General features: G+C 66.5%; 54 protein-coding genes and 1 pseudogene (1 of these 55 cut by a window edge). 24 read left to right on the forward strand and 31 right to left on the reverse strand.

Annotation, left to right across the window (positions count from 1 at the left end):
* Positions 1-19: 19 nt before the first annotated feature.
* From AC5RUH_RS06325 to AC5RUH_RS06355, 7 genes are all read right to left on the reverse strand, one after another.
* Entirely contained in the window at positions 20-700 is a 681-nt protein-coding gene (locus tag AC5RUH_RS06325) for a potassium channel family protein (RefSeq protein WP_494128168.1), read from the reverse strand.
* Positions 697-1,371 carry a potassium channel family protein gene (locus AC5RUH_RS06330; protein WP_493977903.1) on the reverse strand — a complete coding sequence of 225 codons (675 nt, stop codon included), beginning with the start codon at positions 1,369-1,371 and terminating at the stop codon, positions 697-699. Before AC5RUH_RS06330 ends, AC5RUH_RS06325 begins: the two co-directional genes overlap by 4 nt.
* Before the next feature lie 130 nt (positions 1,372-1,501).
* Positions 1,502-3,007 carry an FGGY-family carbohydrate kinase gene (locus AC5RUH_RS06335; RefSeq protein ID WP_494128169.1) on the reverse strand — a complete coding sequence of 502 codons (1,506 nt, stop codon included), beginning with the start codon at positions 3,005-3,007 and terminating at the stop codon, positions 1,502-1,504.
* Positions 3,007-4,263, reverse strand: a complete 1,257-nt coding sequence (locus tag AC5RUH_RS06340; protein ID WP_493999520.1) for a sugar ABC transporter permease — start codon at positions 4,261-4,263, stop codon at positions 3,007-3,009. Before AC5RUH_RS06340 ends, AC5RUH_RS06335 begins: the two co-directional genes overlap by 1 nt.
* Complete coding sequence (locus AC5RUH_RS06345) at positions 4,260-5,153, reverse strand: ATP-binding cassette domain-containing protein (RefSeq protein WP_494128215.1); 894 nt, start codon at positions 5,151-5,153, stop codon at positions 4,260-4,262. The genes AC5RUH_RS06340 and AC5RUH_RS06345 overlap by 4 nt, the downstream gene beginning before the upstream one ends.
* Before the next feature lie 114 nt (positions 5,154-5,267).
* On the reverse strand, positions 5,268-6,386 hold the full coding sequence (locus AC5RUH_RS06350) for an ABC transporter substrate-binding protein (RefSeq protein WP_493999521.1): 1,119 nt from the start codon (positions 6,384-6,386) through the stop codon (positions 5,268-5,270).
* 59 nt (positions 6,387-6,445) lie between these two features.
* Positions 6,446-7,456: an NAD(P)-dependent alcohol dehydrogenase gene (locus tag AC5RUH_RS06355; RefSeq protein WP_493999522.1), complete on the reverse strand. Its 1,011-nt coding sequence runs from the start codon at positions 7,454-7,456 to the stop codon at positions 6,446-6,448.
* Positions 7,457-7,673: 217 nt separating this feature from the next.
* On the opposite strand from AC5RUH_RS06355, the gene AC5RUH_RS06360 reads away from it, so the two are divergent.
* From AC5RUH_RS06360 to AC5RUH_RS06385, 6 genes are all read left to right on the forward strand, one after another.
* Positions 7,674-9,647, forward strand: a complete 1,974-nt coding sequence (locus tag AC5RUH_RS06360) for an APC family permease (RefSeq protein WP_494128170.1) — start codon at positions 7,674-7,676, stop codon at positions 9,645-9,647.
* Positions 9,644-10,960 (forward strand): class I SAM-dependent RNA methyltransferase, encoded by a 1,317-nt coding sequence (locus AC5RUH_RS06365; protein WP_494128171.1) that lies wholly within the window; start codon positions 9,644-9,646, stop codon positions 10,958-10,960. The genes AC5RUH_RS06360 and AC5RUH_RS06365 overlap by 4 nt, the downstream gene beginning before the upstream one ends.
* Before the next feature lie 254 nt (positions 10,961-11,214).
* Complete coding sequence (locus tag AC5RUH_RS06370; protein WP_494050035.1) at positions 11,215-14,091, forward strand: aconitate hydratase; 2,877 nt, start codon at positions 11,215-11,217, stop codon at positions 14,089-14,091.
* 219 nt (positions 14,092-14,310) lie between these two features.
* The gene (dxs, locus tag AC5RUH_RS06375) at positions 14,311-16,287 is read left to right on the forward strand and encodes a 1-deoxy-D-xylulose-5-phosphate synthase (RefSeq protein ID WP_494101459.1); all 1,977 of its coding nucleotides are present in this window, start codon (positions 14,311-14,313) and stop codon (positions 16,285-16,287) included.
* A complete protein-coding gene (locus AC5RUH_RS06380; protein ID WP_494101458.1) occupies positions 16,284-16,835 on the forward strand; it encodes a DUF402 domain-containing protein in 552 nt (183 codons plus the stop codon). Before dxs ends, AC5RUH_RS06380 begins: the two co-directional genes overlap by 4 nt.
* Positions 16,832-17,389, forward strand: coding sequence for a hypothetical protein (locus AC5RUH_RS06385; RefSeq protein ID WP_494050032.1), 558 nt, complete (start codon positions 16,832-16,834; stop codon positions 17,387-17,389). Before AC5RUH_RS06380 ends, AC5RUH_RS06385 begins: the two co-directional genes overlap by 4 nt.
* A 41-nt stretch (positions 17,390-17,430) precedes the next feature.
* Here AC5RUH_RS06385 and mug read toward each other — a convergent pair whose 3' ends face one another.
* A complete protein-coding gene (gene mug / locus AC5RUH_RS06390) occupies positions 17,431-18,009 on the reverse strand; it encodes a G/U mismatch-specific DNA glycosylase (RefSeq protein ID WP_494128172.1) in 579 nt (192 codons plus the stop codon).
* 148 nt (positions 18,010-18,157) lie between these two features.
* Positions 18,158-19,585, reverse strand: coding sequence for an argininosuccinate synthase (argG, locus tag AC5RUH_RS06395; protein ID WP_494101457.1), 1,428 nt, complete (start codon positions 19,583-19,585; stop codon positions 18,158-18,160).
* A 159-nt stretch (positions 19,586-19,744) separates the two neighbouring features.
* Between argG and AC5RUH_RS06400 the strand changes: the two genes are divergently transcribed.
* Positions 19,745-20,719 carry an aldo/keto reductase gene (locus AC5RUH_RS06400; protein WP_493999531.1) on the forward strand — a complete coding sequence of 325 codons (975 nt, stop codon included), beginning with the start codon at positions 19,745-19,747 and terminating at the stop codon, positions 20,717-20,719.
* Between the two features lie 29 nt (positions 20,720-20,748).
* Positions 20,749-21,432 carry a hypothetical protein gene (locus AC5RUH_RS06405; protein WP_494128173.1) on the forward strand — a complete coding sequence of 228 codons (684 nt, stop codon included), beginning with the start codon at positions 20,749-20,751 and terminating at the stop codon, positions 21,430-21,432.
* A gap of 30 nt (positions 21,433-21,462) precedes the next feature.
* On the opposite strand, the gene AC5RUH_RS06410 is transcribed toward AC5RUH_RS06405, so the two are convergent.
* A complete protein-coding gene (locus AC5RUH_RS06410; RefSeq protein ID WP_494050028.1) occupies positions 21,463-21,903 on the reverse strand; it encodes a Rieske (2Fe-2S) protein in 441 nt (146 codons plus the stop codon).
* 76 nt (positions 21,904-21,979) lie between these two features.
* On the reverse strand, positions 21,980-22,423 hold the full coding sequence (locus AC5RUH_RS06415) for a QcrA and Rieske domain-containing protein (protein ID WP_494050027.1): 444 nt from the start codon (positions 22,421-22,423) through the stop codon (positions 21,980-21,982).
* Positions 22,424-22,712: 289 nt separating this feature from the next.
* Between AC5RUH_RS06415 and AC5RUH_RS06420 the strand changes: the two genes are divergently transcribed.
* The 3 genes from AC5RUH_RS06420 (at position 22,713) to AC5RUH_RS06430 (ending at position 24,187) form a co-directional block, all read left to right on the forward strand.
* On the forward strand, positions 22,713-23,504 hold the full coding sequence (locus AC5RUH_RS06420; protein WP_494013846.1) for a ZIP family metal transporter: 792 nt from the start codon (positions 22,713-22,715) through the stop codon (positions 23,502-23,504).
* A gap of 80 nt (positions 23,505-23,584) precedes the next feature.
* Positions 23,585-23,887, forward strand: a complete 303-nt coding sequence (locus tag AC5RUH_RS06425) for a hypothetical protein (protein WP_494101750.1) — start codon at positions 23,585-23,587, stop codon at positions 23,885-23,887.
* Between the two features lie 45 nt (positions 23,888-23,932).
* The gene (locus AC5RUH_RS06430; RefSeq protein WP_494101749.1) at positions 23,933-24,187 is read left to right on the forward strand and encodes a hypothetical protein; all 255 of its coding nucleotides are present in this window, start codon (positions 23,933-23,935) and stop codon (positions 24,185-24,187) included.
* On the opposite strand, the gene AC5RUH_RS06435 is transcribed toward AC5RUH_RS06430, so the two are convergent.
* From AC5RUH_RS06435 to AC5RUH_RS06460, 6 genes are all read right to left on the reverse strand, one after another.
* Complete coding sequence (locus tag AC5RUH_RS06435; RefSeq protein ID WP_494013847.1) at positions 24,184-25,035, reverse strand: HAD family hydrolase; 852 nt, start codon at positions 25,033-25,035, stop codon at positions 24,184-24,186. The two genes, AC5RUH_RS06430 and AC5RUH_RS06435, sit on opposite strands and share 4 nt — an antisense overlap.
* 806 nt (positions 25,036-25,841) lie before the next feature.
* Positions 25,842-26,003 (reverse strand): hypothetical protein, encoded by a 162-nt coding sequence (locus AC5RUH_RS06440; protein ID WP_494101748.1) that lies wholly within the window; start codon positions 26,001-26,003, stop codon positions 25,842-25,844.
* A complete protein-coding gene (locus tag AC5RUH_RS06445) occupies positions 25,981-26,097 on the reverse strand; it encodes a TetR family transcriptional regulator (protein ID WP_494101747.1) in 117 nt (38 codons plus the stop codon). The genes AC5RUH_RS06440 and AC5RUH_RS06445 overlap by 23 nt, the downstream gene beginning before the upstream one ends.
* Before the next feature lie 62 nt (positions 26,098-26,159).
* Positions 26,160-26,855 carry a potassium channel family protein gene (locus AC5RUH_RS06450; protein WP_493999541.1) on the reverse strand — a complete coding sequence of 232 codons (696 nt, stop codon included), beginning with the start codon at positions 26,853-26,855 and terminating at the stop codon, positions 26,160-26,162.
* The gene (locus AC5RUH_RS06455) at positions 26,848-28,098 is read right to left on the reverse strand and encodes a TrkH family potassium uptake protein (RefSeq protein WP_494101752.1); all 1,251 of its coding nucleotides are present in this window, start codon (positions 28,096-28,098) and stop codon (positions 26,848-26,850) included. The genes AC5RUH_RS06450 and AC5RUH_RS06455 overlap by 8 nt, the downstream gene beginning before the upstream one ends.
* Positions 28,099-28,291: 193 nt before the next feature.
* The gene (locus AC5RUH_RS06460; RefSeq protein ID WP_494128174.1) at positions 28,292-30,106 is read right to left on the reverse strand and encodes an APC family permease; all 1,815 of its coding nucleotides are present in this window, start codon (positions 30,104-30,106) and stop codon (positions 28,292-28,294) included.
* 349 nt (positions 30,107-30,455) lie between these two features.
* Between AC5RUH_RS06460 and AC5RUH_RS06465 the strand changes: the two genes are divergently transcribed.
* Both AC5RUH_RS06465 and AC5RUH_RS06470 read left to right on the forward strand, forming a co-directional pair.
* Positions 30,456-32,954, forward strand: coding sequence for an ATP-binding protein (locus AC5RUH_RS06465; protein WP_494128175.1), 2,499 nt, complete (start codon positions 30,456-30,458; stop codon positions 32,952-32,954).
* 371 nt (positions 32,955-33,325) lie between these two features.
* Positions 33,326-34,012, forward strand: coding sequence for a response regulator (locus AC5RUH_RS06470; protein WP_494128176.1), 687 nt, complete (start codon positions 33,326-33,328; stop codon positions 34,010-34,012).
* 206 nt (positions 34,013-34,218) lie between these two features.
* Here AC5RUH_RS06470 and AC5RUH_RS06475 read toward each other — a convergent pair whose 3' ends face one another.
* Together AC5RUH_RS06475 and AC5RUH_RS06480 are read right to left on the reverse strand one after the other, a co-directional pair.
* Positions 34,219-34,542: a VOC family protein gene (locus AC5RUH_RS06475; protein ID WP_494109175.1), complete on the reverse strand. Its 324-nt coding sequence runs from the start codon at positions 34,540-34,542 to the stop codon at positions 34,219-34,221.
* A 51-nt stretch (positions 34,543-34,593) separates the two neighbouring features.
* Positions 34,594-35,124 (reverse strand): TetR/AcrR family transcriptional regulator, encoded by a 531-nt coding sequence (locus AC5RUH_RS06480; protein ID WP_494128177.1) that lies wholly within the window; start codon positions 35,122-35,124, stop codon positions 34,594-34,596.
* A 214-nt stretch (positions 35,125-35,338) separates the two neighbouring features.
* Here AC5RUH_RS06480 and AC5RUH_RS06485 point away from each other — a divergent pair, with 214 nt between their 5' ends.
* Together AC5RUH_RS06485 and AC5RUH_RS06490 are read left to right on the forward strand one after the other, a co-directional pair.
* Positions 35,339-36,091 (forward strand): MBL fold metallo-hydrolase, encoded by a 753-nt coding sequence (locus tag AC5RUH_RS06485; protein ID WP_494128178.1) that lies wholly within the window; start codon positions 35,339-35,341, stop codon positions 36,089-36,091.
* Positions 36,092-36,248: 157 nt separating this feature from the next.
* Complete coding sequence (locus AC5RUH_RS06490) at positions 36,249-36,530, forward strand: hypothetical protein (RefSeq protein WP_493999548.1); 282 nt, start codon at positions 36,249-36,251, stop codon at positions 36,528-36,530.
* A 213-nt stretch (positions 36,531-36,743) separates the two neighbouring features.
* Here AC5RUH_RS06490 and AC5RUH_RS06495 read toward each other — a convergent pair whose 3' ends face one another.
* Positions 36,744-37,394, reverse strand: a complete 651-nt coding sequence (locus AC5RUH_RS06495; protein ID WP_493999549.1) for a hypothetical protein — start codon at positions 37,392-37,394, stop codon at positions 36,744-36,746.
* A gap of 215 nt (positions 37,395-37,609) precedes the next feature.
* Here AC5RUH_RS06495 and AC5RUH_RS06500 point away from each other — a divergent pair, with 215 nt between their 5' ends.
* Positions 37,610-38,842, forward strand: coding sequence for a saccharopine dehydrogenase family protein (locus AC5RUH_RS06500; RefSeq protein ID WP_494075993.1), 1,233 nt, complete (start codon positions 37,610-37,612; stop codon positions 38,840-38,842).
* A 138-nt stretch (positions 38,843-38,980) separates the two neighbouring features.
* Here AC5RUH_RS06500 and AC5RUH_RS06505 read toward each other — a convergent pair whose 3' ends face one another.
* On the reverse strand, positions 38,981-39,133 hold the full coding sequence (locus AC5RUH_RS06505) for a hypothetical protein (RefSeq protein ID WP_494023188.1): 153 nt from the start codon (positions 39,131-39,133) through the stop codon (positions 38,981-38,983).
* On the opposite strand from AC5RUH_RS06505, the pseudogene AC5RUH_RS06510 reads away from it, so the two are divergent.
* Together AC5RUH_RS06510 and AC5RUH_RS06515 are read left to right on the forward strand one after the other, a co-directional pair.
* Positions 39,107-39,570, forward strand: a pseudogene (locus AC5RUH_RS06510) (ASCH domain-containing protein). The gene AC5RUH_RS06505 and the pseudogene AC5RUH_RS06510 overlap by 27 nt on opposite strands.
* 133 nt (positions 39,571-39,703) lie before the next feature.
* Positions 39,704-40,339, forward strand: a complete 636-nt coding sequence (locus AC5RUH_RS06515; RefSeq protein WP_494128179.1) for a DUF2867 domain-containing protein — start codon at positions 39,704-39,706, stop codon at positions 40,337-40,339.
* 155 nt (positions 40,340-40,494) lie between these two features.
* On the opposite strand, the gene AC5RUH_RS06520 is transcribed toward AC5RUH_RS06515, so the two are convergent.
* Complete coding sequence (locus tag AC5RUH_RS06520; protein ID WP_494128180.1) at positions 40,495-40,746, reverse strand: hypothetical protein; 252 nt, start codon at positions 40,744-40,746, stop codon at positions 40,495-40,497.
* Between the two features lie 87 nt (positions 40,747-40,833).
* Between AC5RUH_RS06520 and AC5RUH_RS06525 the strand changes: the two genes are divergently transcribed.
* Positions 40,834-41,304 carry a DUF2975 domain-containing protein gene (locus tag AC5RUH_RS06525; protein WP_494128181.1) on the forward strand — a complete coding sequence of 157 codons (471 nt, stop codon included), beginning with the start codon at positions 40,834-40,836 and terminating at the stop codon, positions 41,302-41,304.
* A 116-nt stretch (positions 41,305-41,420) separates the two neighbouring features.
* Here AC5RUH_RS06525 and AC5RUH_RS06530 read toward each other — a convergent pair whose 3' ends face one another.
* Together AC5RUH_RS06530 and AC5RUH_RS06535 are read right to left on the reverse strand one after the other, a co-directional pair.
* Entirely contained in the window at positions 41,421-43,544 is a 2,124-nt protein-coding gene (locus AC5RUH_RS06530; protein WP_494128182.1) for a 3-hydroxyacyl-CoA dehydrogenase NAD-binding domain-containing protein, read from the reverse strand.
* Entirely contained in the window at positions 43,541-44,836 is a 1,296-nt protein-coding gene (locus tag AC5RUH_RS06535; protein WP_494128183.1) for a thiolase family protein, read from the reverse strand. Before AC5RUH_RS06535 ends, AC5RUH_RS06530 begins: the two co-directional genes overlap by 4 nt.
* 151 nt (positions 44,837-44,987) lie before the next feature.
* On the opposite strand from AC5RUH_RS06535, the gene AC5RUH_RS06540 reads away from it, so the two are divergent.
* Positions 44,988-46,016 (forward strand): DMT family transporter, encoded by a 1,029-nt coding sequence (locus AC5RUH_RS06540; protein WP_494128184.1) that lies wholly within the window; start codon positions 44,988-44,990, stop codon positions 46,014-46,016.
* Here the strand turns inward: AC5RUH_RS06540 and AC5RUH_RS06545 are convergent.
* From AC5RUH_RS06545 to AC5RUH_RS06555, 3 genes are all read right to left on the reverse strand, one after another.
* A complete protein-coding gene (locus AC5RUH_RS06545) occupies positions 45,954-47,408 on the reverse strand; it encodes an HRDC domain-containing protein (RefSeq protein WP_494128185.1) in 1,455 nt (484 codons plus the stop codon). The genes AC5RUH_RS06540 and AC5RUH_RS06545 overlap by 63 nt on opposite strands.
* A gap of 382 nt (positions 47,409-47,790) precedes the next feature.
* Positions 47,791-48,144 carry a hypothetical protein gene (locus AC5RUH_RS06550; protein ID WP_494128186.1) on the reverse strand — a complete coding sequence of 118 codons (354 nt, stop codon included), beginning with the start codon at positions 48,142-48,144 and terminating at the stop codon, positions 47,791-47,793.
* Positions 48,145-48,415: 271 nt separating this feature from the next.
* The gene (locus AC5RUH_RS06555) at positions 48,416-48,871 is read right to left on the reverse strand and encodes a hypothetical protein (RefSeq protein WP_494128187.1); all 456 of its coding nucleotides are present in this window, start codon (positions 48,869-48,871) and stop codon (positions 48,416-48,418) included.
* A 361-nt stretch (positions 48,872-49,232) separates the two neighbouring features.
* Here AC5RUH_RS06555 and AC5RUH_RS06560 point away from each other — a divergent pair, with 361 nt between their 5' ends.
* The 4 genes from AC5RUH_RS06560 (at position 49,233) to AC5RUH_RS06575 (ending at position 52,672) form a co-directional block, all read left to right on the forward strand.
* Complete coding sequence (locus AC5RUH_RS06560; protein WP_494025832.1) at positions 49,233-50,660, forward strand: sensor histidine kinase; 1,428 nt, start codon at positions 49,233-49,235, stop codon at positions 50,658-50,660.
* Positions 50,653-51,336 carry a response regulator gene (locus AC5RUH_RS06565; protein ID WP_494128188.1) on the forward strand — a complete coding sequence of 228 codons (684 nt, stop codon included), beginning with the start codon at positions 50,653-50,655 and terminating at the stop codon, positions 51,334-51,336. Before AC5RUH_RS06560 ends, AC5RUH_RS06565 begins: the two co-directional genes overlap by 8 nt.
* Positions 51,337-51,443: 107 nt before the next feature.
* A complete protein-coding gene (locus AC5RUH_RS06570; protein ID WP_494025833.1) occupies positions 51,444-51,887 on the forward strand; it encodes an AAA family ATPase in 444 nt (147 codons plus the stop codon).
* A 263-nt stretch (positions 51,888-52,150) separates the two neighbouring features.
* Positions 52,151-52,672, forward strand: a complete 522-nt coding sequence (locus tag AC5RUH_RS06575; RefSeq protein ID WP_494128189.1) for a class I SAM-dependent methyltransferase — start codon at positions 52,151-52,153, stop codon at positions 52,670-52,672.
* Positions 52,673-52,880: 208 nt separating this feature from the next.
* Here AC5RUH_RS06575 and AC5RUH_RS06580 read toward each other — a convergent pair whose 3' ends face one another.
* The 4 genes from AC5RUH_RS06580 to AC5RUH_RS06595 all read right to left on the reverse strand — a co-directional run.
* Positions 52,881-53,471, reverse strand: a complete 591-nt coding sequence (locus tag AC5RUH_RS06580; protein ID WP_494001247.1) for a DUF3000 domain-containing protein — start codon at positions 53,469-53,471, stop codon at positions 52,881-52,883.
* Between the two features lie 114 nt (positions 53,472-53,585).
* Positions 53,586-54,653, reverse strand: coding sequence for a threonine aldolase family protein (locus AC5RUH_RS06585; RefSeq protein WP_493999563.1), 1,068 nt, complete (start codon positions 54,651-54,653; stop codon positions 53,586-53,588).
* Between the two features lie 49 nt (positions 54,654-54,702).
* Positions 54,703-55,506, reverse strand: a complete 804-nt coding sequence (locus AC5RUH_RS06590; RefSeq protein ID WP_494128190.1) for an SDR family NAD(P)-dependent oxidoreductase — start codon at positions 55,504-55,506, stop codon at positions 54,703-54,705.
* 1 nt (position 55,507) lies between these two features.
* A protein-coding gene (locus AC5RUH_RS06595) for a DUF6421 family protein (protein WP_494128191.1) crosses the window boundary here: on the reverse strand, positions 55,508-56,137 show its 3' portion. The gene runs 750 nt beyond the window's last position; only the last 630 of its 1,380 coding nucleotides appear in the window; its start codon lies off the right edge, out of view; it ends in the stop codon at positions 55,508-55,510.

Genomic DNA, 56,137 nt, shown 5'->3' on the forward strand with positions numbered 1-56,137 from the left:
GCCGGCCGGGCCGCGTGACCTAGTCGGCCGCCGCGGCGGCGGGCCGGCCGGTCAGGACCGCACGCAGTTCGTCCTCGGCGGCGATGGTCGTGATGAAGAAGAGCTCGTCGCTGCCTTCCACCACGTCGTCAGGGCTCGGCGTGATCGGCGCGTCGTCGCGCAGGATGGCCACCACCGTGGCATCCTGCGGCCAGGCGATGGAGCCGAGCCGCTGACCGATCAGCGCCGAGTCCGCGGGAACCGTGAACTCGACCATGGACGCGACGCCGCTCTGCAAGGTCAGCAGCCGGACCAGGTCTCCGATCTCCACGGCTTCCTCCACCAGGGCGGTCATCAGGCGCGGGGTGTTCACGGCAACATCCACGCCCCAGGAGTCGTCGAACATCCAGTCGTTCTTGGGGTTGTTCACGCGTCCCACCGTGCGGCCGACGCCAAACTCGCTCTTGGCCAGCAGCGAGACCACCAGGTTGACCTTGTCGTCGCCGGTGGCCGAGACCACCACGTCGGCTTCTTCCAGCCGGGCTTCACGCAGGGTGGTGATCTCGCAGGCGTCGCCGATCAGCCAGCGCGCGCCCTTCAGCCCGCTGCGGCCGATCACCTCGGGCTTCGGATCGATCAGCAGGATGTCGTGGTTGTTCGAGAGCAACTCCCGAGCAATCGACGATCCGACGCTGCCGGCGCCGGCAATGACCACCCTCATTCGGACTCCTCCACGGGGGGCTTGGACAGGATCCTGTCGATTTCGAAGGTCGAATCCACCGCCATCATGGCGTGGACGATGTCGCCCTTTTGGTAGCGGGTGCCGCGGGCGGGCAGGATTCCCTCGCCGAAACGGGTCAGGTAGGCCACCCGGGCGCCGGAGGCGGCTTCGATCTCGGCCAGTTCCCGGCCCACCCAGCCGTCGTCCAGTTGCACCTCACCCAGGATCAGGCGGCCGGAGGCCTCACGGAAGTCGCCCTTGATGCCCTGTTCGGGCAGGATCCGCCGCAGCACCTGATCGGCGCTCCAGCGCACCGCGGCCACCGTGGGGATGCCGAGCCGCTGGTAGATCTCGGCGCGGCCGGGATCGTAGATGCGGGCCACCACATGCGGCACGTGGAAGGTTTCGCGGGCCACCCGGGTGGCGAGGATGTTGGAGTTATCGCCGCTGGAAACGGCAGCGAAGGCGTAGGCGTTCTCGATGTCTGCGTGCCGCAGGGTGTCGCGGTCGAATCCGACGCCGGTGACCTTGCGGCCGGTGAACCCCGAGCGCAGCCGGCGGAATGCCCGGTCGTCCTGGTCGATAATGGCCACGCTGTGCCCCGAATCCTCCAGGGTGTGGGCCAGCGTCACGCCTACGCGCCCGCAGCCCATGATCACAAAGTGCGCCATCCACGTCCTTCCGGCACCCGCTGCAACGCGGGAATCAAATGTACTGCAACCATAACGCTGAACCGGTCCATCGATGCCATGAGCCCGGGGTTCGAAACGGCGCCGGCGCCCGCGCGCCGGTCGGGACCGCCTACCCGGCCGCGGGCTCCTGCAGGGCGGCGAGCACGTGCATGTGCTCCCGGTTGGACGGGTAAAGGTGGCTGTAGGTGGCGTAGAGCTTTTCATACAGCGGGGCCGTCGACGGATCGGGACTCACGGTCGCCGCCGTGCGCGCCCAGTTCGTCCCGGCGGGCACGGCCCCGGTGCCGATGGCGGCGAGCAGTGCGTCCCCGTAGCTGGCGCCGATGGCCTGTTCCGGGACCAGCTGTTCGCGCCCGCTGATGTTGCTGACGATTTCCGTCCAGAGCCTGGCCTTGGTGCCGCCGCCGACGGCCACGACGCGCCGGATCGGTTCGCCCGCGTGCTCGAGGTACTCGAGGATCTGCCGGATGCCGAAGCCGATGCCCTCGTAGGCGGCACGGAACAGATGTCCGCGCCCGTGGCGCAGCGACAGGCCGGTGATCAGCCCGCGGGCGTCCGGGTCGAAGACAGGGGTCCGTTCGCCGGCGAAGTAGGGCAGCAGCAGCAGACCGTCGGATCCCGGCGGCACTGCGGCGGCCTCCGTGACGAGCTGCTCGAACGGGACGTCGCCGAACAGCCGCTGCAACCACGTGGTCAGGCTCCCGGACGTGGACATCCCCGCGGCCAAGGTCAGCGACCCCGGCTCCACGCCGGCCGTGGTCCAGAGCTTGGGTTCGGACCGGAACTCCCCGAGGACCTGGACGAAGAACATCGTGGAGCCGTACATCAGCATGAGGTCGCCCGGCTGCCGCACGCCCGCGCTGAAAGCCTCGGCCCAGGCGTCGACGGTGCCCGCGCAGACCGGCACGCCCTCCGGGAGCCCCGTGGCATCGGCCGCCCGGCGGTGGACCCGGCCGCCGACGTCCGACGGCCACGCCAGCCGGGGCTCCGGCAGGTGGCCGGCGACGGCGCCGTACCGGTCCGGATGCCACCGGTTGCCGCGAAGGTCGTAGAGCGGATCGCACTGGCTGGCGGTGTGGTGGTCCAACACCAGCTCGCCGGTCAGCTTGGCCAGGATGAAGGAGTTCAGGCTGTGCCAGTTCCGGGCGCGGGCGAAGACCTCCGGCTCCCGGTTGCGCAGCCAGCGGAGCTTCGGTCCCACGGCCTGGGAGGACAGGACCTTGCCCGCCTCGCGAAAGATTTCCTCGGCACCGAACTCCTCCGTTAATTCGCGGATTTCGACGACGGCGCGCGCGTCGATTCCGTACAGGATCGCCGGCCGCAACGGGACCAGGTTTTCGTCCGTGACCACCAGGGACGGACCCATCGCGCTGACACACACGCCGGCGACGGCCCCGGCGTCGTTCCGGGACAAGAGCTCCCGGCACAGCCGGACCACTTCCGCCCACGCCCCGCCCTCGGCGTCAAACTCGGCCCAGCCGGGCCGCGGGTAGCTGACCTCGTGCGCGACCGCGGCGCTGTCCAGCACCCCGCCCCCGGCGTCCGCCAGCACGGCCTTGCTGCTGCCCGTGCCGATGTCGATGCCCAGGAACATGTCGCTCCGGCGGCCGGCCACTAGGCGCGGCCGTGCGAGGTGCGGGACTTGCGGGAGACGGCGTCGAGGATCACGGCCAGCAGCAGCACCAGGCCGGTGATCATGTACCGGAACGAGGACTCAAGGTTCAGCAGGGTGAGGCCGCTGGAGATGGACTGGATGACCAGGATGCCCAGGAGGGCCGAGAAGGCCGAGCCGCGGCCGCCGAACAGGCTGGTCCCGCCGATCACCGCGGCGGCGATGGCGTTCAGGTTCACGTCCCCGGTGCCGCTGCTCTGCGCCGAGGCGGCCAGCCGGCCGGCCGCCAGCATGCCGCCGACGGCGGCGAACGTCGAGCACAGGACGAAGATGGACACGTAGACGCGGTTGACGGCGATGCCGGCCCGCCGCGCCGCTTCCCGGTTGCCGCCGACGGCGTAGACGGAGCGGCCCCACTGGGTCCGGGTGAAGGCGTAGTGCATCACCAGCACCAGGGCGGCGAAGAAGACGAACATCCAGCCGACGCCGCGGGCCTGGTTCAGGTACCAGACCGCGAACAGCAGGATCACGGCCAGCAGGATGGTCTGCATCACGACCAGCCGCATCGGGCGCCCGGACAGGCCCGCCTTGACCCGCTGGCGGGAGAGCGTGAGCTGGCTGAGGAAGAAGCCGGCCACGCCGACGACCGCCAGTACGTACGACAGCCAGCCCGGCACGAAGGCCTGCTGGCCGAACCAGACGAGGAAGGAATCGAACGGCAGGTTGATGGTGCCCTCGACCCCGAGCACGAACAGTTGCAGTCCGAGGAAACCGAGCAGGCCGGCCAGCGTAATCACGAAGGACGGGACCCCGAACCTGGTGTAGACCAGCGAATAGACCAGCCCGATCACGGCGCCGGCCGCCATCGCGGTCAGGATCGCCAGCCCGATGGGCCAGTCCTGCTTGATGAAGGTGACTCCGACGATCGCGGCCGACAGGCCGCTGACGGAGCCGACGGACAAATCGATTTCGCCGACCAGCAGGACGCAGACGATGCCCAGCGCGATGACCCCGACGGCGGCGCTTTCCAGCAGCAAGTTGACCAGGTTGGCGCTGGAGAGGAAGAACGGGTTGAGCACCTGGAAGATGGACCAGATGACCAGCAGCCCGACGACGATGGGCAGCACGCCCAGGTCGCCGCCGCGGACCCGGTTGATCCCGACCTTGACGGCGCCCTTGAAGCCCTCGGTCCGGATCAGCCGTTCGTCCTGCAGGTCGGTGGCCACCGGGATGACCGGGGCGGCTGGATTCGTTGTCATGGTACGGTCCCTTCTTCCGGTGCTCCTGCCCCCGACCCCTGCCGGCCCGCGCTTCCGGCGGCCTGGCCGGGCGGGAGCGAGCCTCCGCCCGGTCCGCCCAGCCCGGCCCCCTCGGTCCCGCCGTCCGTTCCTGCCGCGCCGGCCGCCGCTGCCCCGGTCTGGGCGGCGCGCTGGGTCACGACGTTGTCCGTAGCTCCGGTGATGGCGGCGATCAGGTCGTCGGTCGAGACGTCCTTCATCCGGAACGTGCCGTTGTTCTTCCCCAGCCGCAGCACCGCGACACGGTCGGAGACGGCTTTGACGTCCTGCATGCTGTGGCTGATCATGATCACCGCGAGGCCGTTTTCGCGCAGCCGCTCCACCAGGTTCAGCACCTCGGCCGTCTGCGCCACGCCGAGGGCTGCGGTGGGCTCGTCGAGGATGATGAGCTTGGGGCTGCCGAGCAGCGACCGGGCGATGGCGACGGTCTGGCGCTGGCCGCCGGAGAGGGAGGCAACCGCGATGCGGACCGAGGGGATCTTCGCCGAGAGCTGGCGCAGCAGCTTCCACGACTGGACCTCCATCTCCACTTCGTTCAGCCGCCAGGCGCCCAGCTCCCGGCCGAGGAAGAGGTTGTCTACCACGCTGAGGTTGTCGCAGAGGGCGAGGTCCTGGAATACCGTGGCGATGCCCAGCTGAATGGAATCCACCGGCGTGTGGATCGTCACGTCCTGGCCGTCGAAGTTCACGGTACCGGCGTCCTGGGGATGCACGCCCGCGAGGATCTTGACCAGCGTCGACTTCCCGGCGCCGTTGTCGCCGACGAGGGCGACCACTTCGCCGGCGTGGACGTCCAGGTCGATGTCGGTCAAGGCGGCCACGGCACCGAAGTGCTTGCTCACGCCCCGCATGGACAGGACCGGGGCGGTAGCCTCCGGCCGTTCCGCTGACACAGTGGACACTGCTTCCCCTTCCCTTACGACGGCAGTGCCGCGGTGGGCGCGGCACCGCCGTCCGCGGCTGCGCTACTTGATGCCGAGTTCGTCGCAGCCCGCCTTGTACTCGCCGGTGCAGATTTCTTCAGGCTTGTAGATGCCGCCGTCGAAAATCACTTCCTTGACGTTCTCCTTGGTGACCACCGTCGGCACGAACAGCGCTGACGGGGTGTTAAAGAGCGTCGCGTCGGGTTCGGGGGTCTCGCCGTTGAGCAGCTGGACCGCCACCTCTGCCGACTTTTCGGCGACTATCTTGATGGGCTTGGAGATCGTGTTGTACTGGTCGCCCTTGATGATCCGCTGGATCGCGGCGACCTCCGCGTCGTTGCCGGTGACCGGCGGGAAGGGCGAGACACCGGCGGCCTTCAGGGCGGCGATGGAGCCGCCGGCCGTGCCGTCGTTGGCGGCCACGATGCCGGTGATGTCTTCACCGAACTGGGTGATCTGGCCGGCCACCCAGTCCTGGGCCTTCGACGGCTGCCACTCCGGGGTGTCATACGAGGCCAGGATTTTATGCTCGCTGGCCTCGACCGCTTCCGTCGCGCCCTCCTTGATCAGCTGCGCGGCCCGGTCCGTGGGGGAGCCGTTGACCATCAGCACCCCTCCGGTCTCTTCGCCGTCGGCGTCCAGCTTCTTGACCAGGTCCTCGGCGATGAGGCTGCCGATCTTCTTGTTGTCGAAGGAGACGTAGAAGTCCGCCGGCGTGTCCGGGACCGGCCGGTCGTAGGTGACAACCTTGATGCCCTGGCCCTTCGCGGTGTTGACCAGCGAGGCGGCAGCGGTGCTGTCCACCGGGTCCAGGACCAGGACCTCGACGCCCTGGGTGATCATCGCGTTGGCCTGCTGCTGCTGCTTGTTCGCGTCGCCGTCGGCGTTCTGGTACAGCACCTCGCAGCCGCCGCACAGTTCTTCGACCTTGGCCTTGAACAGCGGGCTGTCCTGCTGCTCGTAGCGGGTCGAAGCACGGTCCGGCATCAGGAACGCGATCTTGCCCTCGGCCTGGCCGCCGCCACCGCCTGCTGTCCCGCCGCCGCCGCCTCCGGCACCGCCGCCTTCACCGCCGCCGCCGCCACCGCAAGCAGTCATGCCGGCTGCAAGAACGAGGGCCGTGGTGAGGCCCATGATTCCCCGTGTGTTCTTCTTGTTCATCGGAACTCCTCTTGCTGGGGGCGTGCCGCGTTGCCGTTCGTGCGTTCCGGCGTCCGCGGTCAGAGCCGCTGGGGGTAGATCATCGCCTTGAGCGATTCGGGTTCGGTGGAGGTGTTTTCCAGGGCGGCCGCGGTCTGCGGCAGGGCAAAGCTGTGCGTTACCAGTCCCTCCAGGTTGATCCGGCCTGAGGACACCAGGTCAATGCCCAGCGGCCAGGTGTTGTTGTACCGGTTCACCATCGAGATGGTGATCTCCTTCCAATTGAGCGTGGACAGGGGCAGCGGCACCTCGTCGGCCTTGGCCAGACCGATGACGGCTGCCCGCCCGGCCTCGCGCAACCGGCCGAGCCCGGAGGCGAGGACGCCGCCGGCGCCCGAGCATTCCAGCAGCACGTCAAAGGTTTGCGCCGCGGGCGCGTCGCTCTTCTCCACCGCGAAGCCGTGGTCGCGGGCCACGCCGAGCCGGTACTCGGAGATGTCCGTGACCGTGACGCTTCCCGCGCCGAGGGCCCGCGCCGCCTCGGCGGCAAGCAGGCCCACCGGTCCGGCGCCGGTGATCAGCACGTCGTCGCCGGCCTGGAGGTTCGCCCGCCGGCAGCCCCACAACCCCACGGACAGCGGCTCGAGCAGCGCGCCGTCTTCGTAGCTCATCGAATCCGGGATCGGGAAGTAGCAGCGGGCGTCCATGGCCAGGTACTGCAGCAGTGCGCCGTCGTAGGGCGGGGTGGCCAAAAATTCGAGGTTCGGGCAGAGGTGGTAGCGCCCCGCCCGGCACTCTTCGCAGCTGCGGTCCGGCGTGCCCGGCTCGACGGCCACCCGGTCGCCGACGCGCACGTTGCCGACGCCTTCGCCGACGGCGACCACCTCGCCGGAGACCTCGTGCCCCAGGATGAACGGACCGTCAACGACGAAGGGGCCGATCTTCCCGTAGCGGTAATAGGCGACGTCGGAGCCGCAGACCCCCACGGCTTCCACCCGGATCACGGCCTGGCCCCGGCCCGGCTCGGGCATCGGGCGCTCCTGCATCTCGATGCTGCTCAGGCCGGTCATCACGGCGGCGGCATTGCCCATCCAAGACTCCTTAGCGAGCAGTCACTGGGTCAAACGGCCCCGGACCCCCGAATGTGATACAACGCACATTCATACGCATATGCTAACCCCGGCGGACGTGCCGCCGCTATGAAAGTGCGGGTCGGAGGCCCCTTGGCCCCGTAAATTCCGGCCGGCAGTCTAGACTCTAAGCCGTGAAGATCCGGACCCACTGGCTGCATGTGCCACCGAGGGAAACGTGCTGACATTCCTCGATGCCCTCAAGCGGGTCCTGGTGGGCAAGCCGTTCCGAAGCGAGCGGCTGAAGCAGGATGCGCTGCCGCGGCGCCTGGCGGTTCCGGTCTTCTCAGCGAACGCGCTCTCCTCGGTGGCCTACGCCCCGGACGAGATCCTGCTCACGCTGGCACTGGCGGGCGTCGCGGCGATTGCCCTGTCGCCCTGGGTCGGACTGGCGGTCATGGTGGTGCTGCTGGTCCTGGTGGCTTCCTACCGGCAAAGCATCCACGCGTATCCGTCCGGCGGCGACTATGCGATCGCCACCAGGAACCTGGGCAAGCCGGCGGGCATCACGGTGGGCTCCGCGCTGATGCTGGACTACGTGCTCACCGTCGCGGTGTCCATGTCTTCGGCGGCCCACTACCTCGTGTCCGCCGTTCCGGCGCTCAAGGGCTGGCAGCCCGGAGCGGCCGTCGCCGGCATCGCGATCCTCGCCCTGCTCCATCTGCGCGGGCTGGGACGCGGGCGCCTGACCGTGGCGATCGCCACCTATGTCTTTGTGGGCACCGTGCTGCTGATGTGCCTGGCCGGATTTGTCCTTGACCTCACCGGAAACCTGGGCGAGGCACCCAGCGCGGCGTTCGACGTCGTGCCGGAACCCGGCCTGGAGGCGGGCCTGACCGGGCTGGCCGGCGCACTGCTGGTACTGCGGGCCTTCTCCACGGGCGCCGCCGCACTCACCGGCCTGGAGACACCCGCCAGCAACGTGCCGGCCTTCGAGAAACCGCGCGCCAGGAACGCCGGCTTTGCGCTGCTGATGCTGGGCATCTCCGCAACCGTGATCACCATGGCGGTGATGTACCTGGCCCGGGCCACGGAGGTGCGGGTGGTGCAGGTCCCCGCCGACCAGCTGCGGCTGGACGGCGGGCCGCTGCCGGCGGGCTATTTCCAGTCCCCGGTGCTCAGCCAGCTGGCGGAGACGGTTTTCGGCGGCGGCGCCCCGCTCTTCTACCTGACGGTCGCGGCCACCGCGGCAATCCTGGTGCTGGCCAGCCATTCGGCGTTCAACGCCTTCCCGCAGCTGGCATCGATCCTCGCCACCGACGGCTTCCTGCCCCGCCAGCTGCGGACCCGCGGGGACCGGCTCAGCTACAGCAACGGGGTGCTCGCGCTGGCGGCCGCGGCCGTGGTGCTGGTGCTGATGTTCAACGCGGACGTCACCCGGCTGATCCCGCTCTACGTCATCGGCGTGATCGTTTCCTTCACCTGCAGCCAGCTGGGCATGATCCGGCACTGGTCCCGCGAAATACGGGCCACGCCGCACCGGCCGGTGCGGCGCCGGATGCTGCGCTCGCGGTTCATTAACATGGTCGGCTTCATCCTGACCGTGACCGTGCTGGTGGTGGTACTGGTCAGCAAGTTCGTTTTCGGAGCCTGGCTGGCCGTGCTCGGCATCATCCTGCTCGGGCTGGTCATGCACCGCATCAACCGCCATTACGTCCAGGTCGCCCGCGAGCTCGCGATCGACCCGGACCAGCCGACCACCGCGCTGCCGTCCCGGGTACACGCAGTCATCCTGGTCTCGCACGTACGCAAACCGACGCTCCGGGCGCTTGCCTTCGCCCGGGCCTCGCGGCCGTCCCGGCTCGACGCCGTGGTGGTGGACCTGGACCGGGAACAGACCGAGCAGACCCTGCGCGACTGGGAGAAGCTCAACATCCCGGTTCCGATCACGGTGCTCGCTTCCCCGTACCGCGAGACCACCACGCCGATCATCGACTACATCAAGAGCATCCGCCGGGACTCGCCCCGCGAACTGGTGGTGGTCTACATCCCCGAATACGTGGTGGGACGCTGGTGGGAGCAGCTGGTGCACAACCAGACCGCGCTGCGCATCAAGACCCGCCTGCACTTCGAGCCCGGCGTCATGGTGGCCAGCGTGCCGTGGCAACTGGCCTCCTCCGATTCCGTCCGCCGCTACCAGGAGCTTTCATGACCGACCCCGCACCGCAACTGATCGAGCTGACCGTCGGCGCTCCGGCGCACGGAGGCCACTTCGTCGCGCGGCACGACGGCCGCGTGGTGTTCGTCCGGCACGCTCTGCCCGGGGAGCGGGTCCTGGCACGCGTCACCGAGGGCGGACCGGACGCGGGATTCTGGCGGGCGGACGCCGTCCGGGTGCTGGAAGCATCCCCGGACCGGGTGGAGCATCCCTGGGCGCCCGCGGACGCGTTGGCCGCGGCCGAAGCCGGCCGGCCGGCCGTGGGCGGCGCCGAGTTCGGCCACATCGGGCTGGACGCCCAGCGCCGGCTGAAGGGCCTGATCTTCGCCGAACAGCTGCAACGTCTGGCCAAGCTGGAACGGCAGGTCACCGTGGAAGCCCCCGCGGGGGAGTACGACGACGGGCTCGGCTGGCGCACGCGCGCCGCGTTCGGCGTGGGGTCCGACGGGCGCCTCGCCATGCACGCGCACCGGTCCGACGAGCTGATACCCGTCGAGGCGATGCCGCTGGCCGCGGACGGCGTCAACGACCTGCGGTTGTGGGAGTTGGATCTCTCCGGGCTGGAGCGGGTGGAGGTGGCCGCGCCCGCCGACGGGAGCACGCCGCTGGTGCTGTTGGTGCCGGGCGCGGGGACAACGCCCAAACGGTTGGCGAAGATCGCCGACCGGATCGAACCCGGCGTGTCGGTTGCCGCGTGGGAGCCCGTGCCCGGGCGGCTCACCCGGTTGCGGGGACGCACCTGGGTTTCCGAAACCAACGGACGGCACCAGTACCGCGTGACGGGAGACGGCTTCTGGCAGATTCACCGGCTGGCGCCGGCCACGTTGACTGCCGCCGTCCTGGACGGTGTTGCGCCCCGGGCGGGGGAGAGGGTGGCCGACCTCTATGCGGGTGCCGGACTTTTCACGGCGCCCTTGGCGGATGCCGTCGGGGTGACCGGCAACGTTCTCTCCGTCGAGGGCTCGCCGGCCGCCAGCAAAGACGCCCGCAAGAACCTGCACGGTTTCGGGCAGGTCGAGATCCTCCAGGGCAAGGTCGAGCGGGTGCTGCGCTCGCAGCCCGAAGAGATGGACGCCGTCGTCCTCGACCCGCCCCGCGCGGGCGCCGGAAAAGCCGTGGTGCAGGCGGTGGCCGCCCGAAACCCGCGGGCGGTCGGCTATGTGTCCTGTGACCCGGCGTCCTTCGCCCGGGACCTGGGCTACTTCCTGCAGCTGGGCTGGAACCTCGACTCGCTGCGCGTGTTCGACCTGTACCCGCATACCCACCACATGGAGTCCTTTGCCGTGCTCACCCCGGGGCGCCGCTGAGCGGGAGTGCGCGAATCCCGGCTGTGAGGCAGGCCACGGGCGCCGCTCCGGTTCCTGCCAACCGGCTACCCGATAGGATGGGGGCAGCGGTTCCGGACGAAGCATATTGTCTCTGGCTTGTAAATTCTGCGGGCTGCGGCGCGTCAAAAAGGCCAGAGGCCGAGCCCACAGCTGTCCCTTCACACTTAGGGATGCCTAACTAGCGGGTGGTTGCCGCCCGGACAAAGATAAAGTGTGGCGAGAGGAGTCCTGTCATGAGTAATGTGGACAGCTTCGGTTCCAAAGGCGTCTTGAACGTCGCCGGGACCGAGTACGAAATATTCCGGCTGAGTGCCGTTGAAGGTGCCGAGAGCCTTCCGTTCAGCCTCAAGGTCCTGCTGGAGAACCTGCTTCGCACCGAAGATGGTGCGAACATCACGGCGGACCACGTCCGCGCCCTGGCCGGCTGGAACCCCGACGCGCAGCCGGACACAGAGATCCAGTTCACCCCCGCCCGCGTCATCATGCAGGACTTCACCGGTGTTCCGTGTGTCGTCGACCTGGCCACCATGCGCGAGGCCGTCAAGGAGCTCGGCGGCGACCCGAAGCGCGTGAACCCGCTGGCCCCGGCCGAACTGGTGATCGACCACTCGGTCCAGATCGATGTCTTCGGCAACGCCGGCGCGCTCGAGCGCAACATGGAGATCGAGTACCAGCGCAACGGCGAACGCTACCAGTTCCTGCGCTGGGGACAGACCGCCTTCGAAGACTTCAAGGTGGTCCCCCCGGGAACCGGCATCGTGCACCAGGTCAACATCGAATACCTGGCCCGCACCGTGATGACCCGCGAGGTCGACGGCAAGCTGCGCGCCTACCCGGACACCCTGGTCGGCACCGACTCGCACACCACCATGGTCAACGGCCTGGGCGTGCTCGGCTGGGGCGTCGGCGGCATCGAGGCCGAGGCCGCCATGCTCGGCCAGCCCGTCTCCATGCTGATTCCGCGCGTTGTCGGCTTCAAGCTCACCGGCTCCATCCCCGCCGGCGCCACCGCCACCGACGTCGTGCTGACCATCACCGAGATGCTGCGCAAGCACGGCGTGGTGGGCAAGTTCGTGGAGTTCTACGGCGAAGGCGTGGCAGCGGTGCCGCTGGCCAACCGCGCCACCATCGGCAACATGAGCCCGGAGTTCGGCTCGACCGCCGCCATGTTCCCGATCGACGACGTCACCCTGGACTACCTGCGCCTGACCGGCCGCTCCGAGGAGAACATCGCCCTGGTCGAGGCGTACACCAAGGAACAAGGCCTCTGGCACGATCCGTCGCACGAACTGAAGTTCTCCGAATACCTTGAGCTGGACCTGTCCACCGTTGTTCCGTCCATCGCCGGCCCCAAGCGGCCGCAGGACCGCATCGCCCTGACGTCCGCCAAGAACCAGTTCCGCAAGGACCTGCAGAGCTACGTCGGCACCGGCAACGAGGACGCCCTGGACGAGGCCCTGGAAGAGTCCTTCCCGGCGTCGGACGCCCCGGCCATGACCTCCACGGTCCGTCACGCTGCCGCTGCGCAGGCCGGCGGCGTGAAGTCCGGCACCGCGCAGGCCGACGACCGTCCCTCCGGCGGTTCGGCCGCCCAGGGACGCCACGTCGCCCTGCCCGGCGACGGCCGCGCCTCCAAGCGCGTCCACGTCACCATGGAAGACGGGCGCGAGTTCGAACTGGACCACGGCGCGGTGTCCATCGCCTCGATCACCTCCTGCACCAACACGTCGAACCCGTCGGTCATGCTGGCCGCGGCCGTGCTGGCCCGCAACGCGGTGGAGAAGGGCCTGGCGTCCAAGCCGTGGGTCAAGACCTCCATCGCCCCGGGCTCCAAGGTCGTCACCGATTACTACGAAGAGTCCGGCCTGATCCCGTACCTGGAGAAGCTCGGCTTCTTCGTGGTCGGTTATGGCTGCGCCACCTGCATCGGAAACTCCGGCCCGCTGGAGCCCGAAATCTCGCAGGCGGTCCAGGACAACGACCTGTCGATCACGTCGGTGCTGTCGGGTAACCGCAACTTCGAAGGCCGCATCAACCCGGACGTCAAGATGAACTACCTGGCGTCCCCGCCGCTGGTCGTCGCCTACGCCCTGGCCGGCACCATGGACTTCGACTTCGAGAAGCAGCCGCTGGGCCAGGACCCGGAGGGCAACGACGTGTTCCTGAAGGACATCTGGCCGAACCCGGTCGAGGTCCAGCAGGTGATCGACTCCTCGATCAACAAGGAGATGTTCGCCAAGGGCTACGAGGGCGTGTTCGAGGGCGACGACCGTTGGAAGGCGCTCGAGACCCCGGCAGGCGATACCTTCGCCTGGGATCCGAACTCCACGTACGTGCGGAAGCCACCGTACTTCGAAGGCATGAGCGCCACGCCGGAGCCGGTGCAGGACATCAGCGGCGCGCGGGTGCTCGCCAAGCTGGGCGACTCGGTCACCACCGACCACATCTCCCCGGCCGGTTCGTTCAAGTCCGACAGCCCCGCCGGCCGTTACCTGCTGGAAAACGGCGTGGAGCGCAAGGACTTCAACTCCTACGGTTCCCGCCGCGGCAACCATGAGGTGATGATCCGCGGCACCTTCGCCAACATCCGGCTGCGCAACCAGCTGCTGGACAACGTGGAGGGCGGCTTCACCCGCGACTTCACTCAGCCCGGCGGTCCGCAGGCCTACATCTACGACGCCGCCATGAACTACCAGGCCGCCGGCACCCCGCTGGTGGTGCTGGCCGGCAAGGAGTACGGCTCCGGCTCGTCCCGCGACTGGGCCGCCAAGGGCACCGCGCTGCTGGGTGTCAAGGCCGTCATCGCCGAAAGCTTCGAGCGGATCCACCGTTCGAACCTGATCGGCATGGGTGTGCTGCCGCTGCAGTTCCCGGCTGGCGAGTCCGCTGCGTCGCTGGGCCTGTCCGGCACAGAGACCTTCTCCATCGAGGGCGTGACCGCGCTGAACGAGGGCACCACCCCGAAGACGCTGAAGGTCACCGCCACCGGCGAGGACGGCGGCACCAAGAGCTTCGACGCGGTGGTGCGGATCGACACCCCGGGTGAAGCCGACTACTACCGCAACGGCGGCATCCTGCAGTACGTGCTGCGCCAGATCTCGGCGAACTAGCCCCCGGTCCGGCACACACCGCACAGCGGCCCAACGCAGGGCGGGCGTCCGATGGACGTCCGCCCTGCGGCGTCTGGCCAGGGCACCAGCGTGCTGTAGGGCTCGGTCCCCGGCCCCGCGTCGGCCGCGTTGTGTGCACCCTCGCACCAGGGGAACGCAGAGTGGCGGAGGGATGGCGGTAGGATTAATCGACGCTTTGTGAAGGAAAGGACCTGCTCTGTGGGATTGCTCGAGACCATCCGCGAGCCGCGCGACCTGCGCCGGATCGACATGGTCCAGTTGCAGGACCTGGCCCGGGAAATCCGCCAGTTCCTGATCACGAACGTCGCACAGACCGGCGGACATCTCGGCCCGAACCTTGGAGTCGTCGAGCTGACCCTCGGCATCCACCGCGTGTTCGACTCCCCGCACGACAGCATCGTCTTTGACACCGGCCACCAGTCCTACGTGCACAAACTGGTCACCGGGCGGCAGGACTTCGGCACGCTGCGGCAGCAGGGCGGGCTGGCCGGCTATCCGGACCGCGCCGAATCGGTGCACGACATCGTCGAAAGCTCGCACGCGTCGTCGTCGTTGTCCTGGGCCGACGGCATCTCCCGCGCCCGCCGGCTGACCGGCGAAGGCGACCGCTACGTCGTCGCGGTGGTGGGCGACGGCGCCCTCACCGGCGGCATGGCATGGGAAGCCGTGAACAACATCGCCGCGGACCGAGCACGGCGCGTGGTGATCGTGGTCAACGACAACGGGCGCTCCTACGCCCCGACGATCGGCGGGCTGGCCGACCAGCTGGCCGCGCTGCGCCGGACCACCATCGACAAGGTCCGCACCCACCAGGCCTACGAAGGCACCCTGGACTGGTGGAAAAGGAAGCTGCAGTCGGGCGGGTCGCTGGGCCAGTTCGCCTACCGGAGCCTGCACGCGACCAAGAAGGGCATCAAGGACTGGTGGGCGCCGCAGGGCCTGTTCGAGGACCTGGGCATGAAGTACATCGGCCCGATCGACGGGCACGACCTGGAGGCCGTCGAGGCCGCGCTGACGCAGGCCAAGAACTACCGGGGCCCGGTCATTGTCCACACCATGACCGAAAAGGGCCGCGGCTACGCGCCCGCCCGCGCCCACGAGGCGGACCAGTTCCACGCCGTGGGCGTCATCGACCCGGAGACCGGCGAACCCGTAGAGTCCGGCGGCCGGCAGTCCTGGACCTCCGTGTTCGCCGACGAGATCGCCGAGATCGCCGACGAGCGCCAGGACATCGTCGGCATCACCGGCGCCATGCTGATCCCGGTGGGCCTGCAAAAATTCGCCAGCAGGCATCCGGACCGTGTCTTCGACGTCGGCATTGCGGAGCAGCACGCGCTGGCCAGCGCCGCCGGCATGGCCTACGGCGGACTCCACCCGGTGGTGGCCCTCTACGCAACGTTCCTGAACCGCGCGTTCGACCAGCTCCTGATGGACGTCGCGCTGCACAAGGCCGGCGTCACCGTTGTACTCGACCGGGCGGGGGTGACCGGCCCGGACGGGCCCAGCCACCACGGCATGTGGGACATGTCGCTGCTGCAGATCGTGCCGGGGCTGCACCTGGCCGCCCCCCGCGACGCCACCCGGTTGAAGGAAGAGCTGCGCGAGGCGGTGTCCGTCGACGATGCCCCCACCGTGGTCCGTTTCTCCAAGGGCTCGGTGGGGCCAGAGGTCGAGGCCCTGGAACGGCTTAAGGACGGCGTCGACGTGCTGGCGCGCCGGCCGTACGGCTCCACCGAAAACGACGTGCTGATCGTCAGCATCGGCGCCATGAGCGAACTGGCGCTGGATGTCTCGAACCGGCTCGGCGCCCAGGGCATCAGCTCCACCGTTGTCGACCCGCGCTGGGTGCTGCCGGTGCCCCGCTCGATCATCGGCCTTGCGGCCCGGCACCGGATCGTCGTCGTGATCGAAGACGGCGTGCGCGCCGGCGGCGTCGGATCCCGGATCCGCCAGGAGATGCGTGCCGCCGGTGTGGACACGGCGCTGAACGAGGTCGGCCTCCCGGTCGAGTTCCTGGTCCACGGCACCCGCGCCGAGGTTCTGGAGCGCGTGGGCCTCACCGCGCAGCAGGTGGCCCAGGACACCGTCGCGCAGGTGCTGGGCACCAAGGTCCCGTTCGCGCGCCCGCTGCCCGGCCAGGAACTGCCGACCGGCCAGATTCCCAAGATCCAGTGACCGGCCGCATTCCCGCCGAGGCCCGGCCCGGCGAGATGGTGGTGTTCCGCAACTGGAAGTACGACGGCGCTGCCCACTGGCTGGTGCCCGGCACCTACCTCGGCTCCGACGGTTTCGGCGACTGGATCTTCCAGCCGGCCGGCTCGCTGGTCGCCCGGCCCGGCATCGCCTTCTTCGCGGCCTCCGACGCGGTGCAGTTACTGCCACGGGAAGGCGACTACGTGGCGACGTTCTACGACGACACCTACCCGGGCGACTTTCGCATCTACATCGACCTGGCCACCGGCATCCGGGTGGACCCGCTGCTTCCGGCCGGCTGGGAAGTCCAGCTCACGGACATGGACCTGGACGTGGTCCGCTCCGTCAGCGGCGGCGTGTACATCGACGACGAGGACGAATTCGCCGAACACCGGGTCACCATGGACTATCCGCCGGCGCTGGCCGAACGGATCCAGGCCAGCTGCCTGGCGCTCTACGGGCAGGTGGCTGCAGAGGCCGCGCCGTTCGACGGAACGGCCCTGACATGGTTGAACAAAGGACGGACATGAGTTTCCTTCGGGTGTACAAGAAGAACGACGACGGCGGGCTGGTGTTCCGCGAGGCGTGGTTCGATGAAGACTACGGCCAGTTCGTGGTCAACCACGGAACGGTGGGCCACCAGAGCACCACGCAGGAGAGCCGGGACGTCGATGCCGAGGCCGCCGAGTCGCTGATGGACGCGTTCGCCGCCCAGTGCGCCGAAGACGGCTACGCGGAGCTCGCGCCGGGGGAGCAGCACTGGGTGATTGCCCAGTATGCGTTGAAGACGGCGGGCGGCAGCGACCGGGACCGTTACCTCGAGGACAAGGCCAAACGCACCATCACCGAGTACTTCGCCTGGCGCGGGCTCGGGACCGTGGAGAAGACCGAATTCGTCCCGCACAAGCTCAACATCTATGTCCTGGCGCCGGATGCGGCCAGGGCGGTGGCCGGCCTGAAGGTCTGCCTCCGCGAAGCCAAACTGGACTTCACCAAGCTGAGCATCGGCGTCGCGCCGCACGGGGACCTCGCCGCGGTTAAACAAAAGCATCCGCTGCCGGCCAAGACGGCGTTCAGCCTGTAGGGCCGGCAACCTGGTCCGCCCGGCCGCCGACGGGGACGGCGCTAGGCGCCCTCGGGCACGTCCAGGCCCGCGGCGCGCGCCGCCTCCCGGTAGGCGGCCGCCAGCGTAGCCACGCTGTGGTGCGCGTTGAGGCCGCTGGGATTCGGCACCACCCAGACCTCGGCGCCGCCTAGCGTTTCCGGTTGCCGGCCCAGCTGCGCCTTCGGCCGCTCAAAACCCACCCGGTAGGCGGTCACTCCCGCGACCGCCACCACCCGGGCCCCCAGGGTCTCGACCCGGGCCGCCAGGCGCCGGGCCCCGGTGCGCAGTTCCTCGGCACCCAGCTCGTCCGCCCTGGCGGTAGCCCGCGGGACAATGTTGGTGATGCCCACGCCGCGGTCGATCAGGTGGTTGCGGTCGGCAGCCGCCATGCCTTTCCCGGCGTAGATCTGATGGTCGGTGATGCCGGCCGCCGCCAGGGCCGGATAGAACCGGTTGCCGGGCCGGGCGAAGTGGGAGCCGGTGGCAGCCGACCAGAGGCCGGGATTGATGCCGACGAACAGCAGGCGCAGGCCCGGGCCCAGCAGATCGGGGACCAGCGCGTCCCGGTAGGCGAGCAGTTCAGCACGGGTAAAGGGCACAAAACCACTCTTTCACACGGCGTGCCGTCCCGGCCGCGAAACCGGCCGTATGCTCAGCCTCACGGCCCCAGCTCCGGACAGACGAAGGCACGGCGCCCAAGAAGGTGCGCCGTGCCCGTGCAGCGGCCCGCCGAGGCGGGCCGGCGAATCAGTCCGTGCCGGCGTCGAACGCTGCGCGGTCCAGCGCCTCGTCGGCCGCGCGGTCGGCCGGGTCGAGCTGGGCGGTGTCGGCGATTTCGCTCGCGCCGCCGGCTTCCAGCGCGCCCACGAGCTCGGCGGTGGGACCGCCCACCAGCCCCTGTGCCGCGTACTGCTCCAGGCGGGCGCGGGAGTCGGCGATGTCCAGGTTGCGCATGGTCAGCTGGCCGATGCGGTCCAGCGGACCGAAGGCAGCATCGCCCACGCGCTCCATGGACAACTTGTCCGGGTGGTAGCTGAGCGACGGGCCGGTGGTGTCCAAGATGGTGTAGTCCTCGCCGCGGCGCAGCCGCAGGGTGACCTCGCCGGTGACCGCCGAGCCCACCCACTTCTGCAGCGATTCGCGCAGCATGAGCGCCTGCGGGTCCAGCCAGCGGCCTTCGTACATCAGGCGGCCCAGGCGGCGGCCCTCGGCGTGGTAGCTGGCCACGGTGTCTTCGTTATGGATCGCGTTGAGCAGCCGCTCGTAGGCGATGTGCAGCAGGGCCATGCCCGGGGCCTCATAGATGCCGCGCGACTTGGCCTCGATGATGCGGTTCTCGATCTGGTCGGACATGCCCAGCCCGTGGCGGCCGCCAATGGCATTGGCCTCCTGCACCAGGGCGACGGCGTCGGCAAACTCCGTGCCGTTGATCGCCACCGGGCGGCCCGCCTGGAAGCGCACCGACACGTCCTCGGTGGGAATGTCCACGTCCTCGCGCCAGAAGGCCACGCCCATGATCGGCTCGACGGCCTCCAGACTGGTGCCCAAATGCTCCAGCGTCTTGGCCTCATGCGTGGCGCCCCAGATGTTGGCGTCGGTGCTGTACGCCTTCTCCGCGGAGTCGCGGTAGGGGAAGTTGTGCGCGGTCAGCCATTCGGACATCTCCTGGCGGCCGCCGAGCTCGGAGACGAAGCGCGGGTCGAGCCACGGCTTGTAGATGCGCAGCCGGGGGTGGGCCAGCAGCCCGTAGCGGTAGAACCGCTCGATGTCGTTGCCCTTGTAGGTGGAACCGTCGCCCCAGATGTCCACGCCGTCTTCCCGCATGGCGCGCACCAGCAAGGTGCCGGTCACGGCGCGGCCCAACGGGGTGGTGTTGTAGTAGGAACGGCCGCCGCTGCGGATATGGAAGGCGCCGCAGGCCAGCGCGGCCAGGCCTTCCTCCACGAGCGCGGGCTTGCAGTCCACCAGGCGGGAGATATCCGCGCCGTACTCGGTGGCGCGGCCGGGCACCGCGTCGATGTCCGGCTCGTCGTACTGGCCGAGGTCGGCGGTGTAGGTGCAGGGCACGGCTCCGCCGTCGCGCATCCATGCAACGGCAACGGACGTATCGAGTCCACCGGAGAAGGCGATGCCGACGCGTTCGCCGACGGGAAGGGAAGTCAGAACTTTGGCCATGGTTTCGATCATATGTGCAGCGGCACCCAAAGACAGAAGCGGCAACGCCGCGGCCCCCTGCGTGACGTGTCCGAACTCACTTGCGCGTCCGGGACGGGGGCCGGAGCCGGGATAGGATGCGAGGCGAACGGCAAAACCCCCAGTGACAAGGATGTAGCGATGGAATACCGGCGTCTCGGCAAATCCGGCCTCACCGTCTCGACGGTGGGACTCGGCTGCAACAATCTTGGCCGGTCCAACACCCCGACGGAAACGCAGGAAGGCACGGACGCGGTGGTCAAGGCCGCACTCGACGCCGGCGTGACCTTTTTCGACGTCGCCGACAGCTACGGGAAGACTCCGGGGCTGAGCGAGGAGTTCCTGGGCAGGGCGCTGGGATCGCGGCGCGACGACGTGGTGGTGGCTACGAAGTTCGGCATGGACATGCGGGGCGCCAACGGCGAAGACTTCGGCGCCCGCGGCTCGCGGCGGTACATTGTCAGGGCGGCCGAGGCGTCGTTGCGGCGGCTGGGCACCGATTGGATTGACCTCTACCAGTTCCACACGCCCGACCCGTTGACTCCGGTCGAGGAGACCCTGTCCGCGCTGGACGACCTGGTCCGCGCCGGCAAGGTCCGCTACATCGGCCACTCCAACCGGGCCGGCTGGCAGATTGCCGAGGCGGAATTCACGGCGCGGATGGGCGGCTACACCCCGTTCATTTCCAGCCAGAACCACTACAACCTGCTGGACCGCCGGGCAGAGCTGGAAGTCGCCCCTGCTGCCGAGGCCTACGGGCTGGGCCTGCTGCCGTACTTCCCGCTGGCCAACGGCCTGCTCACGGGCAAGTACAAGAACGGCAAGGCGCCGGAAGGCAGCCGGCTGACACACTCGCGCACCAACTTGCTCAAGGACGCCGACTGGGAGCAGTTGGGCGCCTTCTCCCGCTTCGCCGCCGACCGCGGACTAACGGAAATCGAGGTGGCCTTTTCCTGGCTTGCCACCCGTCCCGCAGTCGCGTCGGTCATCGCCGGTGCCACGAAGCCGGAACAGATCCGGCAGAACGCCCAGTCAGCGGGCTGGCACCCGACCGCCGAGGACCTGGCCGAGCTGGAAGGCATCTTCCCCGCGGTGCCGAAAGTGGCCCTGTTCTGAGACCTCCGAGGGGGCCGCGGCGGGAGCCGATGGAACGTTGGGAAGCCTTTTACGTTGAGGGCGCCAAGCAAGGCTGCCTCTACCGCCGGTGGGCGGATCACGTCCTCACCACGCGGATGGCTTTCGGGAGCGGGCCGGAGGGGTACCGCGCGGAATCCGTCATCCGGTTCGAGCCCGGGACGCGGCGGTGGGAGTCCTCTTCTTACCGGCAGGGGCCGGGCCGCCCCGAGGCAATCGCCCGCCGGGAAGACTTCGGGCTGACCGACACGAGCCTTCCCAGCTACGGGGAGTACCTGCTGTTGGCGGAAATGCTCGACTCCGGCGCCCAGGCCGTGGAGTACTTCCGGCTGGACGACGCCGCGCCGGCCGAACCCGACAACGGGGCATGGGCGCGGGTATCGCTGGCCGGCACCGAGACGGTGGTGCTGCCGGACGGCAGCCGGCCCTCGTGCGACCGCTACGACGTTGTCCTAAACGCTCGAACGACGGCGCCCGGCGGCGGCTTTCCCACCCCGACGGACTATCGGCCGGATACCGGGGCGGAGCTGGTCGGCGTTCACTGGGCGTCGGGCGGCCGTGTGGTCAAGAGCGACTGGCGAGGAGCCGAGTCCTTCCTCGCGCCGGATCGGAGGGCGGCAACCGCCGGCCTCGACCGGGCACTGATTGACTTCCTGGACACCGGATACGGTGACCGGCCGGCTGGGGCCGACTAGGACGCCTGCCCCGAGGGCTTCCAGACGGTTTCAGACGGTGACGGTGATCCACTCGCCGTCGATGGCCGCCGCGAAACGCGGCAGGGGAGCGGGTGCCGGACCGCCGGTTACCGTGCCGTCGGCGAGCGCGAAGGTCGAGTTATGGCAAGGGCACACGAATTCGGCCTTCGTCGGGGTCACGCCGCATCCCTGGTGCGTACAAACGGCGCTGTAGGCCAGGACGGTAGTTTCATCTGGGCGGTGGATGAGGATCTTCTCCCCGCCTGCCTCGCCGCTGGCGCTGCCGCCAACCGGCACGTCGCTGAGCTTCCCGACCCGGACCGGCGTGCCGTCGCTGGCAATCGGGGAAGCGGAGGCACCTTGTGCCCCTGTGTAGTCCTGGAGCGGGGAACATGCGGTGAGCGCGCCCACCGAACCGACGGCGGTCGTGGCGGTCAGGATGGCGCGGCGCGAAGGCAGGGACGAACTCATGTCCGCTATTCTCCCGGACGGTGCCGGTAAATTTCCAAACCGACTGCCGACCGCGCAGGGCCCAGCGCGTAAGCGATCAAGCGACGACGGTGATCCGTTCGCTGTCAATGGCCGCTGCAAAGCGCGGCAGCGGTGCCGATGCCGGTCCGTCGAGCACCGAGCCGTCGCCGGCGCTGAAGACCGAGCCGTGGCAGGGGCAACGGAACTCCTCACCCGCCGGCGCCACGGTGCACCCTTGGTGCGTGCAGACTGCGCTGTAGGCCAGGACGGTAGTCTCGTCGGCGCGGTGGATGAGGATTTCCTGCCCGCCCGCTTCGCCATTGGCGCTGCCGCCAACCGGCACGTCTGCGAGCTTCAGGACCTGTACAGCAGCGCCTCCGGAGGTGGCCGGGGCAGGTTTTCCGCCGGCCTCGCCGCCGCCGTTCCCCGCCGGCGCACAGGCAGCCAGTACACACGCCGAGCAGGCCGTTGCGGAGGCGGCCATGACCGAGCGTCGCGAGGGACCGGCATCGGGCTTCATGCGCTGACCTTCCCCCTGAGCGGTATGGGTGCCTTTCGCAAAGGGTAGACGTCCGGGCCCATGGGTTGGTTCAGCCGGCTCATGAAAGGGTTTTCGCGCAGGAACCTGCAGTACATGGCCACCGTTGCCAAAGCCTGGCCGGATGCAATCCGGTCTGGCTGTGTCCGGCGTCTGTCCTAGGACGGAACAGGAGGATCGGATGAGCGTGTGGACGTCGGAACGACCGCGAGGGGTTCAGGGCTTCATTCTGCGGTTGTCCCCCAATCCTGCAACCACCCATAATGACGGTGTGGCTATGTCGCTGCTGTTCGGCATCGTGACTTCCAGCGCCCTGATGCTGGGTGGATTTATCGGTGTGCGTTTCGAACTGCCCAAACGCGTCCTGGCGATCATCCTGTCCTTCGCAGCGGGCGCCCTGGTCACCGCCCTGACTTTCGAACTCTTCGAGGACGCCTACCAGCGCGGCGGCATCTGGCGCGCAGCGGTGGGCCTGTTTGTCGGCGCGGTGGTGTTCACGACGTTGAGCGCGCTGCTTGACCGCTGGGCGCAGGCCGGGTCGAACCCGGTTGCGGCGGACGAGTACCGGGGCAGCCCCAAGCTCGATACCGACGCCGCCGCCACCGGGCGTGCGCCGGGGCCGGCATCCACCCGGGGTGCGGCCGGTCTGGCCCTGCTGGCCGCCGCTACGCTCGACGGCATACCGGAGAACCTGGCGCTGGGCGTCTCCCTGGGGGAGGGGACTGGCGGGCTGGCGCTCCTGGCCGCGATCTTCGTCTCCAACCTGCCCGAGGCCCTGGTCGGGGCAGCCTCGATGCGCAGCCAGGGCATGTCCAGGCCCGCCATCATCGGACTGTGGGGTGTGTGCTCAGTGCTGCTGGTCATCGCCGTCGTGGTCGGTGCCGGGCCGCTGTCCGGTACCGACCCCGAGACGATCTCGCTGCCATTGGCCTTCGCGGCCGGCGCGGTGATCGCCGCACTGGCCGACACCCTGATGCCGGAGGCATACGAACACGGCGGACCGGCGGTCGCCCTGAGCACCGCGGCCGGGTTCGTGCTCTCGTTCCTGCTGTCCCTCGCGTGAGAACCGGCGCCGCTAACGACCCTCCGTGCCCCCGCATCGACCCGCGCCGTTATCTGGGGTTCCGAGTTAGTCCGCAAGGTTTGTTCGATCTGGAGATGGGCACCGGCGGCTCGTTCAACAACTGCGCCCGGTTCACGCCCAGCGCGAACGATATACCGGAACGGTCGCTGGCCTCGCTCGCGGCCACCAACCGTGACTTCGCCACCGGCGGTTCCCCCTGGCAGACCGCTGGCGAGCCGGGCGAAAACCGCACCTACCGCGGAACCTGGCGCTTCGATACCACCGGCATGTCGCAGGTCGAGATCAACGCCCTGCAGGGCGCCCGGGTCCATGTCGACCTGGTCTGGGAGCTGCAGTCGGATGAATCGCCCACGCAGCCGTAAGCCGGTTCCGTCAGTTCCGTGACCCGCCGGCTGCCCGGCAGCGCCTTGCGTCCTCTCTTCTCCCGCGACGGCTGGCTGCTGTACATCGCGTCCACGCTCTCGCGGTTGTATCTGGGCATCGCCCTGAGCCTGGTGCTGATCGGCCTGCTGCCTGCGCTGTTCGGCTGGCATACCAGCGTGATCCAGAGCGGTTCCATGGAACCGCACGTCGGCGCAGGGGACGCGGTGGTGTCCGCGCCCTTAGGCAGTGATGACCCGGTTTCGCCGCTTCCACTGATTTTCGCGCGGCAAGGCCCCTAGCTGAGCAAGTGGGATAGGGCGGTTACGACGCCATGTTCCTCATTCGTTGGCGCGGTGTAACGGGCGCGGGAACGCAGGATCGGATGGGCGTTGTCCATGGCGAACGACAGGTCGGCGCGGTCGAACATTTCGAGGTCGTTCAGGAAGTCGCCGAACACGACGGTTTGAGCGGCATTCACGCCCAAGGTCCGTTGCAGTTCCTGCACGGCTCGTCCTTTATTGGTGCCCGGGGCCATGATGTCGATCCACTGCTTACCGGAGACGGCCATCTGGTGGCTGGATGCCAGTGGAGCGACGATGCTTCTCGCGCTGGACTCAACGTCGGTGGAGTCGTAGATCGCGAGCTTGAGGATGTCATCGGTGACAGTGGTGAGATCCTCGACCGTGGTGAGTTCGGCGTAGTAGGTTTCCGCCTCCCGGATGAATCCAGCATCGCGTCGCTCGATGTAGGCACTGCGGCGGCCGCATACGACCAGGCCGAGGCTGTTCGCGGTTTCCGTTGCATGGCGAACCGCGTGAATGACGTGCGTGACAGTGGGCTCGTCCATGTAGGTGGCGGAGAGTACTGCGCCGTCACGGACAACAAGGGAGCCGTTCTCGGCGATGAAGGTGGCACCTGCTGGTGCACTGGGGAACATGCGGGCCAAAGTGGCGTATTGCCTGCCGCTGGCGGGTACAAATGTGATGCCACGGGCACGCATCCGCTCCAGCAACGGCCAGAACCCGGCAGGAACGTTACCGTCCCCGTCCAGCAGGGTGCCATCCATATCGGAGACCACCAGACGCACGTCGTGAAACCCGCTCGGGATCGAGGACCAAGGCTCAGCGCTTCGAGCAACACCACTCATCGTGCCTCGTTGTCTTGACCATGATCGCCGCTGCCGCGGAATCCTAAGCTAAACATGGTTCTTAACGCTACAGACAGGGGATTGGTAAAGCGACTTCAGAACGACTTCCCGGAGGGTAGGACTCGCGGGGGCGCTTTCTGTGGACGAGTTGTTCACTCTCAGACGTGCCGTTGCATCTATACCAGGCAGTCGGTGTGGACTCCCTGTGGAGGGGTGGCGAAGTGCGGGAGCATCCGCGGCGCCCCTCGCCTTGGCAAGCCTTGGATTGGTCTTCCCCAACGAGAGGAGACGTTCATGTCCTTGGACCAAGACCGCCGCAACAAGTCATACCGACTGCAGGTCGCCGGAGTCTTGGATCGGCGCTGCCGGGCTTGTCGTTGCACTGTTCCGAGCCGTCTTTGACGACCTTTGGAACTCCGCTGGACGTTGAACATGGATGCCTTTCCCTGATAAACCTCAGACGTAAGCGCTGTTATCGGCTCAACGGGTGGAGGCCCGACAGCTGAATGTAGTCCAGCTGATTGAACTCAGCGCCTCTTTCGATCACTTCGCGGGAATTGCTTGCGCTCCGTCCCTGCATGCCTGACGGGGTTCATTGGCCGGGTGCACGCCCTGAAGTGCGGCGTTGACTACTTGGTGCGTAACCCTGCATTCAGCGGAAACTGGCGCAGTACGGCCCCGGTCCAGAGGCCGCCCGCGATCATGTCCATGAGCAGCATGGAGATCGGCCTCGGGATTGAGCTCTCCGCGGGCCTTTGCCTTGTCGAAGACCTGTGCCTCGTTAACCAGCCGACCGTGAAGAAGCCCTAAATCCGGGCGGCCAGGTCCTCGTTCACGACGGCCGCGGACAGGACGGCGACCACGACGTTGGAGGCGGGAGGCACGGTCAGCAGTGCCGCAATCCGGTCGGCCAAAACCTGCAGGTCGACTCGGAGGGTCTCGGTTTCAGGGACGGCGAGGGTCAGCATCGGGGGCATCAATGAAGGCAGCGCCCAGGAGTTCTGCCTTGGACTTCCACCACCGGTAGATCGTCGTCTTGTTAACGCCGGCGGCCTCGGCCACCCCTGCTGAACCGCTCGTATCCCCGCTTCTGGAATGAAGCTCTGTACTGCCCTGAGCGCTGATCAAACCAAGGTGCTGAAGGCCTCAGCCTTGTCTTTTGTCCCTTGGACTATTATTTGATCGTCGTCGTAGAGCACAGTTTGTTGGGTGGTGTGCTCCCACTGCCCACCCTTGCGCTTGACAGCGACTACTGTGATGTCGAACTTTGAGCGCAGCTGCAGCAGGCCCAGCGGACGGTCCTGGGCTAGCCCGGGCGGGATGGTTCGGATCATGACGAAGTTATCTTCGAATTCGACGTAGTCCAGCATTGCCCCGCGGACCAAGTGCGCCACCCGGCGGCCCATGTCGTGCTCGGGCCGGATCACGTGGTGCACGCCCAACTGTTCGAGGATCTCGGCGTGCGGCTCACTGATGGCTTTGGCCCAAATCGCGGGCCTGGCGAACTTGAGGAGCCGCGAGGTGGTGAGAATGCTGGCTTCCACGTCTGTTCCGATGCCCACCACAGCGCGGTCGAACTCGTGTACAGAGAGCTGTCGCAGCACCTCGTCTTTGGTGGAGTCGGCACGGACTACGTGGGTCAGCAGCCCGTTGAAGGACTGAACGGTCTCTTCGTCGGCGTCGATGCCCAGGACCTGGGTGCCCAGGGACTCGAGCTCCAGCGCCAATGCTCCGCCAAAACGGCCGAGGCCGATAACAACGACGGACCCCGCCTCGGCGATCCGGTCGAAGGAGCGTGAGGGGAAGGGGATTCTAGCCAATGAGCGGCCTTTCTTTCGGGAACTCGTACAGGATCGGTCGCGCGCGAAGCGCCAGCGCGGAGGCCAGCGTGACCGGTCCCAGACGGCCGACGAACATGAGGATGATCAAAATCGACTGTCCGGCAGGTGGCAGCGAGGCAGTGATGCCGGTGGAAAGGCCGACGGTGGCGAAGGCGGAGATAGCTTCGAAGAGCAGTTTTTCCATGCCCGCGTCGGAGAGGAACATCAGGGCCATGGTGGCTGTGACTACCAAGGCGATGGCCAGCAGCACAACGGTCATGGCTTGGCGGTGTACAGAACGGGACAGTCGCTTGCCGAAGATGTTTACGGCGGCGCCGCCGCGGATTTCTGTGTAGAGGATGAAGTAGAGCACTGCGAAAGTAGTGATCTTCAGGCCACCGGCGGTGCCTGCAGGGCCGCCGCCGATGAACATCAGTATGTCCATGCCTAGCCAAGACACCGGGTTCATCTGGCCAATCTCGATACTGTTGAATCCAGCGGTGCGGGTGATGACGGACTGGAAGAACCCGGCCAGCACCCGTGCGGCGGGGTCCAGCGAGCCGAGCGTCGCCCGGTTGGTCCACTCCACCGCGGTGATGAAGACGGTACCTGCCCCCAGCAGCACGGCCGTGCCGGCCAGCACGAGTTTGGTGTTCATGGACCAGTGGATCGGACGCCGGTAGTGCCGGCCGAGCTCGAACAGCACCGGGAAGCCAAGCCCGCCGATGATCACCGCGCTGGCGATCGGCAGGCAGATCCATGGGTCCGCGACGAAGCCCATCAGGTTGTCTGAGAACAGGGCGAAGCCGGCGTTGTTGAAGGAGGAAACGGAGTGGAAGACTCCCAGCCAGAGGGCTTCCCCGGCAGAGTGTCCGTATCCGGTCATGAAGCGTGCCGTAAGGACCAACGCCAGCACGGCTTCGGTAATGAGGCTGATCCTCAGGACGCCGAACAGCACGCGCCGCACGTCGCCAAACCCGGTGCTTTTGGTTTCGGCGGCCGCGGAGATGCGGGAGCGAAGTCCAAGCCGTCCTGCCATCAGCACACCCAGCAGAGCTCCGAAGGACATTACGCCGAACCCGCCGAGCTGGATGAGGACCATGATCACCGCTTGCCCGAATGGGCTCCAGTAGACGGAAGTATCAACGATGATCAGCCCGGTCACGCACACCGAGGACGTCGCCGTGAACAGCGCCTCCAGGAAGGTGGCACCGCCAGGGCCCTGCTTCGACATCGGCAGCATCAGAATGGCCGTGCCGGCCAAGATCGCTGCGATAAAGCCAAGGACTATCACCCGGGACGGATGCCGCGGGCGTACTCGTTGCAGGAGGACGGCACCCGTGGGAGCCTGAAACTTTCGTAAGTCGCTGGTCCGGCGGAAGGCTGCGCCGATGCGACGGGCGGAGGATGCCTTCTCGGGCAAGGGACGTCGCGGTTCAGCCAACGTGAATCCGGGGACGGCGCTGCGGGTCGGGTTCGTTCTGGCGGATGATTTCCCGGACCACGGGGGCAGTGTCACCTTGGCCGAGGAGCAGGTAGCGCATCAGATGGGTCAGCGGATTGCCCTCGGACCATTCAAAGTAGGCCTGCGGCATGACACCGGTCGCATCGCGTAGTGCCAGCAGGACGGCGGCCAGCGCGTTGGGCGCGGCGGGGCTCTGAGCGCGCAGAATCCTGTACCCGCCGATCTCAACTCCGTGGACGTGGAGGGTGTCGCTGAAGCCGGAGGGGTCTTTGATTTCTACTTCGAGGAAGATGACGTCGGCGCTGCCGGGGACTGGGTTTATGCCGCGTTGAAGGACTTCCTTGCTGGAGTATTCCGCGATACCGGTGGCCGGGGGTTTGTGCGCAATCAGGTCCAGCCGTCCATCGAATTCCAGGGACTCGCGGATGAAGCGGCGGGCTTCGTCGTCGAACACTATGCGGTCTGCGCGCAGCTCGGTGGTTCGGGAGACCCGGGAAACCAGGGAGATGACCACGATGCCGGCGATGAACAAGAGCGAAATTGCCAACCCTTCGGGTTTTGCGAGGATGTTGGCTGTCAGGGCGTAGACCAGCACCAGCGTCAGCCCGGTGAACGCGGCGGCAGCGGACCGGCGCCGATTCCGGTACGTGGCAATTGCGACGGCCGCCGAGGCAGAGACCATCATGGCCAGGATGCCGGTGGCATAGGCCCCGGCTTGGGCGTTCACATCGGCCCTGAACGCGATGGTGATGATGATGCTCACGCCGGTGTAGACCAGGACCACCGGGCGGACCGCGCGGCTCCATTCCGGGGCCATGCCGTAGGAGGGCAGGTAGCGGGGCACGATGTTGATCAGCCCGGCCATGGCCGAGGCGCCGGCGAACCACAGGATGAGGATGCTGGCCAGGTCGTAGACGGTGCCGAATCCTTCGCCGAAGCGCTCATGCGCGAGATAGGCCAGCGCACGGCCGTTGGCCTCGCCGCCCTCGGCGAAGGCATCGGCGGGGATCAGCAAGGTGGTGACGACACTGCTGCCCAGCAGGTACACGCTCATGATCAGGGCCGCGGCTGTGAGCAGCTTGCGGGTATTGCGGATCCGGGAGGCGAGCCGCTCCTCGGGAGTCCGGCCTTTCGCTGCGACGAGAGGCATCATGCTGACGCCGGTTTCGAAACCGGAGAGCCCCAGGACCAGGAGCGGAAAGGCCAGCAGGGCGGGAAGAACCATCCCGCCTAAGCCCCCCGGCGTCGTGGTGAGGAGATCTGTCCAGTCCGCGACGAGGCCTGGCGTGGTCAGGATGTCGAGCAGACTGGTGCCGATGATGGCTGCGTTGAGGACGAGGAAGATTGCCACCAGCGGGACCGCGACTGCGACCGCCTCGGTGAAGCCGAGCAGGAAGACTCCGCCGAGGATGAGCAGCAGCACGATGGTCACCGGTACGGCGTGGCCGTGGAGGAACGCGGGAGTGTGGGGGTTCTCCAGCAGATGTACCGTGGCGTCCGCCGAGGAGAGCGTGATCGTGATGATCCAGGAGGTTGCCACGAAGCCCAAAAGGATGAGGACAAAAACTTTCCCACGCCAGAAGGGCAGCAGATGCTCCAGCATGGCCACCGACCCCTGGCCATGCGGGCTGGTCTGCGCCACCCGGCGGTACATGGGCAGCATTCCGCCCAAGGTCAGAATGACGATCAGCAGTGTCGCGAGCGGCGAGAAGGCGCCGGCGGCCAGCGCCGCGATGGCCGGCAGGTATGACAGGGTGGAGAAGTAGTCCACACCCGTCAGGCACATGACCTTCCACCAGGGCTGCTGAATGTCATTGGTTCCCGGGCTTGCCGGTCCGACGGGTTGAACAACGTGGGCGGTAAGCCAACGGGCCACGCCATGGGACGGCTTTTGACGGCCGGTAGGGCGGGGCACGCTCTCCGGAATGAAGTACTGGGTAGACGCACCCACAGTCGTCTTCTCTCTTATACGGTTCCTGACGCGATTGATCACACTACTCCGGCAGAGGCGGCCAGAGAGCGAAAAACAGCAGCCGACGGCGTTAAGAAATCATCAAAATGTCCGGGTAGCTGGGCGGGGCAGGTGAGCGGGGCGGGGAGGCCCTCGGCTTGCAGAGGCGGTGAGAATGGTCTTTATGGGCAGAGGAATACTGCGGATTTTTCTTGGCGCGGCGCCGGGCGCCGGGACCACTTACGCGATGCTGACCGAAGGGCTGCGGCTGACCGGAGATGGCGCCGATGTGGTCATCGGCGCGGCCCTGCACCGGGGCCGGCCGGAAACGGCTGCCCTGTTCGCGGACATGGAAGCAGTTTCGGATGCCGGCCCGGAGGGCGTTCAGGAGCTGGACCTGCACGCCGTTTTGTCCCGTGCTCCGGAAACGGTGCTTGTGGATGACCTGGCTCAGGCCCACGGAGTGAACGGTGGGCGCAGGCTGGTATGGGAGGACGTCGATGGCCTGCTCGACGCAGGCATCAATGTCATGGCGACCCTTGAGATTGCGCGACTGGAGTCGTTGGGTGACGTGGTTGAAGCCATTACCGGCGTCCGGCCTGACGAGACGGTGCCGGACGCCTTTGTCCGTGGTGCCGGACAGATTGAACTTGTGGATGTGGATCCCGGACTGCTCCTTGACCGGGTGGCAGCAGGCAAGGTGGTTCCGGCGGAAAACGTGGATGCGGCCCTGGCGGGATATTTCCGCTTGGGGAACCTGACGGCATTGCGGGAGCTGGCCCTGCTGTGGCTGGCGGACCGCGTGGAGGAGGGCCTGAGTGATTACCGGGCGCGCAAGGGGATCGAGGCGGTCTGGAACACTCGGGAGCGGATCGTCGTCGGCCTTTCCGGCGGGCCGGGAGGGCAGTTGCTCGTGCGACGGGCGTTCCGAATGCTCGCCGGCAAGCTTGGCGCCGAGTTGCACGCCGTGCATGTGCGCTCCTCGGTAAGCTCCCGGGAATCACCGGGGGAACTGGACGCCCAGCGTGTTCTTGTGTTGGGGCTGGGGGGAACGTACCACTCGATCGGAGGCGATGATCCTGCCCAGGCGCTCGTTGCTTTCGCGCGCAGGACCGATGCAACACAGATCGTCGTCGGCGCCCCCGGACGGAAGCTGCGGTTGCGCCGCAGCGTCGGCCAGCGCCTTCTGCGCCTTGCAGGGGACGTCGACGTTCATCTGGTCGGTCACGGACGCAAAGGTGCGGCCAGTTCCGTCAGGACGGGCCCGTCATCGCTGGGCAGAGGCCGGATGATGGCCGGCGCCGCTATGGCGTTGCTGCTGCCGTTCATCCTCCAGGCGGGACTTAGTCTCTGGCCGCACAGCCACTTCGCCACCGATATGCTCGTGCAGCTGACCGGGACCATCGCCGTAGCGCTGGTCGGCGGGCTCTGGCCGGCCGTGGCGGCGGCAGTGCTCAGCAGTGCGATCGTGAATTTTTCCGCTCTGCACCCCATCGGCACCATGGGCATCAGCGATCCTGAGAATGTTCTGGCCCTGCTGATCTTCCTGGCCGTCGCGATCGCGGTTTCGCTCGTCGTTGGGCTCTCGGCAAAACGCAGCCGGGCGGCAGCCGCAGCCGGGGCCGAAGCTGCGGCTCTGGCGGAGCTGAGCCGCAGCACCCTTGCCGTCCACTACACCATCGGCGAATTTTTGGACCGGATCCGCGAACACTTCCAAAGCAGCGGTGCCGCGTTGTATGCGCGGGATGAACGCCAAGGCAAAACCCGGGCATGGCAGCTGGTGGCCAGCACCGGCAGAGTCGATGAAGACCTGAACGGCAATGAGAACGTCGAGCAACTTGACCCATCGCATGCCCTGGCGCTCTCCGGCCGCCCCCTCAGCCAGCAGGAACGGCACCTGCTCACTGCCTTCGGCGCCCACCTCATGGCCCTCCTGCAACGGGACCAGCTCCGGGCCAGCCGCCGCGACATCCTGCGGCTATCCGAAGGCAACCAGATGCGCACCTCGATCCTGCGTGCGGTCTCGCACGACCTGCGCACGCCGCTGGCAGGGATCAAACTGGCCGTCAGCAGCTTGCGCCAAGACGCCGTGGAATTCGACCCGGAGGACGAGGCCGAGCTACTGGCTACCATCGAGGACTACGCCGACCGCCTGGGCCTGCTGGTAGGAAATTTATTGGACATGTCGAGACTGACGGCGGACTCGGTCACGCCTTTGATCCGGCCCGTCTACTGGGCCGACGCCGTCGCAGACGCCCTACGCGGAATTCCCGAGGAAGCCGTGCGGGTGGACTTGCCGGACAGCCTGCCCCCGGTTAACGCTGATCCGGGCATGCTGGAACGCGTGATTGCCAATGTCGTTGAAAACGCCGTGAAGTACGCCGGCGGGTCCGATATCTTCATCACTGCGGTCACCGGTACGGGCAAAACCTCGGTGAACGGGAAACCTGCCGGCCAACTGCGCATCATCGACCATGGCCGCGGCATCCCGGCCACTGAGCTGATCAATATGTTCCAGCCATTCCAGCGCCTCGACGACACGCCGGCGGGGACCGGGGTCGGCTTGGGACTGGCTGTCGCGAAGGGCTTTACCGAAGTTATGGACGGGCATCTGGACGCCGAGGAAACCCCAGGTGGAGGGCTGACCATCGTCATCACGATGCCGCTCTCAGCGCGGGCCTGAAGTACATTCGCGGAAGGCCGCTGTCCGGCGTAGGAGACGCGTTAAGATTTGGGCCGTCCGCGTGAAGAAACCGTTAAGAACGGCGCCCGGGGTCCGGTCTTGGGTTTTGCTGGGCTTTGGGAGGGCCAGCCGGGCCTTCTACACCGAAAGTTGGAATACGCATGGACGCGGACCTTTGGTGGGAGATTCTGCCGGTTCTGGCCGCCGGCGGCACCGTGCTGGTGCTGCTGATCCGTTCTCTGGTGCGCATGAAGAAGGGCAGCAATTGGTGGTGAGGAGGTGCCTGTCCGCGGACCCAGGAGACACAATAGAGCTCAACCGACGGGCGACGGTCGGCTTCCGGTGGCGTGCGAGGAGGAGACGGGACAGGCATGACCAACGTCTTGATCGTCGACGACGAGCCACAGATCCTGCGTGCGATGCAGATTAACCTCCGGGCGAGAGGCTACCGTACCTACATTGCAGCTACCGGAAGCGAAGCGCTGACGGAAGCAGCCAAAGAGCCTATCGACTTGGTGATCCTGGATCTGGGGTTGCCTGACATGGATGGGGTGGACGTGATCCGCGGCCTACGCGGGTGGACGGATATACCCATCATCGTGCTGTCCGCTCGGCATGCCTCAGACGACAAGGTTGAGGCCCTGGATGCGGGTGCTGACGACTATGTCACCAAGCCCTTCGACCTGAATGAACTCTTAGCCCGGCTTCGTGCCGCAGACCGGCGGAACGACAGCAGTCTCCAAGGCGCGTCGATTGGCACCGCTGACTTTGAGATCAACCTTAGCGACAAGCGGGTTGTTCGGGACGGACAGGCGGTCCGGCTGACCCCGAACGAGTGGAACATCCTGGAAATTTTGGCCAGAAACCCCGGCCGGCTCGTATCGCAGCAGCAGATCCTGACCCACGTGTGGGGGCCCGCTTATCTAAAGGAAACCCAGTATCTGCGCGTCTACATCGCTCAGCTCAGACGCAAGCTTGAACCTGACTCGTCCAGACCGCGCTATCTCCTCACCGAAGCAGGGATGGGCTACCGCTTTGAACCAGGGGCGCCCCCTTGAAACGGCTGTGCCGTCTCGAGACCGTCCGCCCCTCTTAGGTTTTATGACCAGAGGCCCTTTGCCCCCTGATCGGGCAGCCCTATTTGTCGAACCGTGAACGTGAAGGATGCCGCCGGAACCCGCGCTCAACCCTGTTTTATACTCAGCGGTGCGGCCACTCCGACCGAGCCGCAACCAGAGTGGCGTCGAGCGAAATTTTGTCCCGGCTAGTCGCCGCGTCCGGCTTCGGTACTGATGCACAGCCGGTTCCCTTGGGCATCAGTGGCCACTACCCACACGGGCGCATGTTCATCATCGAGTGTTGCACCAACGGATACCAGAGCATCCAGATTCGAGGCGCTTTCGCTGAAGGGGACAGTGATGTCCAGGTGAAAACGATTCACATTCGGGCTCTGGGACTCCTGAAACCAGATGGCCGGACCCCTGCCATAGGGATCGGTCAGGGTTCCGTCTTCCTGCATCTTGTAGCCCAGTGCAGTTCGCCAGACTTCCGAAATGGCCTCCGGGGTTCTCAATGTCTTCGTGCCCAAGGGCACGCCGCCGGCCATCCTCGGGCTGGGGCGGACGGGTCGCGGCGGTGATTACCATTCCCCATAGATCCGGATCAGCGCACGTTTTGCCGCGGTGTACGGCTCAGCCGAACCGGTGAGGAGCGAACGCGCATTGGCCGCCTCAAGAAATGCCGTCGTCTCGAACACCAGTTGATTCACGTCTACTTCAAGGAGTTCCCCGATGTCGGCCGCAGCCTGGATTTCCGAGGCCAGCAAGGAGCGCCATTCACGAACCGCCTCCGCCACCGCTTCCCTCACCGGACCAGATTTGGAATCGAACTCCGTGCTGGCGGCCGCAAAGAAACATCCGCCGACAAAGACCCTATTGCGGCTGTAGGAAAGCCAAGCGTCAAGAAGGGCGCGAAGTCTTTCGAGCCCGGGTGCGGCGTTGACGGCGGGAGCTACGACCGCCGCGATGAAAACTTGTCTCGCTGCCTCAACCGTCGCGATTTGCAGTTGCTCTTTAGAACCGAAGAGGGCAGCTACTCCACTCTTGCTCAGAGTCGAACGAGATGCCAGGCCGCCGATCGAAAGGCCCGCAAGCCCCTCAACCGAGGCCATGTTCACAGCTTCCTCTAAAACAGTTTGTCGCGATTTCAGACCTCTGGCCGCTCTGCCATCCATATTTACCTCTCTTCTCCAAGAAAATCATAGTGTACGATCGTTCGTATTCTTACCGGCTCGCGTATAGCCCCCCGGATTTCCGCCATTGGTAGACCTGCGCGGGGCTGCCAAAAGTCGGCCCGTTGATACTCAAGATTCGAAGGACGACCCCATGCAGACAACCCTGACGCATATCGGCACCGCAACGATGCTTGTCGAATTCGGCGGCCTCACGTTCCTCACAGATCCGGTGTTCAACCCCGCCCCTACTGAGTACAAGTTCGGGCCCCTGGTCCTGCGGAGCACTAACAAACCGGCCATGTCCGCTAGCGAACTTCCACCAATTGATGCCGTGCTGCTCAGTCACGACGAACACCCGGACAATCTAGATGACGCCGGCAGGAGGTTGCTGGAGGGGAAACCCGTCTTGACCACCCAGAGCGGGGCGGGACGGCTGGGTGGCCAAGCAGTTGGTGTGGCGCCTTGGGCCAGTCACACGGTCGCCGTGGGAGAGAAATCCGTGATCATTACAGCGACGCCTGCCCATCATGGCCCCGTTGGTGACGTCATTGGATTCATCCTCCGGATTCCGGGGGAAGAAAAGGTCCTTTACATCTCCGGCGATACCACCTATGAAAGCGACCTTGACCAAATCGGCGACCTATTCTCGATCGGAGTAGCAGTGCTGCACCTTGGCGCGGCGAAGTTCGCCATACTTGGGGACCAGATGGTCAGTATGGACAGTTCGAGCGCAGCCAAGTTTACTGCCGTCCTCGCCGCCGACGCCGTAGTGCCGATCCATTTCTCCTCTTGGGAACACTTCACTGAAACGGAAGATGAGATCGCGGCTTCATTTGCGGAAGCAGGCCTGACTGACCGCCTTGAATGGCTCACCCCCGGGGTGCCACGGATCCTTGAGGTCTGATTCCGCGAGGCAGCCCCTTCCGGCCTCACAGAGACTATAGCCACCGGTGAACTCCAAGTCGCTGGAATGAAGCACTGCGATCTTGACTCCGCCAACTTTGGGCGGCGACATAGGGAGTCAAGATGCAGGAAGCCTCTGAAAACCTTCAAACGACGGCGTGCCGGGCCTGTCAATAGCGCAGTTATTCGAGTCTGCGGCAAGCCAAGATTTCAAGGCTTCCCAGCTCAGCAACCGCGATGCCGGAAAATGGAAACGGATCATGATCGCTTCGGCAATAGGAGCCGCGCTTTTCAGCCTGCAAGCTGTCATCTCCGCACTGCTCGGCGGTTTCTACGTGACGGTAGTTGTGGTTCCGCTTGCCGTTTTCTTTCTTGCCATGAGTGCTGCAATTTGGTTGATGCTGAGGGCGCGGACGAAGTCACTGGGGAAAGACCGCTAGCCGAACTCAGCCACGAGGCCCCCGTTACTCCGAGTGGAGCCTAAATAATCGCTTCTGACTCATCACGCGCGTGCATAAGCTCTAGCTCATTTTTGTTGCAATGGGTGACCGGCTGATGCGACTGGCGGGCGGGCAACTCCCGACCTTGAGAAGCGAAGGTCTTGTTGCCTCCGGAACGAACGCCACTAACCCCGTTAAGCCAACGGCCCCGCCTCAGCGGCGGGTGGGGAGGACCGTCGTCGTGACGGCCACGGCCTGCGGGGTGCGGGGGAAGGGACTGAATCCGAAGCGCACGGGCGGATCCACCGGCGCGAGGGGCCCGAGGCCGGCCCCGTTCCAGCTCGCCACGGCGCGCTCAACGCTACGGATGGAGCGCACGCCATAGTACTCCCGACGTCCGCCTCCGGCGGAGCCGGCGGTGGCCACCCCCGGGAGCAGGATCCCCGCGGCGCGGTTCACGGCTGTCAGCCACGCCGGGTGGACGGCGATTCGGACGGGGACCAGTTGCAGCATCCAGCCCAGCGCTGTCACGGGGCCCAGGTCGGCGCGCAGTTCCAGCGGGCCGCCGGAAACGCGGAGGACCAGTACGGCGGTCCCGGGTTCGTTCCCCGGTTCCGCGCTCCGCTCCCCGGCGGGGCTCAGGCTGGCGTCCAGCGGCGCCACCACCACCTCATCGAAGCGGTAGGTCGCGGACACATAGTCGGCGACCGCCCGGTTGGGGGCCAGCAGCGTCCGCAGCCCGTCGCGGTCCTCGGTCATGACGTCCGTGAAGGCGCCGAGCGGCGAGTCCATCCAGTGCCCGACCACCAGCCGGCGTCCCGCGCTGGTGCCCAGACCCGCGATGAACCCTGTAAAGCGTTCCATCCGGCTACCGTACGGCTCCGGCCGGCCCCGCCGCACGCCGTTGCGTAAAATCGACGTCGCCACCGGCACTCACCTGACGTCAGGTTGGGTGTACCCTAACTGGCAAACACGCGGAACGCGAGCCAGTCTCCCAATCAGGACCACTCACGATACCCGAGGATCAAAGCAAGGAGCCGTGTGTCAGCTTGGAGTTGCCGCTGTGAAAGGCTGCAGTTATGGACAACTCATCCCGGGAACATGACCTCGTTCTCTACGGAGCGACGGGTTTCGTTGGCCGACTGATCGCCGGCTACGTCGCGGAGCATGCACCGGCCGGCATGCGAGTCGGACTCGCGGGCCGGTCGAGGTCCAAACTCGAGGCGGTTCGGTCGCAGTTGCCGGTCGCGGCGCACGGATGGGCCCTCATCGAAGCCGACTCGGAGGACGCGGACTCGATCGCTGCCCTGGCCGCGGGCACGCGCGTGCTCCTCACAACCGTCGGTCCATACACGAAACACGGATTACCTGTCGTCGACGCCTGCGCAGGGGCCGGTACCCACTACGCCGACCTCGCGGGTGAGGTGTCCTTCGTCCGGGAGGCGATCGATCGCTACGACGCTCTGGCCATGACGAGCGGGGCCCGGATCGTGCACTCCTGCGGCTACGACTCCGTGCCGTCCGACCTCGCTGTATTGCTGCTTCATCAGGCAGCAGAAGCCGATGGCGCTGGCGGTTTGGTCGAGGTTCAACTCGTCGCTACGGCCAAGGGTGGCATCAGCGGAGGCACGCTCGAGTCGATGCGCGGGCAGCTCGACACGATGCGATCGAGCACCGCCCTGCGGTCATTAGCCGCGGACCCCTACGCTCTGAGCCCCGACCGCACAGGGGAGCCGACGACACAACAGCCTCCTGACGCCGGTCCTGTTCGCCGTTCCGATGACGGCACCTGGACCGCGCCTTTCATCATGGCCGCGGTCAACACTCGGATAGTGCGCCGCAGCAACGCATTGCAGGGTTGGGCCTACGGCCGCTCCCTTCAGTACGGCGAGGTGATGGGGGTAGCCCGCGGACCGGCAGGAGCGGTCATCGCCAGGGCAATGGCACTCGGGCTCAGGGCATTCACGGGCGCGATGGCGTTTCCGCCGACCCGGGGAGTGCTCGACCGCTGTCTTCCGGCACCAGGTTCGGGTCCGAGCACCCGCACGCAGCGCGCGGGCTGGTTCCACTCCCAGGTAACCGCCCGCACCGAGAACGGGCACCGATACCAGGCGATTGCCGCTGGCCCCGGCGATCCCGGCTATGCCGCCACGGCCGTGATGGCAGGGGAGACTGCACTCGCTCTTGCCCTCGACGGTGACCGGCTGCCGACTGCGAAAGGGTCGCTAACACCGGCCACTGCACTCGGCAACGTGCTCATGCAGCGACTCCGTGCGGCCGGCCACACTTACCAGGTAACCAAACTCGCCTGAACCCAGATCCTGCAGGTCCCCTGATAACGGGGCAATCATTGACTGGACCAGTCCGACTAGCGGCGCGATGGGATTTCGCCGAGGGAGTATGCCAGGGTCATCTAAAGATCGCGACCAGCGATGCTTCCAAATCGGCTTTCAACTACCCTGGGCCGCCCCGGCGCGCACCTTCACGCGCTTAGTCCAGACCAGCACTCTGCTCCAGGTCGTGGAGCCCTTGAGCAGCCAGGTGTTGGCCCAGCCGACCATGACGCAGGCATTCGGATGTGGCAGGCATACTGTGCTGCTCACCCGGAGACGGTAGCTGCGGCCCCGGAATACACAATTGAACACTTCGGTGATACGCAGCGGTTAGCTGATGAACTTCTCGCTCATGTCCTCAGCGGAAACAAACGCGCGACGGCGGAGCCCGTTGCGGACTTCATAGCGCGAGGTGACCAGGTGCCCCGGATCGGGGTCACACTGGATTGCCTGTGATGGGAACGGCACTCCGAGCATCATCATTCGCACTTGAACTGCGCATTCGTTCTTTCAAAAGTGCTGATGCTGCTTTCGCCCGCGACGAAGGCGAGGACGATTTGAGCCTAGACAGTTGGCAGCGTGAGCACCGCCGCTACTGGACTCGCGTATCAGCAGCCCAAGGGCGTCAATGGGCAGAAACCGACGAGATCGTCTTCGAACGATTCAAGGTGGTTTGGCCACCTCAATATGCAGATTCGGCGCAATAAGTCAGCCGCACGTTGGCTCGTAGGGGATTCCCCAAATGGGACAGTAATGAGCCCTGATAGAACGGGATCGCGGCCGGCGTTTCAGCTGTCTTTTTCGGCTTCTTTGCCAGACGCGAGATCCAGAAGCTTCGTCATGAGTATCCGACGTCATAACATCCGGTTGGCGTTCTACCTGCCGCCTTCCCCGAGGCAGATCTGGTACTTTGCCTGGCAGTACGCGCAGCGGCGGGCCCCGAAGAAAGGCGAACTCATGCACCCGGAACTTCAACGCTACTCGAGGTCAGCAGACCACCTAGACAGGGTGAGCGCCAAAACATCGCTGTCTTTACGTGAGGGCATCAGCAACATCCTGTCGTGGCAACCGATCTGGCTAAAGGCGCTGTTCGTGGCTCGTGGTGTGCTGGCCCGCGTCATGCGGCTCGAACACCCATCCGGCCGTACGAACCGCGCACCTCGCCCGGCAGAGATTAGCCTCCGCCCCGGTGGCAGACTCGCCTTCTTCACGGTTTCCGCAAGCAAGGAAGACACCTACCTGGTGCTCACCGCCGAGGACACTCATCTAATCGCGCACCTCATCGTCGAGGTCGAGCCGACCGGAACCGAACCCAAGAACAATTTCCAGATCACTACCGTCGTCCATTACCGCCGTTGGACGGGGCGGCTCTACTTCAACTTGATTTGGCCTTTTCACAACTTCATCATGCGCCGCATGATCACTGCAGCACTGGTGCATCCCCCGGGTTTTCTGAAGAACTTCCCAAGCCGATGACCGTCTAAATGCCAGGCAGGTGTATCGATACAGAATTCTCAACCGGAACATTCACGAGCGCACAACTGCATTTAGGCGATTGTTCTGCTATCGGCGTTCGCGGAGGCAGGGACGTAGGGTTGTAAACCCTGTTTGGGGTTCCCAACCTCGACCATTTAGCCTCCAGTCCACAGGGGAATCATGAGCGCAAGCAGCAAGAGCAGCAGCAATGCGCCGAGGGTAGACGGGATCCAGTACCACTTGGACATCTGTAGTCCGAATAGTGAGAACACCACGGCACCGGCTACGGCGACAACCACCAGCGCGTTGTCGGTGACGAAAAAGAGGACCAGCGAAACCAAAAGCACAACCGTCGCCGCTATTGGTCCGGCAGTAGGTCGCCGCTCTGGGGTAACGACTGCCGCCATGGCCTCACCTTTCATTTACTCGCATTATGCCTGTTCACTTGCGCCTAGCGCTTCCGCCATTCAGTCCACGTCGGTGATGATTGCCCTATGATCAGTCAGCGAGCCACACCCTTCCGCATCATCCTCGGAGCCCTTGCTGTTGGGGCACTGCTGGCTCAGCTGCTGATTGTTCCGCAGGTCGCCGCAGAGTACGCCGGCGCCTACCCCGAGGTTGCGTACCTGGCGCCCCCGTACGTCACGGCAATCGTGATTGCCATCGGCGGTTTCGAGGTGGCCTTGCTGGCGTCCTGGCAGCTGCTTTCGGCCGCGGTGGCGGGCAACGTGTCGACCAATCGGTCAAAGCGATGGGCCACCGTCATGGCGGCTTCGCTATGCTTCATGTCGCTGATCTTTGCAGGCGTTTTTGTCCACGCTGGAAGCGTCGCAAACGTCGGCGGACCACCGATGTTGTTCGGACTGCTGGTCTCTCTCGCCCTTGTGCCCGCTGCGTTCAGTGTGAGAGCCAAGGCACTGGGGTTTCTAATGGGAAACGACGTCCACGAACGTGCTGTCGCGTGACTGGAATGCCCCGGGCCTGCGCTCCCGGGTAACGACGTCTTTTCCTCCGGTGAGCCGGCACCGCCGTCGTCCTGAAGGATCGGTACGACGGCGGTGCCCGGCTCCGGCGGCTGCGGTTACCGCTCCGGGTAAAACTTTCGGCCGTTGACCCGTTCGGAGGCGCCTACCCGGTCCAGGTAAGGGGTGATGCCGCCCAAATGCAGCGGCCAGCCCGCACCCATGATCATGCACAGGTCGATGTCTTCCGGCGCGGCCACCACGCCTTCTTCCAGCATGAGCCCGATCTCCTCGGCGAGGGCGTCCTGGGTACGCCGCAGCAGCTGCTCGGAGCTGCTGGGGGAGTCTCCGAACTCCAGCAGCGCCAGGGTCGACTCGGGAATCACCTGCCGGCCGTCGTCGTCGGTGATCCAGAGGGACGTGATGCCGTGGTCGATGAGCCGCTGCTGGTTGGCGGAGACCCGGAAGCGGTCGCCGAAGGCCGCATTCAGCGACTCGGTGACATGCTGGGCCACCGGGATGCCGACCATGGCCAGCAGGGTGAACGGGGTCATCGGCAGGCCCATGGGCCGGAGCGCGTTGTCGGCAATGTCGGCGGGCGTGCCCTCGTCGAAGGCGTTGGCCACTTCCCCCATCAGCCGCAGCAGCACGCGGTTCACCACGAAGGCGGCCGCATCCTGGACCAGCACGGTGGTCTTCTTGAGCGCCTTGCCCAGGACAAAGGCGGTGGAGAGCACTTCGTCGCTGGTCTTCGGCGCCCGGACGATTTCCAGCAGGGGCATGACGGCCACGGGGTTGAAGAAGTGAAAGCCGACCACGCGTTCGGGATGCAGCAGGTCCGCTGCCATCTCCGTGACCGACAGCGATGAGGTGTTGGTGGCGAGGATGCAGTCCTCGGAGACCACCGCCTCGACCTCGGCGAAGACCTGCTTCTTGACGGCCAGTTCTTCGAACACGGCCTCAATCACAAAGTCGGCGTCCGAGAACGCTTCCTTGGAGGCCGAGCCGGTGACCAGGGCCTTGGTGCGGTTGGCAGCGTCGGCCGAAATGCGCTGCTTGGCCAGCAGCTTGTCCACTTCGGCGTGGACGTACTCCACGCCCTTGTCCACCCGGGCCTGGTCGATGTCCGTCATGACCACCGGAACCTTCAGCTGGCGGGCGAACAGCAAGGCCAGTTGGCTGGCCATCAGGCCGGCGCCGACCACGCCCACCTTGGTGACAGGCCGGGCGAGCTTGGGGTCCGGTGCGCCGGCCGGCCGCTTGGAACGCTTCTGCACCAGCTCCAGGAAGGCGTATACCGTGTCGCGGAAATGCGGGGTCTGCATCAATTCCGCCAGCGCCTCGACTTCAAGGTCGGCTGATTCCTGCTGGCTCTTGCCCCGGCCGGCGTCCAGGACGTCCAGCACCTTGGCCGGTGCCGGCGCGGCGTTGGACGTCTTGGCCTCCACGAACTTCCGACCGGCCGCGATGGCCTTGTCCCAGTCCGCGTCGGTGGCCGCGGAGGTCTCGGCGCGGCGGTCCGCGACCAGCCGGCGGGCGTCGTCGTCGGTGAGGATTCGCGTGGCCCAGGCCAGCGACTGCTCCAGGCAATCGGCCGGTTCGAAGAGGACGTCGGCGATGCCCAGCCGGTAGGCGGCCGCGCCGTCGAGCGCCTTGTTGTTGCTCAGTGGGTTCTCGACCATGACCTTGACGGCATTCGCCGGGCCGATCAGCCGCGGGAGCCGGTAGACCCCGCCCCAGCCGGGGATCAGGCCCAAGAAGGCTTCTGGCAGCGAGATGGCGCCGGCGCCGGTGGAGATGGTGCGGTAGTCGGCGGCGAGCGCGATTTCCAGCCCGCCGCCCATCGCCGCTCCGTTGATGAAGGCGAACGTCGGGACGCCCAGGGAGGCGAGCGTGGCATAGGCATCGTGGCCCAGCCTGGCCATGGTCCGTCCGTCTTCGGGGCCGGTGAGCCTGCCCACGGCGCTCAAGTCGGCCCCGGCCACCAGGTAGTACGGCTTGCCGGTGATGGCGACGGCGGAGATCCTGCCCGCCGCGGCCCGCGCCTTGAGCCCTTCGAGTGCCGTGCCGAGTTCCACCAGGCTGTTGGGGCCCAGGGTGGTCGGCTTACGGTGGTCCAGGTCGTTGTCCAGGGTTAGCAGCGCCAGGGTGCCGGCACCGGGTAGTTCCACATCCTGCACGTAGGAATGGGTGACGGTCTCGTCCGGGAACTTCGCGGCCAGGGCCGTGTACTCGGCGTTCATGCGTGGTCCTCTCGTGCCTGTGCTGCCGCGGGGGCGGCGGTTCCGACAATTGCGGCGGCCGCATCGGCGGTGCTGCCCGAATAATCTGCATGGTGCGGGTTTTCCCAGATCACCGTTCCCCCCATGCCCAGTCCGATGCACATCGTGGTCAGTCCGTAGCGCACCGACGGGTCGTCCGCGAACTGGCGGGCCAGCTGGGTCATGAGACGCACGCCGGAGGCGGCCAGGGGATGGCCGACGGCGATGGCCCCGCCGTAGCGGTTGACGCGGGGATCGTCATCGGCAATTCCGTAGTAGTCCAAAAAGGACAGCACCTGTACGGCGAAGGCCTCGTTGATTTCGAACAAGCCGATGTCCGCGATGTCCAGTCCCGCCATCTTCAGGGCCTTCTCGGTGGCCGGGACGGGCCCGATGCCCATGACCTCGGGCTCGACGCCGGCGAAGGCGTAGGAGACCAGGCGCATCTTCACCGGCAGGCCAAGCTCGCCGGCGGCCTCCGCAGAGGCCAGCAGCGAGACCGTGGCGCCGTCGTTGAGGCCGGCGGCATTGCCGGCGGTGACCCGGCCGTGCGGGCGGAACGGGGTCCGCAGCCCGGCCAGGTCTTCCACGGTGGTGTCCGGCCGCGGGGGTTCGTCCGCACTGTGCAACGACCAGCCTTCGCCCGGTTTGCGGCCGGCCACCGGCACCAGGTCGGGCTGGATGCTGCCGTTCCGGTAGGCCGCGGCTAACTTGGCCTGGCTGGCCGCGGCATAGGCGTCCGCGCGTTCCCTGGTGATTGCGGGGAAGCGGTCGTGCAGGTTTTCGGCGGTGTTGCCCATGTTCAGCGCCGCAGGGTCCACCAGGCGCTCGCTGGCGAACCGCGGATTCGGATCCGCCCCCTGGCCCATCGGATGGTTGCCCATGTGTTCCACGCCGCCGGCCACCACCACGTCGTACGCGCCGAAGGCGATGCCGCCGGCCGTCGTCGTCACGGCGGTCATGGCGCCGGCGCACATCCGGTCAATGGCGAAGCCGGGGACGGAACGGGGCAAGCCGGCAAGAAGCGCGGCGGTGCGGCCGATGGTCAGGCCCTGGTCGCCGGTTTGCGTGGTGGCGGCAATGGCCACGTCGTCGATGCGGCCGGGCGGCAGCGTCGGATTGCGGCGCAGGAGTTCCCGGATGCACTTGACCACCAGGTCGTCGGCCCGGGTGCCGGCGTGGATCCCCTTCTCACCCGCCTTCCCGAACGGGGTGCGCACGCCGTCGACGAAGACGACATCGCGCAGGGCGCGGGGCGGGGACGTGGGGCTCACCTGATACCTCCATGAGATGCGGAACACAGTGCTGACCATGATGTTACCCGCCGGTAACTTAAGCAGCAAGCACGCCGTAGTGGTGCCCCGGAACAATGCAGCGGCTGCGGTCCGGCGGCTACGCTGGGCGGCAGGCAAGCGGCGAGGAGACATGAAAGCGGAAGAACAGCGGTATCGTCCGGCGGAGGCCTCTGCCGGCGCCTTCCTGGTGCTGGCGGCGTCGGTGCTGTGGGGAACCACCGGAACGGCCGCCACCTTCGCGCCCGGCGTCGGACCGCTTGCCATCGGCGCGGTGGCCATGGGAGTGGGCGGGCTTTTTCAGGCGCTGACCGCGCTGTGGCCGATGAATCGTGCCCGGCCGCAACTGCGGGTGCAGTGGAAGCTGGTACTTCTGGGGGCGGTGGCCGTTGCCGTGTACCCGTTGGCCTTTTACAGTTCCATGCGCCTGGCCGGCGTTGCCGTCGGCACGGTGGTGAGCATCGGCTCCGCTCCCTTGGCGTCCGCGCTCATCGAACGGGCTGCCGACCGGCACATCCTGGGGGCCCGCTGGGCCGGCGCCGCCGTGCTGGGGCTCTCAGGAACCGCACTGCTGTGTTTCGCGGCCGCGGGCGGCGGCGGCAACGGTGCCGCGGACGGCGACGCTGCCGGGGGCGCGGGCGGCACAATGGCGGGCATTGCCCTGGGCCTGCTGGCGGGACTGACCTACGCCCTCTACTCCTGGGCGGCGCATCGGATCATCGGCGGCGGAGTGCCCGCACGCGCCGCCATGGGCGCCATGTTCGGCCTGGGCGGACTGTTGCTGATGCCGGTGCTGCTGGCCACCGGCGCTCCGCTGCTGGCCTCGTGGGGCAACGTCGCCGTGGGGGCCTACATGGCACTGGTCCCCATGTTCGCCGGCTACGTGTTGTTCGGCCTCGGCCTCGCGCGGGTCCGCGCCAGCACCGCCACAACGCTTTCGCTGGCGGAGCCTGTCGTGGCCGCCGTGCTCGCCGTGCTGGTGGTGGGCGAGCGGCTGCCGCCGGCCGGCTGGTTCGGCGTCGCCCTGGTCATCGCGAGCCTCGCCGTCCTGACCCTGCGCGGCCGCCGCCCGGCTCCCGCGCCGGCGCGGCAGGGGCGGTCAGGCAGGGGAATGCCGTTCACGCCGGCGCCGCCGGATGGAGCCGGACACCGCCCCCGCTGAAGAATCGGCGGGCCCTGCAACAGTTGCCGTGGAAGTCCGCCGGCGCGTGGAGGCGCCGACAGCGCCGCCGCCGGTGGCCGCCTCGGGCTCAGGGTTCTCCTTGAGTGCCAGCGGCTCCGGGTTGGCGTACGCTTCGGCAAGCAGCCCGGCCGTCAGTTTTCGCTGCCAGGGGCGGGCGCCGAGTTCGGCCAGGGCGGCGTCCATCGTCTGTTCCGTGACGGGTTCCGGCGGACGCCACGCGGTGCGGCGCAGGTAGTCGGGGGTGAGCAGGTTCTCCACCGGCATGTCCAACTGCTCGGCCAGGCTTGCCAGCCGGGGACGGGCAGTTTGCAGCCGGGCCGCGGCGGCCGGGTCCTTGTCGGCCCAGGAGCGCGGCGGCGGGGGAGCGTTGGTGGGCAGGTGCAGGGGAGGCAGGTCCGTCTCGCCCCGGGCCGTGGCGACGCAACGCAGCCAGCGCGGTGCCTCGCGCTGCGCGGCCCGGCCGTGGAACCCGTGCGTCTCCAGCAGCTGCGGGACGGTGGCGGGCATGGCCTTGGCCGCGGCGACGATGGCCGAGTCCGGGATCAGCCGGCCCGGCGCAACATCGCGCTTGGCGGCCAGCGTTTCGCGTTCGTTCCAGAGTTCGCGCACGGCGGCCAGCTGCCGCCGGTCCCGGATCTGGTGCAGCCCGGAGGTGCGGCGCCAGGGGTCGACGCGCGGCGGCGACGGCGGCGCGGCGCGCACCGCCTCGAATTCCTCCAGGGCGTACTCGAGCTTGCCCGCGTCGCGCAGCCTGTCTATCAGGGCCTCGCGGAGCTCGATGAGCACCTCGACGTCCAGTGCGGCGTAGCGCAGCCACGGCTCGGGCAGGGGGCGCGTGGACCAGTCCGCCGCCGAGTGCTCCTTGGCCAGCGTGAAACCGAGCAGGGATTCGATCACGGCGGCCAGGCCCACCCGGGGCAGGCCGGCCAGCCGGGCCGCGAGTTCGGTGTCGAACAATTTGTCGGGCCACATGCCCAGCTCGGACAGGCAGGGCAAATCCTGGCTGGCGGCGTGCAGGATCCACTCGACGCCGCGCACGGAGTCATTGAGCAGCTTCAGGTCCTCAAACGGCTCGGGGTCGATCAGCCAGGTGCCGGCACCCTCGCGCCGCAACTGGACCAGGAAGGCGCGCTGCCCGTAGCGGAAGCCCGAGGCCCGCTCGGCGTCGATGGCGACCGGACCGGTGCCGGCCGCCAGCGCATCGGCGGCCCGCTGCAGCCCCGACTCGCTGGCGATGACCAGCGGAACGCCATCCCGCGGCGCGTCGAGGTGGATCAGCTGGGGGGTCTGCTCCCGGTGTTCTGCGGCGTCGTTGGAAGTGCTCTGGTCAGGGCTGTTCTGCCCGGACGTGTCCGAAGTCAAGGAGCTCATGATCCGTTCAGTTTAGGCCAGCAGCATGCGCCCGGCCGAATGGCGGGACGCGCCATGCCGTAATCGGAGGCGATGAAGCGCCGCACGCCGACTTCCTGGCAGCCCACAGCCATTTCTGATGCATCCGCAGCTCCCGGGTGATTACAAACTTGCAATTGACTTCGCTAGCGGATGGGTTCCTGCGGATGAGCCCTCATCTGGGTTGCGCCAGGACGACGGCGGGCAGGATGTGTTCGCACATTTCTCGGCCAGCGCCTCCAGCGGCGTCGTCGCAGGGATCTTGGTACTTGTTGCATCCTTGCCGGCCCGATGGACTTTCGGTCAGGCTATGTTCAGCCCGGCGCAGGAACGGTTACTTTCGGTTGAAAGGGCCCGCTCTGCGTTATTGAGTGCTGGCCGGGTTCTGTTGCGCTGCACGGCACAACTGCTCTTCACGTTCTTCCGGGGAAAGCTCGTTCCATTTCGCTGTCTGGGCTTGGATCTGGGCTTCGGAGAAACTCAGAACCTTCATTTCTTCGGGGGAAATGATGACACTGTTCTCCGCGCCGATCATATTCTTCCGGTCCAGTTCTGCGCCTGCACCGTCCGCGTAGTCAGCTGAGCATTCGACGAAGGGCTGGTGGGCATCCGGCGTGTCAATTGCAAGGCTCTGGCTGGGAAGGGTGCTGATGCCAAGGATTAGGCCGGCAGTCAGAAAGAAGACTGTAGTCAACAGGATGGACGGTTTCTTAGCCATTTGTTCCCCCTCGCATCAACCCCGGTTTGTGCGAGCGGGGACGAATCGATTTTCGCCCAGCCTACCCGGTGCGGACGGTGTTGCCGGACACTTGGCCTAGGAGCGGTGTGCCCCAGTAGTAAGGTTCCCCAGCCATTAGCCTTGCATCAAAGTAATGGCGGGGAAGTTTGGCTAGGAAAAGCTTCCAAAGAGTGCGCAAGACAAGCGGCTAAGCCCTACCGGCTCCGCTGGCGCGGGCCGGAGGGTGGACCACTCCGAGCCTGTCGTTGCCTCATCTGGAACCGGAAATGATTTCGGTTACTAGTAGCAGGGTGGCCGCAAAGAAGGGGGCCGCGCCGAGTGTAAACCCGATCCACGGCCATCGTCCGTGTTCAGGTTCGGCTGTCATCCGTTGTGCCAGTGCAGTGCAAGTGACGATAAGTGTCACCGGGGCGTACATGTGAGGCACGTTGAAAACTCCTATGCCCAGGAGCGTCACGAGCCAAATGTCAGCCAGCATAATCAGCACCAAGATTCCGAGTGACCAGGCAGGGACGACGAGACGTTTGTTGGGGAAGTAGATCATGACGAGGATCCCGAGCAATCCGAAACCTGCCAATGCAACCGCGCCCCATAGAACAGCGTCACCCACCTCGGCCCCAATTTCTTGGGAGGGGGTCTGGACAGCGTCCGAGGAGAGGTAGACAAAATGATGCAGGATGTGCACATACGCGGGAGGCAGGGCCAAGCCGATTAGCGTTCTCGCCCAGATGGATGACCACCAGGGAGAGTTGCCCCTTGAAATATCTGCTGCGGATGATTGCACGGTTTGGAAACCTACTTCTTTACCTGAGACTGAACCCACTTTGTGCGAGCACGCCAATGGCTCCGTCCATCTGTTCCTCGAAACACTACGGCCACCAGACTTCTGTACATAAAGGGTTCCCTTATGCTGGCTCTACGCTCCGGGAAGCGTTTGCATGCTTTCTGTGCAGACCAAGGATCATCATCGGGCTGTGCGGGTCGATCGGGGGGGGTCTGACCAGACCAGAAGTGCGGTGCGGACCAAATCTGGCTCAAAGAATGATTCATTTGGCTAATAGGTTGATTTGCAGCATTTCGGCGGGATCTGTGTGATTGCCGTGGATATGGTGACTGGCATGGAACCGGTTTTGAAATTTGTGCGGAATTGGGGCGCCCCTGTGGCGGCCGTCCTTTTCTTTACACTGTGGTGTATTGCGGAGGCAGGAAGGATGGGAGGATCCTGGCAGTCATGGCCAGGGAACTGGCCGCTGGTGCTGATGACACTGGCGGTTGCCACTGCCGCTTGGAAGCCTTTGGTCTCTCTTGGGTTCACGGTTGCACTTCTTACCGGACAGATAAGTCATATTTTGCCGCCGATGGAAGCCAATCACTGGGCCATTTACCTTGGCTCGTTTGTCGCTCTGGGCTTTATCGTGTGGATTGCCCCGGCCCGGCAGCGGTACATGGCTGTGGGCGTGAACGTGGCCGCCGCTGCCGTCATGGCGTTCCTGATGCTTTCGTGGCGATACGGCGACGGTGTCGGTTGGTTCCCCCCGGCGCAGGCCGGCGACCGGTGGATGCTGCAGGACTATGGCTGGCAGTTGTTCGCGCTCCTCCTGTTGATAGCCGGGGCGTGCGCCGCCGTCGGCGGACTGGCGGCGCTGTATCAGGAACGGGGAGGTTTGTTCCGGGCCCGCGAACTGGCGCAAAACAGTCTGCAGGAGACCGAGATCGACCTGATCGTGGAGCAGGAACGGACACGCATCGCCAGGGATTTGCACGACGTCCTCGCTCATTCGCTGGCAGTCGTCGCCGCGCAGGCCGATGGAACCCGCTACCTGAGCAAGGACCAGCCCCAAGCCGTCCTAAGCGCCCTGGACACGATCGCCCGATCCGCCCGGAGCGCCTTGGTGGATGCGCAACGCGTGATCGAGGGCGTCCACGATAACGGTATGGTGGCGCCCCAGCCGCTGCTGAGTGACATCCCGGAACTCATCGAAGGCATGCAGCGCGGAAGTTTGAAGATTCACCCGACCGAGTCCGGGACACCGGTGGAACTGTCTGCCGGGCAGGAGATGGCCGTCTTCCGAATCGTTCAGGAGTGCCTGACCAACGCCCTCAAACATGGCGGGCGCGGCACCGATGTGCAGCTCCACTTTGACTGGAGCGGGCCGGGCCTGACTCTGCACGTGGCCTCGTCCGGCGCCGCAACCGGCCAAGAAGATGCCGCGAATCCGGCCACGTCCCGGGTGGGGAGGGGACTTCCCGGTATGCGCGAACGCGCCCATCTGGCCGGTGGCTGGCTGACGGCCGGGCCGGACGGCGAACACTTCCGGGTGACGGCCTTTATCCCCTACGGAACCATGGAAGCGACGACGGGGGACGATGCAGTCGGCGCCGAAGCCAGGGACACCTTCGGTGACGTTTCGAGTGCGGAAGTCCAGCCGGCTCTCGCCGCAGCGGGCCTTCCCGGGCAGGCAGGGGCCGCACGGGAAGCGGACCACCGTGGTTGAGGAGGGGACACGTATCACCGTGGCCCTGGTGGACGACCAGCCCTTGTTCCGGGCGGGTATCCGCATGCTGATAGAGAGCCAGGAGGATCTGGAATTCTTGGGAGAGGCCGGTGACGGGGAAGCATCGGTGGCCCTTGCAATCGAACGGCGTCCGGACGTGATGCTGATGGACCTGCGTATGCCGGTAATGGATGGCGTCGAAGCCACCCGGCGGATCGTGCAGCACGCCGCGGCGGCCGGCATCGATAAGCCGAAGATCATTGCGTTGACCACGTTCAACAGGGATCAGGCAGTGGTTCAGGTTGTGCGGGCCGGGGCGAGCGGGTATCTGCTCAAGAGCGCGGAACCGGAATTTCTACTGGCGGCGATCCGGACCGTTCATTCCGGCTACTCCGTCATCGCCCCGGGATCCGTTCACTCTCTCTTCGAGCATGCAGCCCGCACCGTTCCCGCTATCGGCCCGGACTTGTCCGTACTTAATGTGTTGTCGGTGCGGGAGCGGGACGTCTTCCTGCTCGCGGCAAAAGGCCTGAGCAACGGTGAAATGGCGGAGAGTCTGTTCGTTTCTGAAGCCACCATCAAAACCCACCTGCGCAGCGTGCTGGACAAGCTCGAACTGCGCACCCGCCTCCAGTTGGTCGCCTTCGCCCACGAACGCCGCCTACTGGGCACCTGAACAGGCGACAGTTGCTCGATAACTGTTGCGGGCGCTGATTTGGTGCGTGCATCTCGGTTACCGGGCACTCTCGCGCACCGTTTACGCCGGCTGTCATGTCTCGAGTTTTGATCACCGGCATGCCAGGCGTGGGAAAGACAACGGTGCTGCACGAGTTGTCCCGGCGGGGCTACCGAACGATCGACACCGACTACGACGCCTGGGTGCTTCCTGACGGAACGTGGGATGAACCGCGGATGACGGCACTTCTGGCATCTCATTCGTCTCTGGTTGTCTCGGGGACTGTCGAGAATCAAGGTCGCTTCTATGACCGTTTCGCCGCTGTTGTTCTCCTGAGCGCACCCGTAGAAGTCCTCATCGAGCGAGTCTCGGTTCGTAAGAACAATCCCTACGGCAGCTCAGAGGCAGACCAGTCCGTGATCCGCCAATACGTTCTCGACGTCGAACCGTTGCTTCGGAAAGGGGCGTCCCACGAACTGGATGGTCGTCGACCGGTTCCGGAACTGGCGGATGAGGTTGAGCGTCTCATCTCGACGTGTGATGAGGCCTGACGCCCGATAAACGAACGGCTAGCAGGCACCTGGGAGTCATGTGGCGGGACGCAAAGAGTAAGGGGCCCGGCACGGCGTCCTTGACGCTAGCCGCCATGCTGGCGAAGTGCCCGGTTAAAGAGCGGCATAGAGGCGCAGGCCCATGTATCGTTCGGTGCTGTTCCCTGACCGCTACGCTCGTCAGCATGGGGAGTGAATCTATCCGAGCCGCATATAGGGCACGTGCCGCCGAGTACACGCGCATTCTTGGTTCCGTTGAGGACATGCACGAGCTGGATCGGCAACGCATCGGACGTTGGGCGACAAGTATTGACGGCTGCGTGATTGATGCCGGGTGTGGACCCGGCCATTGGACCGACTTCCTCTACCAATGCGGTGCCAATGTGCAAGGGATCGACCTTGTTCCCGAATTCATTGAAAGTGCCCGCGGGCGCTTTCCCGATGTGCCTTTTCGCGTTGCCTCCTTACGTAATCTAGACGTACCAGATGGATCACTGGATGGTGTGCTGGCCTGGTACTCCCTCATCCACATGCCACCAGACGAGTTGTCCTTCGTGCTCAAGGAGATCGCTCGTGCCCTTGCCCAGGGCGGGCAACTACTCGTCGGATTCTTCGAGGGTTTTTCGGGCAAGCCTTTCCCACACGCTGTTACAACGGCGTACTACTGCTCCATCGAGCAGATGGGGCACTTGCTCAGCGAAGCAGGTTTCGATGTGCTCGACGTCGAGACGCGCCAAGACCCCGGGAAGCGAGCCCATGCCGCCATAACGGCTTCCGTCCGGTAAAAAGAATGAGCAGGCCACTGTCAGCTACCTCATCGTGTACTCCTACGAGACCGCCGCCTGGGCAGGTCTACCCCTACGCCGCGCACGTTGCCGCGCTGACCCGGGAACTCGCCACGGCCCGGTGCCGGTCCGTAACGTGTGGCTCGTGCCCGGCCGAATGGCGGGACGCGCCGGCACACGGGCTGCCCTGCAGGCGGGCGTCGGCTGGTCAGTTGCGGCGGCGGTGCGGCAGGGCGGCAACACCTTCCGGCAGTGGCGGCAACCCGGCATAGGTGCACACCATGTCGCTCCACGCCTCCAGGTGGGAGCGGATGTCGGCGGAGGCAGGCGTCCAGGAGGCGCGAAGTTCGATGTCGATCGAGTCCTGCCGCCCGCTCAGCGTGCCGTAGCTTTCGGACAGGATGCGGGTCGCGGTGCCCCCGGCGTTGCGGTAAGGGGCGCCGTGGTTCTCCAAGGCTTCCACCAGCCAGTCCCACGCGACGGAGCCGAGCATGGTGTCGTTGCCCATGTCGGCGTCGAGCTCGGCGCGGATGTAGGTGACGATCCGGAAGGTTCCGTCCCAGACCGCCGAACCTTCCGGGTCGTGCAGCAGGATGAAGCGGCCGGTGGCCAGTTCCGGGCCGTCGGCGGTCTGCAGGGCGGTGACCACCGGGCCGTGGAGCGGCCGGGGGCCCGGTTCGGCGATGACTTCCGCGCCGAGGGCCACGGCGAAGGGGGCCAGCCGGGAGGGCGCGGGAATTTCCTCCAGCCGCAGTTCATTCCGGCACTGCGCTTGGCGCAGGTCCGACAGCGCGCGCATGAACTCAGGCGGCACTGCAGAGAGATCAATCGCACTCACACAGCCAGATTAGGCCCTGATGCCGCAGGACGTCAGGCAGGCGCGCCGGGGAGCGGAGGGCATCCCGGCGCGGGGCTAGGAGAGTTCGCTGCGGATGGCCGCGGCGAAGGCGTCGATGTCGTCTTCGGTGGTGTCGAAGGAGCACATCCAGCGGACCTCCCCGCGCGACGAATCCCAGTCGTAGAAGCGGAACTTTTGCCGCAGCCGGTCCGCCACCCCGGGCGGCAGCGCGGCGAACACGGCGTTGGACTGGGTCGGCTGGGTCAGGGACAGCCCCTCGACGCCCTCGACGGCGGCGCGCAGCCGCGCGGCCATCGCGTTGGCGTGGGAAGCGGAGCGCAGCCACAGGTCGCCGTCGTACAGGGCGATGAGCTGGGCGGAGATGAACCGCATCTTCGAGGCCAGCTGCATGTTCATCTTGCGCAGGTACTGCAGCCCGTGGGCCGCATCCGGGTTCAGCACCACGACGCATTCGCCGTAGAGCAGGCCGTTCTTGGTGCCGCCGAGCGACAGGATGTCCACCCCGGCGTCGGTGGTGAAGCTGCGCAGGTCGGTGCCCAGGGAGGCGGCCGCGTTGGACAGCCGGGCCCCGTCCATGTGCAGCTTCATGCCGCGTTCGTGCACGTGGTCGGCGATGGCGCGGACTTCCTCGATGCTGTACAGCGTGCCCAGCTCCGTGCTTTGCGTGATGGACACGGCCAGCGGCTGCGCGCGGTGTTCGTCCCCCCAGCCCCAGGCTTCCCGGTCGATCAGCTCCGGAGTGAGCTTGCCGTCGTCGGCCGGCACCGCCAGGAGCTTGATCCCGCCCACGCGTTCGGGCGCACCGTTTTCATCCACGTTGATGTGCGCGGTGGAGGTGCAGATGACGGCGCCCCACCGCGGCAACAGCGACTGCAGCGACAGCACGTTGGCGCCGGTCCCGTTGAACACCGGGAAAGCCTGGGCGGCGTCGCCGAAGTGTCCGGCGATCACCTGTTGCAGCCGCGCCGTGTAGGCGTCCTCGCCGTAGGCAACCTGGTGCCCGGTATTGGCGTGGGCCAGCGCGGTCAGGACCTCCGGATGGACGCCGGAGTAATTGTCCGAGGCGAAGCCGCGCAGGTCGGTGTCGTGCAGGGAACCGGAAAGCAGGGGGGAGTCAGTCACGTGTTTCAGTATTCCTTAATCAGTGGGTGCCGTCACAGCCGGACCCGGGTCAGGCCAGCCGGATGCGTTCCCCGTTGAGGCGGGCGGCGTCCAGCGTGAACAGGGAGGCGGCGGCGCGGCCCAGGTCTGCCACATCGGTAAAACCGGCAAATGCCTTCTCCGGATCGGCCCGGCGCATGGCGTCGTCAAGCAGGGCCTTGACGGCCAGGACGACGGCGGCAGAGCGCTGGGGGGCGGGATCCTCCTTGCGCCCGGACTGGGCCCGGCGGAAGGCATCGGCCACCGAGAACATCCAGCTCTCGGCGGCGGCTTTGGCGGCAGCGTAGTTGGCGCCGGACGCGGTGGGGGTATCCGTTGCCGTGCTCGAGACGATGGCCACCCGGCCGGACGCCGAGGCCTCCAGCTGGGAAAAGAACGCGCGGGTGGTGTTCCGCAGCGTGCTGATCAGCTGCCGGTGCAGGAAGTCCCAGTCCTCGTCCGACTGCCCCGTCAGGCCCTGGCCGCCGCGCCAGCCGCCCACCAGGTGGATCAGTCCGTCGGCCCCGCCGTGCTCGGCGGCAACGGCGCCGGCCAGCTCTTCCACGGCCCGGCGGTCGGCGAGGTCGCACTGGTAGGAGGCCACGGCATCGTTCTCCGCATAGGCGGCGTCGAGCCGGTCCTTGCTACTGCCGACCGCCAGCACGGTGGCACCCGCGCCGGTCAGGGCAGCGGTGACGGCCTGGCCGGAGGCGCCGGATGCGCCGGCGACGACCACCGTGAGGCCGGCGAGGCGGCCGGGGCCGGGCGCGGCGGCCAGCAGCCGTTCGGCATCGGGCGGCCCGTCGCCGTTGCGCTGGTATTCGGCGGCGGCCATGTCAGGCCGACTCTCCGGTGATCCCCGAGGTGGATTCGATCACCGGCTTCATCTTCCGCGAGAGGGCCTCGTAGAACATCGACAGCGGGAACTCGTCGTCCATGACCTGGTCGGTGACCTCGCGCGGCAGCCCTGTCAGCGGCAGGGCCTCGGGGCCCTTGGCCCAGACCGAGGCCGGGTGCGGGGTCAGTGTCTTGGTCAGCATCTCGTAGGCGGCCAGCCAGTGGGCCACCTTGGGCCGGTCGATGGAGCGCCAGTACAGCTCCTCGATTTCCCCGCCCAGGGCGACGACGGCGTCCGCCACGTTGTCCCAGTCGATGGAGAGCTTGCCGTCCGTCCAGTGCAGCACCCGGTGCTGGTGCAGCCAGGCGAACAGCAGCTGGCCGCCCAGGCCGTCGTAGTTGCGCACCCGGTTGCCGGTGATGGCGAAGCGGAAGATCCGGTCGAAGATCACCGCGTACTGCACCAGCCGGGCGTGCCTGCGGACCTGATCGGACGCGGTGGCGTCCTGGGCCAGGCGCACCGACTCGCGGAAGGCGGTCAGATCACAGCGCAGTTCCTCCAGCGAGTACAGGAAGTACGGCATCCGCTGCTTGATCATGAACGGGTCGAAGGGCAGGTCGCCGCGCAT

It is taken from the genome of Arthrobacter sp. Y3223166 (assembly GCF_059090935.1).

Bases quoted from the DNA above. Each gene is read 5' to 3' on its own strand.
- AC5RUH_RS06325 (WP_494128168.1), bottom strand. From the start codon at position 700: ATGAGGGTGGTCATTGCCGGCGCCGGCAGCGTCGGATCGTCGATTGCT.
- AC5RUH_RS06330 (WP_493977903.1), bottom strand. From the start codon at position 1,371: ATGGCGCACTTTGTGATCATGGGCTGCGGGCGCGTAGGCGTGACGCTG.
- AC5RUH_RS06340 (WP_493999520.1), bottom strand. From the start codon at position 4,263: ATGACAACGAATCCAGCCGCCCCGGTCATCCCGGTGGCCACCGACCTG.
- AC5RUH_RS06345 (WP_494128215.1), bottom strand. From the start codon at position 5,153: ATGCGGGGCGTGAGCAAGCACTTCGGTGCCGTGGCCGCCTTGACCGAC.
- AC5RUH_RS06350 (WP_493999521.1), bottom strand. From the start codon at position 6,386: ATGAACAAGAAGAACACACGGGGAATCATGGGCCTCACCACGGCCCTC.
- AC5RUH_RS06355 (WP_493999522.1), bottom strand. From the start codon at position 7,456: ATGGGCAATGCCGCCGCCGTGATGACCGGCCTGAGCAGCATCGAGATG.
- AC5RUH_RS06365 (WP_494128171.1), top strand. From the start codon at position 9,644: ATGACCGACCCCGCACCGCAACTGATCGAGCTGACCGTCGGCGCTCCG.
- AC5RUH_RS06370 (WP_494050035.1), top strand. From the start codon at position 11,215: ATGAGTAATGTGGACAGCTTCGGTTCCAAAGGCGTCTTGAACGTCGCC.
- AC5RUH_RS06385 (WP_494050032.1), top strand. From the start codon at position 16,832: ATGAGTTTCCTTCGGGTGTACAAGAAGAACGACGACGGCGGGCTGGTG.
- argG (WP_494101457.1), bottom strand. From the start codon at position 19,585: ATGGCCAAAGTTCTGACTTCCCTTCCCGTCGGCGAACGCGTCGGCATC.
- AC5RUH_RS06400 (WP_493999531.1), top strand. From the start codon at position 19,745: ATGGAATACCGGCGTCTCGGCAAATCCGGCCTCACCGTCTCGACGGTG.
- AC5RUH_RS06405 (WP_494128173.1), top strand. From the start codon at position 20,749: ATGGAACGTTGGGAAGCCTTTTACGTTGAGGGCGCCAAGCAAGGCTGC.
- AC5RUH_RS06410 (WP_494050028.1), bottom strand. From the start codon at position 21,903: ATGAGTTCGTCCCTGCCTTCGCGCCGCGCCATCCTGACCGCCACGACC.
- AC5RUH_RS06415 (WP_494050027.1), bottom strand. From the start codon at position 22,423: ATGAAGCCCGATGCCGGTCCCTCGCGACGCTCGGTCATGGCCGCCTCC.
- AC5RUH_RS06435 (WP_494013847.1), bottom strand. From the start codon at position 25,035: ATGAGTGGTGTTGCTCGAAGCGCTGAGCCTTGGTCCTCGATCCCGAGC.
- AC5RUH_RS06440 (WP_494101748.1), bottom strand. From the start codon at position 26,003: ATGCTGACCCTCGCCGTCCCTGAAACCGAGACCCTCCGAGTCGACCTG.
- AC5RUH_RS06455 (WP_494101752.1), bottom strand. From the start codon at position 28,098: ATGCTGCCGATGTCGAAGCAGGGCCCTGGCGGTGCCACCTTCCTGGAG.
- AC5RUH_RS06460 (WP_494128174.1), bottom strand. From the start codon at position 30,106: ATGTGCCTGACGGGTGTGGACTACTTCTCCACCCTGTCATACCTGCCG.
- AC5RUH_RS06465 (WP_494128175.1), top strand. From the start codon at position 30,456: ATGGGCAGAGGAATACTGCGGATTTTTCTTGGCGCGGCGCCGGGCGCC.
- AC5RUH_RS06470 (WP_494128176.1), top strand. From the start codon at position 33,326: ATGACCAACGTCTTGATCGTCGACGACGAGCCACAGATCCTGCGTGCG.
- AC5RUH_RS06480 (WP_494128177.1), bottom strand. From the start codon at position 35,124: ATGGCCTCGGTTGAGGGGCTTGCGGGCCTTTCGATCGGCGGCCTGGCA.
- AC5RUH_RS06485 (WP_494128178.1), top strand. From the start codon at position 35,339: ATGCAGACAACCCTGACGCATATCGGCACCGCAACGATGCTTGTCGAA.
- AC5RUH_RS06495 (WP_493999549.1), bottom strand. From the start codon at position 37,394: ATGGAACGCTTTACAGGGTTCATCGCGGGTCTGGGCACCAGCGCGGGA.
- AC5RUH_RS06500 (WP_494075993.1), top strand. From the start codon at position 37,610: ATGGACAACTCATCCCGGGAACATGACCTCGTTCTCTACGGAGCGACG.
- AC5RUH_RS06515 (WP_494128179.1), top strand. From the start codon at position 39,704: ATGAGTATCCGACGTCATAACATCCGGTTGGCGTTCTACCTGCCGCCT.
- AC5RUH_RS06520 (WP_494128180.1), bottom strand. From the start codon at position 40,746: ATGGCGGCAGTCGTTACCCCAGAGCGGCGACCTACTGCCGGACCAATA.
- AC5RUH_RS06525 (WP_494128181.1), top strand. From the start codon at position 40,834: ATGATCAGTCAGCGAGCCACACCCTTCCGCATCATCCTCGGAGCCCTT.
- AC5RUH_RS06530 (WP_494128182.1), bottom strand. From the start codon at position 43,544: ATGAACGCCGAGTACACGGCCCTGGCCGCGAAGTTCCCGGACGAGACC.
- AC5RUH_RS06540 (WP_494128184.1), top strand. From the start codon at position 44,988: ATGAAAGCGGAAGAACAGCGGTATCGTCCGGCGGAGGCCTCTGCCGGC.
- AC5RUH_RS06545 (WP_494128185.1), bottom strand. From the start codon at position 47,408: ATGAGCTCCTTGACTTCGGACACGTCCGGGCAGAACAGCCCTGACCAG.
- AC5RUH_RS06550 (WP_494128186.1), bottom strand. From the start codon at position 48,144: ATGGCTAAGAAACCGTCCATCCTGTTGACTACAGTCTTCTTTCTGACT.
- AC5RUH_RS06575 (WP_494128189.1), top strand. From the start codon at position 52,151: ATGCACGAGCTGGATCGGCAACGCATCGGACGTTGGGCGACAAGTATT.
- AC5RUH_RS06580 (WP_494001247.1), bottom strand. From the start codon at position 53,471: ATGCGCGCGCTGTCGGACCTGCGCCAAGCGCAGTGCCGGAATGAACTG.
- AC5RUH_RS06590 (WP_494128190.1), bottom strand. From the start codon at position 55,506: ATGGCCGCCGCCGAATACCAGCGCAACGGCGACGGGCCGCCCGATGCC.